We start from the raw sequence: 56,702 nt of genomic DNA, 5'->3' as shown, positions 1-56,702 counted from the left end.
GAAATCGCCGAGGAGATGGCCAAGGAGGGCGCGTCCCTCACCGAACTGGTATCCGGACGCACCTGGGCCGGAAAAGCGGCCTGGGCGGCCTCGGAGGAACTGGTCGAGGGATTTCTCGACTTCTGGCGCCGCAATGACGCCATCCTCCGGGTGGTCGACCTGGGAGCGGCGGAGGGCGACAAACGGTTCTACAAGATCCGTATGAAGATCCTCAACTCGGTCACCAACTCCCTCACGGACGCGGTGAAGGAGCTCCAGGCCAAGGGCCGGGTGGACAAGGACGTCAGCCCCGCCGCGATCTCCGGTTCGCTCGTCGCGATGCTGGCGGCGGTCGCCTCGCACCAGAAGGGTTTCACCACCTGGGGTGTGAAGCAGGCGGAACTGAAGCCCAATCTGGCTCTCCTGGTCCATCTCGGCATCACGGGCCGCAAGCCCACGAAGTAGGGACCCGCGAGCGCGTCCGCCGCGGGCCCCCGCTCCGATCGGCCCGGGCCGGCGTCAGCCGTCCGTACCGGGTTTGACGCCCCAGATGTAGAGCTGGTCGTCGATGTCCAGCAGATCCCAGAGCTCCGCCGCGTCCGCGAGACGCAGATTCACACATCCCGCGGAGCCGCCGCCGTCATAGAGGTCGTCCAGCCGCCCGTGCAGGGCCTGCCCGCCGTCGAAGAACTGGGCGTACGGCATGGGGGCGTCCTCATAGATGTCGGACACATGGTCCCGGCTGCGCCAGTAGATGGTGTGGAGGCCGAGCCGGGTCTCCTCGCTGTCGCGTCCGGTGCGGATGGGCACGGGCGGGAAGATCACCGCGCTGCCGCGCTGCACCCAGAGCAGCTGCCGGTCCAGGTCGACACAGGTCACGCGGTGGGAGCGGACCGGGCAGTCGCCCGCCTCATTGGGGTTCTCCCGGGCGCCGAGGGCGACCGTCCACCGGTAGGTGGCGAGACGGGCGTAGCCATCGGCGGGTTCGAGTGCCTCGGCCCGCTGGAATTCACGGATGGCCGCACAGTCGGCGGCCGACTGGACACCGTCCGCGGGGCGCCCCAGATACTCCTCCAGCTGCCGCTGATACGGCCCGGTCCGGGCGGTGCAGGCGGTGTCCGCGACGGCCGGCCGCGCGGTGCCCGCGCCGGCGGGCCCGGCCAGGGTGACCACGAGGGCCAGGGCCGCCGTCAGCGCCCCGGCCGGTATCCGGCCCGGTATTCGTGTCCGGGGCGGGCGGGAGAGCGCCCCGCCCCTTCCGCCGGATGCCGCTCGTTCTCGCATGCCGTACTCCTGTCCTGTACGAAACCGCCGTCCCCGACTGTCTCCAGAGGTACCAGCGGTTCCCGCCGCCCGCCCCGGGCGGCGGGCCAAATCGGTGAAGCCGGCGCGCGGTCGCCGTGCGCGCCGAGGGCGCGGACAAGGCCGGTCGGCCTTGTCCGCGCCCTCGGTCAGGACCCGGGAAACCCGGTGTCAGCCCTTGTGGGGCTTGTCCTTGTCTCCCTTGCCGGGCTTGCCGGGCTCGCCGCGCTCGTTGGCGATCTCGACATGGATGCCCTCGGCGGCGTTCTCCTCCGTGATGACATACGGGCCGGTGACCGGGTTGTCCGGGAGGACATAGCCCTCGGGGACATCGGTCTCCAGCAGGTAGTACGTCCCGGTGTCCAGGCCGTCGAAGGTGCAGTTGCCCTCGGCGTCCGTGGAGCAGCCGTTGCCGATGGCGGTGTCGGGGTTGTCACCCGCGATCTGGAGACCGGGAACACCGTTGGTCTCCTGCCACAGCTCGAACACCGCGCCGGGCAGGTCGCGCCCGTTCTTGGCGTCCGTCTTGTGGAGGGTGATCTCGCCCTCCACCGGCGGAACCGGGGTCTTGGTGTTCCTCGCGGTCACCGTGACACCGGCCGGCGCGTTCTCGTCGGTGAGGACGAGCGGTCCGAAGACCGGATTGGCGGGCAGGTCGTAGCCGCTGGGTGCGGCCGTCTCCTGCCAGTAGTACGTACCCGTCTCGACCGTGCGCGAGCACTCACCGTCCGCGCCCGTGGTGCAGGGAGCGCCCACGGTGGTGTCGGGGTTGATCCCGATGGTCTGGAGACCGGGGATCCCATTGGTCTCCTCCCACAGCTGGAACACCGCGCCGGCGAGTACCGCACCGGTCTCGGAGTCCGTCTTGACGACCGTGACCTCACCGGTGACCGGGGCGGTCGCGGTGTTCGCGGCCGTGACGGTCACGCCCTGGGAGGCGTTGGCGGCCGTCAGGACCAGCGGTCCGAAGACCGGGTTGGCCGGGAGGTCGTAGCCGCTGGGTGCGGCCGTCTCGCGCCAGTAGTACGTCCCCGTCTCGACCGTGCGGCGGCACTCGCCGTTCGCGCCGGTCGTGCAGTCGCCGCCGATCTGGGTGTCGGGGTCGGCACCCCCGGTCTGGAGGCCGGGAACACCGTTGGTCTCCTCCCACAGCTGGAAGACGGCACCGGCGAGCGGTTCACCGCTGACCGAGTCCTCCTTGACCACCGTGACATCACCGGTGACCGGGGCGGTCGCGGTGTTCTCGGCGGTGATGGTCACACCCTGGGAGGCGTTCTCGTCGGTGAGGACGAGGGGCCCGAAGACCGGGTTGGCCGGGAGGTCGTAGCCGCTGGGTGCGGCGGTCTCCTGCCAGTAGTACGTCCCGGTCTCCACGGTGCGGCGGCACTCGCCGTTCGCACCGGTCGTGCAGGGCCCGCCGACGGTCAGGTCGGGGTTGGCACCCGTGGTCTGGAGACCGGCGATGCCATTGGTCTCCTCCCACAGCTGGAACACCGCGCCCGCGAGCAGGGCCTGGGTGTCCGCGTCGCGCTTCACCACCGTCACATCACCGGTCACCGGCGGGGTCGCCGAGTTCGCGGCCGTGACGGTCACACCCTGGGAGGCGTTCTCCGCCGTCAGGACGAGCGGTCCGAAGACCGGGTCGGCGGGCAGGTCGTAGCCGCTGGGGGCCGCGATCTCGCGCCAGTAGTAGGTACCGACCTCCACGGTGCGGCGGCACTCGCCGTTCGCACCGGTGGTGCAGTTGGCGCCGACCTGGGTGTCGGGGTTGGCACCCGTGGTCTGGAGACCGGCGATGCCATTGGTCTCCTCCCACAGCTGGAAGACCGCGCCGGGGAGCGGGTTGCCGCTCTGCGAGTCCTCCTTGACGACCGTCACATCGCCGGTCACCGCGGCCGTTGGGGTGTTGGAGGCATTGACGATGACGCCCTGGGAGGCGTTCTCGTCGGTGAGGACGAGCGGTCCGAAGACCGGGTTGGCCGGGAGGTCGTAGCCCGGCGGGGCCGCCGTCTCCTGCCAGTAGTACGTACCCGTCTCGACCGTGCGCGTGCACTCGCCATCGGCACCCGTGGTGCAGGGCCCGCCGATCGTGGTGTCCGGGTTGGCGCCGGTGGTCTGGAGACCGGCCACACCATTGGTCTCCGACCAGAGCTGGAAGACCGCGCCCGCGAGCGGGGCATCGGTCCCGGAGTCGGTCTTGACGACCGTGACCTCGCCGGTGACGATCGGGATCTCGTCGTTCTCGGCGGTGACCGTCACACCCTGAGCGGCGTTCTCCGCCGTCAGGACCAGCGGACCGAAGACCGGATTGGCCGGGAGCTGATAGCCCGGAGGGGCCGCCGTCTCCTGCCAGTAGTACGTCCCGGCCGGAACCGTACGGGTGCAGTCGCCCGCGGCATCGGTCGTGCAGGGGGCTCCGATCGTGGTGTCGGGGTCGGCACCGGTGGTCTGGAGACCGGGAACACCGTTGGTCTCCTCCCACAGCTGGAACACCGCGCCCGCGAGCAGGGCCTGGGTGTCGGCGTCGCGCTTCACCACCGTCACATCACCGGTGACCGGAGCGGTCGCGGTGTTCTCGGCGGTGACCGTCACACCCTGAGCGGCGTTCTCCGCCGTCAGGACCAGCGGACCGAAGACCGGATTCGCCGGCAGCTCATAGCCGGCCGGAGCGGCGGTCTCGCGCCAGTAGTAGGTACCGACCTCCACCGTGCGGCGGCACTCACCCGTCGCACCGGTCGTGCAGGCCGCGCCGACCTGGGTGTCGGGGTTGGCACCGGTGGTCTGGAGACCGGGGATCCCATTGGTCTCCTCCCACAGGTCGAACACGGCACCCGCGAGCGGGGCACCGGTCTCCGCGTCCTCCTTCACCACGGTCACATCACCGGTGACCGCGGCGGTCGGGGTGTTGGCCGCCGTGACGGACACACCGTCCGCGGCGTTGTCCTCGGTCAGGAAGAGGGGTCCGAAGACCGGGTTGGCCGGGAGGTCGTAGCCCGGAGGGGCCGCCGTCTCCTGCCAGTAGTACGTCCCCGTCTCGACCGTGCGCGTGCACTCGCCGTTCGCGCCGGTGGTGCAGGGCCCGCCGACGGTCAGGTCGGGGTTGGCACCCGTGGTCTGGAGACCGGCGATGCCATTGGTCTCCTCCCACAGCTGGAACACCGCGCCCGCGAGCGGGGCACCGGTCTGGAAGTCGGTCTTGACGACCGTGACCTCACCGGTGACCGGCGCGGTCGGGTTGTTCTCGACATCGATGTTGACGCCGTTGGGGGCGTTCTCCTCGGTGAGGGTGACCGGTCCGAAGACCGTGTCCGCCGGAAGGTCGTAGCCCGGCGGGGCCGCCGTCTCCTGCCAGTAGTACGTACCGAGCTCGACGATCTGCGAGCACTCGCCCACCGCGTTCGTGGTGCAGGGCGGGCCGACCTGGGTGTCCGGGTTGGCGCCGGTGGTCTGGAGACCGGCCACGCCATTGGTCTCCCTCCACAGCTGGAAGACCGCGCCCGCGAGCGGGTCACCGCTCACGGCGTCGGTCTTCTCCAGGGAGATCTCACCGGTGATCGGCGTCCTGCTGTTGTCGGCGTTGACGCTGACGCCGTCGGGCACATTGTCGATGGTCAGGACCAGCGGTCCGAAGACCGGATTGGCGGGGAGGTCGTAGCCGGGTGGCGGACTGACTTCCTGCCAGTAGTACATGCCCACATTCACGGTGCGGGAGCAGATGCCGTCCGCGCCGGTGGTGCAGGTTCCGTTGACCTGGGTGTCGGGGTCGGCACCGGTGGTCTGGAGACCGGGGGTGCCGTTGGTCTCCTCCCACAGCTGGAAGACCGCGCCCGCGAGCGGGGCCTGCGTGTCCGCGTCGCGCTTCACGACCTGGACGGGAGCCATGACCGGGGCGACATCGCAGTCGGGCAGGTCGCCGTTGAAGGGGTAGGCGTGGAATTCCTGGCCGCCGCCGGCACCGATCACACTGGTGTGGGTGACGGATCCGGTGGTGAAGAAGCGCCCGTTGGTGCCGGGCAGGGTGAGCGTGGTCTCGGAGGTCTGGTTGCCCACCAGAACGCTGCCCTGGAACTGGCCGGTGCCGCGCAGACCCACCGTGGTGGCGTCGGGGAAGTTCCACAGCAGCCGGTCGCGCAGGGCGTTGAGCGGGTCCGTGTCCGCGATGCCGCCGCTGTAGGTGTTGATCACCCGGTTGGCGCCGGTCACATTGACGAGGACGGTGGCGGTCGCCGGGATGTTGTTGAACACCAGCCCCTGCTGGCCGCCGCCCGCGGTCGTCATGTTGAAGTCGACGTTGAAGACCTGGAGCGCGGAGGTCCCGTCACCCGTGAACACGGTCTCGCCGCCGTTGTTGACGGCGGTTCCGGTGGCGGGACGGGGGCCGGTCTCATTCCTCGCGTAGCACTGGCTCGCGGACGTGAGCTGGTCGCGGAGCGCGGTGTAGGGCGCGGCGGCGTTCGGGTCCTGGACGACCGTACCGGTGATGGTGCCGGTGGCGGTGCCCGCGTGGCGGACCACTCCGCCGTCGGCGAGCAGTCGCTGGCCAGGGGCGATGGTGACATTGCCGCCGGTGGTCAGGAAGTCCGTACCGTCGTCCGGCGGCACGCGCGATCCGACACCGACGATGCCGATGTTGTAGATGACGCTGCCGAGCACGGACTTGTTCTGGTCGAAGTTGCCGAGTACGACAACCTTGCCCTCGGCCTCGGCGGCGCGCTCCCGGACCCGGAAGTCGCCGCCGACGAAGACATTGATGTTGTTGTCGCGGCCCATGATCGGGCCATTGCTGATCGGCGGATACGGGTCGGGACAGTCACCCGGGATACAGGGCCCCAGCCCGCCGGGCAGCGGGGCGGCGGCGCGGGCCGTGACGGACCGGGCCTCCTCCGCCTGCCCCGTCAGGGCCCCGACCGGGATCATGCCCGGTCCCAGGGCTAGCGCGGGCGCGGTCACGGTGAGGACCGCGCAGGCCATGCCCGCCGTCCACGCCCGTTGTCGCAGCCGCGCGAGGGTTGCTCTCATATCGTCGACTACTCCTGTGAGTCTGCTGGTGGTCCGGCAATTCCTCGTGCCAGGCTGAGCAGCAGGGGATACAGGGCGCGGACGACACTCCCGTAGGACAGAAATAAGGATCTGACAATCACCCGCCCGCCCGATCGAGTGCGGCCGATCGGTGCAAGGGCCGGGCGGCGGGGAGAGCGGAGCGGCCTCAGGCCGCCGGGCGGGCCAGGGCGCGATGCTCGGTGGGGCGTACCCCGAGGATGCGCTTGAAGGCCACGCTGAGCGCATAGGCGTTCGAGTAGCCGACCCGCCGGGAGACGGCGTCCACCGTGGCATCGGTCTCGGCGAGCAGGTCGGCGGCGCGGCAGATCCGCCATTCGGTGAGATACGCCATCGGCGACTGGCCCACCAGATCGCTGAACCGCCGGGCGAACCGGGCCCGGGAGACCCCGACCTCGGCGGCGAGCCCGGCGACGGTCCAGGGGCGGGCCGGATCGCAGTGGATCAGGCGTAAGGCGCGGCCGATGACGGGGTCGCTGTGGGCCGAATACCACGCGGGGGCGTGGTCGCCCGGCTGTTCGAACCACTCGCGGAGACTGGAGACGAGCAGCAGATCGAGGAGCCGGTCGAGAATCACCTGCTGTCCCGGGGTGCTCCGGGCGAGCTCGCGGTCGATCAGCTCCATGATCGGACAGCCTTCCCCCATCGCCGGCACCCGGACGACCCGCGGCAGCGCGGCGAGCACCCGCTGCGAGACACTGCCCCGGACCTGGTAGGTCCCCTTGAGCAGTACGGCGGAGTCCTGCCCGTCGTCCGAGCCGTATCCGCCCACCGGCGCGGGCCGCAGCGGGGTCCGGCCGTCCGGGTCGGTGCAGCGCTCGCCGCCGTGGACCACGTACAGCGGCTTCGTCCCCGGATCGTCGGAGACGGTGTACGGCTCCGGGCCGACCACCACCAGGACGTCCCGGGGCGCCAGGGGTATGGACGGATCCCCCTCCAGGGTCACCCAGGCGGTGCCGCGGACCATGGTGAGCAGGGCGAGCGGGGTCCGTTCGGCGAACCGGAACGACCAGGGCGGGGTGAGTGCGGACCGGTCGAAAAGGGCTCCCCTGGGGCGGACATCGTGCAGCAGGCTGGACAGCGCGTCATCCATGCCGGGAGTTTAGGCGGGCGGCGGAAGGCACCCTGAGACGACGGAACATCAGAGCGAGAGCGACAGCCATTGTCCGGCCGCGATGTGCGCCACTTCACTGGCCGTATGACGAATTCCACGACTGCCAACGACTCCCCCTCCGCGGTGCTGAACCCCGTTCTGGTGCTCGGCGGCACCGGGAAGACGGGCCGGAGGGTCGCCGAGGGCCTGCGCCGCGGCGGCTTCACCCCCCGGGTCGCCTCCCGCTCCGGCACGGTCCGGTTCGACTGGTCGGACCGGAGCAGCTGGGATTCCGCGCTGGCCGGCGTGCGCGCGGTCTATGTGGTCGACTCGATGAGCCCCGCGGCACCGGACGAGCTCCGCGCCTTCGGTGCGGCGGCCGCCGCGCAGGGGGTGGAGCGGCTGGTTCTGCTCTCCGCCCGGACCTGGTCGCAGCTGGACGACGGGAGCGGCGCCAAGCTCGCCGCCGAGCGGGCCGTCCAGGAGTCCGGACTGGAGTGGACGATTCTGCGCCCGGTCTGGTTCGCCCAGAATTTCACCGAGGACGAGAGCTTCGCGCCGCTCTTCGCCACGGGCGAACTGCGGCTGCCGACCGGCGACGGCCGGGAGCGGTTCGTGGATCTGGAGGATCTGGCGGATGTCGCGGTGGCGGCCCTGACGGAGCCCGGCCATCACGGCCGCATCTATGAACTGACCGGCCCGCGTGCCCTCAGCCTGGCCGAGGCGGTCGCCGAGCTCTCGGCGGCGTCCGGGCGCCCGCTGCGGTATGTGGCGGTGACGGACGAGGAGTACCGCGAGCAGGCCGCGGCGCGCGGCCATGAGAAGGGGTATGTCGACCTGCTGCTGACGCTCTTCCGGCATCTCCGCGCCAATGGCGGCATCGAGGCGGCGGACGGGGTCCGCGAGGCGCTGGGGCGCGAGCCGCGGGACTTCGCGGAGTACCTCGGGCGCGCGGAGTTCCCGCCCCCGGGGCCGACGGACACCGACGGCTCCTGAGGGAGGGTGGAGGCGCCTCTGTTGTCGGGGGCGCCTTCGCTTGTCGGGGGCGCCTCTGTTCGCCGGGGGCGCTTCCGCTGTTCCGGGGGTGCTGCTGGTTGCCGGGGTGCTTCTGGCTGCCGGGGGCGGGGCAGCGGGTCGGCGGGGGTCTCCGACCGGTCCGGGAGGGAAGCCCGGGCACGAGAAGAGCACGGCGCGGGTGACATCCGGGCCCCTGCCGGCGCCCGCATTCCGGTATCCGGGCCCTGTTGCCGCCCGCCCGCTTCCGGTATCCGGCCACCCGCCCCGAAAAATGTCCGCAAGAGGCGCAACCTCGGAGCGGGTTCGGCGCACACAAAGAGAAGTCCCGCACGGGGCACCGGCCCCGGCGGGACTCGTTAATCTCCGAGTGATTGCCGATTACCCGGCAATCACGACCTGTCCTCCCGCACCGGCGGCTCCCGGCGCGGGCAGGGCTTCACTCACGCCCGGGAATTCGAGCGGCGCATGCGTGCGGCTGAACGCGGCACAACGCCCGGGTCCCAGTCGTCGTCATCAGATTTGAACACTGATGCCCCCTTTCGTCTTTCTCTCTCCTTGCGGAGATATATCTGTGCACGCCGGATCACCTATCCGAACCGGCGCCTGAACTCATGCGCGGGCGCTCATCACCGCCATGGGCGGTGGTGTGCTCCGCGCTCCCCGAATCGCACCGGCGGCGGTCCCCATCGCCTGACCAGTGCGGCGCAGACCGGCCGGCCGGACCTCTGAGGTCCGGCCGACGGGCCGGCAGTGGCGGGCGACGCACGGACGGAGCCGGACGCCTTCGCCGTCGAAGGTGATCTCTGCGTGATGAAGCGGTGAACATCCACTTCACGGTGGTACACATCGATGGTCGCCGATGGCTCTGACAATCGGGAATGCCCACCTGAGTGACCGCGCCCACAACAGGCTCCACCAGGGGAGCCCGCCCCGGGCGGAGCCGAGCGGTCCGGGCCGGTGACCCGCGCGGCTCCGCGGATCGATCCGGTCCGGTACGCCCGCACGGCACGGCCGCGATCCATGGCGAGAACCGGAGGAACCGGGAAGAGCGCCCCCTCGGCCGGGACCTCGGCAGTGTCGCCGGCGGTCACCGGGCCCGCCCCGCCGGACCCCGCGCGCTCCGCGCACCGGCGGAGCGCGGTGGCTCCGGCAGGCACGGGGCGCGGCATTTCACGGCACTCGTCGGACCACAACGAGGCCGAAAATGCGGCGGGGTTGGCGAATCCGGTCATGGCTTCACTAAAACAGGGTACTGATGCGGCGCGCCACCGATTTTCCCGAGCACGCCGAAGTCACCGACCATGGAGGGCTCCGGATCGGCAACGTCCCTAATTCAGTTGGGAATCACCAGGGGATCATCCCCCGATGTGACGTAAAAGGCACAACGATCGGGCAACGCTGTACAACTATTTGCCGTTGCGCCAATTCAAGGGCGAGTCAGACGGAATAGTCGAATCCGACGGGTAATCCGGGCCTGATACGTGGCGTACGGGGGCCAGAGGACAAGCACGCCGGCCCAGGCCTCCTCGCGCTCCGCGCCCTCCAGCAGCCGGGCCCGTACCGGAATGCTCTCGCCCCGCCAGCTGATCTCCGCGTCCGGGTGCGCCAGCAGATTCGCCGTCCACGAAGGGTGCCCGGGGCGGCCGAAGTTGGAGCCGACGAGGATCCAGGAGCCGGCCTCCTCGGGCATGCAGGCCAGCGGGGTGACCCTGGGCAGGCCCGTCCGCGCGCCCCGGGTGGTGAGCACGACCCCGGGCAGCATCAGCGCGCTCAGCAGCACCCGGCCCCCGGTGAGCCGGTGCACCGCGCGGTCGACGGCCGGGATCACATGCGGAGCGACCCGGGCGAAGAGACGGGTGGAGGACACCGCGCGGACCAGCCGGACCCCCGCCGGCGCGGGACCGGGCGCGGCCGGCGCCGTCATCGGGCCGCCTCCCCCGCGCCGCCGGGTGCGGCCGGTGCGGCCTCCCCCGCGCCGCCGGGTGTGCCGAGTGCGGCCTCCCCCGCGCCGCCGGGGCTCGCGCAGGTCCCCGTGAACAGGCCCGCCGGCTCCGCCGACCGGGCCCGCAGCGCACGCACCGGGCCGAACGGCGGCCCGTCCGAGGCCGCCCGCGCGAAGGGGAGACGCGTCTCGTGCTCCCGGATGAATCCGATGCCGCCGTGCAGCTGAACCGCCTCCGCCTTCACCACACCCGTGCCGCCCCCGGACACCGGGCGGGCGCCGGGCCCGCCCCGGCCGGATCCCGGGCGGTGTCCGACCGCCTGGAACGAACCGATGGCCCGGCCGAATTGTTCCCGGTGGCGTACGCATTCCACCGTACGGTCCCAGCGCGACGCCGCCGCGCCCACCGCCTCGGCGGCGTCGCGGAGCTCCGCCCGGGCGCGGCGGCTCTTCCCGCCGGCCGAGGCGGTGCGGCGGCGGCGAGGCGGGCGGCCACCGGGTCCGGCTGCCGGGCGGTGCCCCGCCGGGTCGCGGTGGCCTCGGGGACGGCGGTATCCGGGAGGGAGGGAGCGGGCGCCGGGTCGCCGGCACAGGCACAGGCACGGGCCCCCGGCACATGCGGCCCGCCTCCCGCGCGGCCGGCTCCCCCGCCCCCTCCCCGGCACGAGGTCAGCCGGCCGCCGGCTCCCCGGACGGATCCGCTCCGGCCCCGCTCAGCACCCGGTGCACCAACTCGGTGATCAGCTCGCCCGCTTCCTCCCCCGGGAAGACCTCCGGCAGGGTGAGCCGCTCCACCACCAGCCAGTTCGCGGCCAGATAGATCATCTTGACCGCGTCCGGGTCGCCGGGCAGCCCGGCCGCGATGTGTCCCTCGACATTGGCCGCCACATCGTCGCGGACGCGTTCGGTCAGCAGCGCCCGCAGCGCGGGGCGGCGGGTGGCCTCCAGCCGCAGCTCCAGCAGGGCGAGATATCCGGTGCGGAAAGTGGTGACGCGCTCCACCACCTCACGCACCAGCTCCGCCGTCCGCTCCCGGGTCCCCGGCCCGTCGGCCATCGCGGCGATGGCCGCGTCGTCGGGGCGCATCCGCTCATAGATCCGCGCACCGGCCTGGTTGAGCAGGTCATCGCGGTTGGCGAAGTAGTTGGACGCGGTCCCGTTGGGCACGGCGGCCTCGGTGTCGACGGCCCGGAAGGTGAGCCCGCGCGCGCCGTCCCGGGCCAGTACCTCGATGGCCCCGTCGACCAGCGCGGCGCGCCGGGCCAGGTTCTGGCGCATGGGCCACCTCCGTTGTCGTCGCTGACCACTATAGGCGGAGTGCTCAGAGCCCGGTCCGGCCCGTCCGACTGGTGTTGACTGGCCCGGTGAACACGTCCGGGGCAGGAGAAGGGGACAAGGACATGGGTGACGGCGGCCGGCGGCAGGCGGAATTCCGGGCACTGCTGCACACTCTGCGAGTCTGGGAATCACCCCTCCCCTCCTTTGACCCGGCGACCGCGCCGGACGCGCCGCTGCCGCTGTTCCACCAGTGGTTCGCGGAGGCGGTGGCGGCCGGCCAGCCCGAGCCGCACACCATAACCCTCGCGACCGTCGACGGACGCCTCCGCCCCGATCTCCGGGTGCTGATGCTCCATGACGCCGACGAGCGCGGCTGGCACTTCGCCTCCCACACCACCAGCGCCAAGGGCCGGCAGCTCGCCGTGCACCCCGATGCCGCGCTGGGCTTCTACTGGCCGTCCCGGGGGCGCCAGGTGCGACTGCGCGGCAGGGTGACGGCCCTCGGCCCGGCGGAGAGCCGCGCCGATCTGCGGGCCCGCTCGACGGGTGCGCTGGCCGCCGCGCTCACCGGCCGGCAGAGCGAGCTCCTCGCCTCGCCGGACGAACTGGCGGTCGCCTCCCGGGCGGCCCGGGAACGCGCCGGAGCCGAGCCGGACGCCGCCGTACCGACATGGACGCGATATGTCCTGGCCCCGGACGAGGCGGAGTTCTTCCAGGGCGACGCGGCACGGCAGCACGTACGGCTCCGCTACCGCCGCCGGGACACGGGCGACGGCGCCTGGGCCCGGGAACTGCTCTGGCCCTGACGGCGCACCGGACAGCCCGGGGCCGGCTCCCCGGACACCGGGGCACTCCGATCGCGCCGCCGGGAGACCGGGGCACTCCGCCCGCCCCCCTCCCCCACCCACCCACCTGACGTTTCATCAGTTCGGTCTTCAATTGACCGAACCCGGCCACCCCCACACAAGAGGCACGCGGAATCGGTCGGTGACCGGTCAGTAGTGGCCAAATGAAGTGGGAGCGTGATCAATTCGGTACCGATTCCCGTCTTGACTGAGACCCATCAACCGAGTGCGGCAGTACGCTCACGCCTCATGGCCGGTGAAAAGGGCAGAGGCAGAGACGTCATCGGCGCGGATGACAGAACGGACGACAGACCCGTCTATGTCATCGGCGGCGGCCCCGGCGGACTCTCGGCGGCGGCGGCACTGCGCGAACGCGGCGTACGCGCGGTGGTCCTGGAGAGATCCGATGCCATCGGATCCTCATGGCGCGGCCACTACGACCGGCTCCGTCTCCACACCACCCGGCGCCACTCCGCCCTGCCCGGCCTCGCGATACCGCGCTCCTTCGGCCGGTGGGTCTCCCGCGACCACATGGTCCGTTATCTGGAGAAGTACGCGGAATTCCACGAGCTGGACATCGTGACCGGGGTCGAGGTCTCCCGTATCGAACGGGCCGGCGCCGACTGGGTTCTGCATGCGACCGGCGGCCGGCGCCTGACCGGCCGGGCCGTCGTCATCGCCACCGGCCACAGCCACACCCCCGCCGTCCCCGAGTGGCCCGGCCGCGACAGCTGGACCGGCGAGCTGCTGCACGCGGCCGAGTACCGCGACCCGGCCCCCTACCGGGGCCGGGACGTCCTGGTCGTGGGCATCGGCAACACCGGCTCCGAGATCGCCCTCGACCTGGCGGAGGGCGGCGCGGCCCGGGTCCGTATCGCCGTCCGCACACCCCCGCACATCGTCCGCCGCTCCACCCTCGGCTGGCCCGCACAGCGAAGCGGAATCCTGGTACGGCGGCTGCCCCGGTGGCTGGTCAACCTTCTGTGCACCGTTCAGCGCCGGCTCTTCCTCCCCGACCTCACCCCCTATGGCCTGCCAGTACCGCGCAAGGGTCTGTATGCGCGGGTCAAGGACGGGGCGATCCCCGTCCAGGACGCGGGTTTTGTCGCGGCGGTACGGAAGCGGAAGATCGAGGTGGTGGCGGCACTGGAGTCGTTCGAGGGAGAGAAGGCGGTCCTGGCGGACGGCGGCCGGATCACCCCGGAGGCGGTGATCATGGCGACGGGCTACCGCCGCGGCCTGGAGGAGCTGGTCGGCCACCTCGGAGTGCTCGACGCGCGGGGCCGCCCGATGGTGCGCGGCGGGCGTACGCCGAAGCAGGCGCCGGGGCTGTACTTCACCGGATTCACCAACCCGATCAGCGGGATGCTGCGGGAGATCGCCCGCGACGCCCCGCGCATCGCCAGGGCGCTGAGAAAGTCATGACCGGTACCCGGACCGCCGGCCGGGCCGGGACGGGCTGGAGCGCCACCCGGGCCTGGGCGGATTCCCTGCTGCCGGACGGAAGCGAGATCCGCGGCGCGGCCCGGCTGCACGGCGGCTGGACCTCCGAGATGCGCCGGCTCTCGCTCACCGGGCCGCCCGGCGAGGCGGTCCTGCGCTCCTTCGTCCAGCCCTTCTTCCTCCGGCACGCCGAGGGCCTGCTGACACGCGAGGCGGACATTCTGCGCCTCCTCGCGGAGACCGCGATTCCGGCCCCGCGCCTGTACGGAGTCGACGCGGCGGCGCTCCACTGCGACCATCCGTCGCTGCTGATGTCCCTGCTCCCCGGCGGCGTACGGCTGCACGACACCGGCGCGGACGGCCGCGCGGCGCTGCTGGCCCGCCGGCTGGTCGCCATCCACGGCATACGGCCCGCGGCCCGCCCCCGCGACTACCAGGCGTGGACCGCGCCGGAACGCGTGACCGCACCGGTGTCCACGGCCCGCCCGGAGCTGTGGCGGCGCGCGGTGGACGTCATCCGCCGGGACCCGCCCGCGTACGAGGGAAGCTTTCTGCACCGGGACTTCCACCCCGGCAACGTCCTCTTCGAGGGGGACGGCCCCACCCTGCGCGTCAGCGGTGTCGTGGACTGGGTGGAGACCTCCTGGGGCCCGGCCGATCTGGATGTCGCCCACTGCTCGACCGCGCTCGCCCTGCTGCACGGCGTCCATACGGGCATGACCTTCGCCGACCACTACGCGGCGGCCGGCGGCACCCTCTCCCCGGACCCGCGCGGCCATCTGTACTGGCGGCTGCTGGACGCGCTCGCCTTCGCCCCGGAAGCGGAGAAGGTCGCGGTGCCCTGGCGCGAGCTCGGCCGCACCGACCTCACACCGGAGCTGCTGACCCGGCGGCTGGAGGAGTATCTGTCGGCGCTCTTCGAGCGGTACGGCGCCGCCGGATGAGGGTCCCGGGGTCCGCGGGTATCCGCCTGACGTGTGATTTCGCGGACCGGTCCGCCGCGCCGCGGCCGGGCGGCTTGACGGGGGCGGGGGCCGGGCGTTCCATGTGATCACGGCGTGAAGCCACGATCACCACCCTCACCGGACGAGCCGCTCATCGCGCGGCCCACAGCCTTCCCCAGGCGTTCCGAGCCCGTATCGGCCGGCAGCGGGAGCCCGTCTCCCCGTTCCGGCCCCCAGGTGTCCCCCGAGGTCCGCCGGTGTCCCCGGCCCGGCACTCCTTCGGACACTCCGTGCGAGGAACACGCGCACGGGGCCGGGGAGTCCGCCCGAGTACCGCCACCGCGCCGCCGAGCAGCACACCCACCGGACGGCAGCCCGTCCCCGACCGCTTGGAGTCGGACATGTCTCGGATCAACAAGCCGCTGCTGGGCCAGCGCGCGGCGATCATCCTGCTTCTCGGCGCGCTGACCGCGCTCGGCGCGGGCATCCTGGCCCATGCCGCCGACGGTGCTCCCGCCGGTGCCGCGCTGGCGGCCGGCACGGCCTTCGCCGGGTCGGTCCTCTTCTTCAACACGATCATCGGCTGAGACCGGCCGCCCGCAGCCGTCACCGCGACCACCCCCGCAGGGCGTCCGGGGTCTGCGGCAGACCATACGCCGAGGCCAGCCAGGGGCCGAGCTCCCCGGAAGCCCACACCGGACCGGCGCCGGGCAGTGTGCCGATCACCGCCCACTGCCACGGGGTGAGCCCCTCCGGATCGACCGAATCCACATCGCCGAGCGCGTCGGCGACCAGCCCGGCCGCGACCGCGGCGGCGTCCTCGGGCGCGCACCCGGCCGCGCCCAGCCGGGCGGCCACGGCGGAACGGGCCGTCTCCCGCCGCTCCCGGGGAAGGCGTCCCAGGGCGGCGGCGAGCAGACCGGCGGCGTCACCGTCGTGGAAGCGGGTCCGCCAGACCGCCTCGTACGCCTCGGGATCGAGGTGCGCGGCGGACAGTTCGTCCACCATGGCGGTGATCGCCGCGGGCGGGACGCCGGGGGCGGTGACACGGGAGAGGGCGACGGCCGCGGCCCAGCGGCCGGGGTCGGTCCGGTCGTCCAGCAGGCGCTCCAGGTCCGACCGGCCGGAGCGGTCGCCCGCCGCCCCGGCGAGCGCCCCGAGCGCGATCATCGCGGTGGTGCGCTCGCGGAGGGGCAGCTCACGGGCGAGGAGCCGGCGCAGTCCCGGGAGGGCGGCCGGCGCCTGTTCCGGGAGCCAGGCGAGGAGTTCGGCCGCCGCACCGGCGGCCGAGGGGTCGGCGGAATCCAGCAGCGGCACCACGGCCCCGCCCGCCCCGGCCGCGACCGCGCGGCGGACGGGACAGCCGGGGGCATCCGGCCCGGGCGGCAGGACCGCTCCGCCCCCGGAGTACGGCTCCACCAGCCGGGAGAGACATCCGAGGATCCGCCGGCGGTCGGGGGTGCCGCCGTCGCGGAGCAGCTCCAGCAGAAACGGCACGGCGTGCGCGGTCGCCGGCGAGGCACTTCCGTGGTGACACAGTTCGGTCTCCAGCCACTCCCACGCCCGGTGCCGGGGCTCCGCGTCGGGGGAGACCAGCGCCCGCAGCCGCGCCGGGACCTCCGCGGCCGGATCCCCGAAGCGCTCCGGCTCCGGCCGCTCCGGCTCCGCCATGGAGGACACTCCCGCGCCCATCGTCCGCCCGCCCCCAGTCGTCCCCGCGCCGCGCGGACCCCGTGCCCCGGCGGCGGTTGACGGCAGAAGGTACCAGCACCGCGTGCCGGGCGACGTACGCGTCCCCAGCCCCGCAGCCAGGTCACCGGCGGGGTCCGCCGAGGGCTCCCCCATCGCCTCCCGCACCCCTGGGTGACCCCCTGATCAGCGGTGATCATCATGGGTGCAGAATGCACGTATGCCGATAACGAACACCCCGAAAAGGGCAGAGATCGTCGACGCAGAACCGGTGAGCCGCACCCTGGCCGCCGCTTTCGACGATGACCCGATGACGCGCTGGTTCTTCCCGGACGACGCCACTCGCCCGGCATCGCTGATTCGCTACTTCACCACGCTCTTCACCCGGCAGTACGGCCTCCACGGCGTGTGCGAGCGCACCGACGCGGCGGCCTCCTTCTGGGTGTCGCCGGAGGGCAGGGACAAAGCCGTACCGGACGCGGAGACCATCGCGGAGCTCACCGACATCCTCGGCGAGCGCGCCCCGCTCTTCCGCGACGCCGTCGAACTGGCCGCCAAGCACTCCCCGACGGAGCCCCACTGGTACCTCGCGGTGATCGGCGCCGACCCGGCCGCCCAGGGCCGGGGCCACGGATCCGCCCTCCTCCGCTCGGGCCTGGCCAAGGCGGACGCGGCCGGCCTGCCCGTGTATCTGGAGTCCTCCAAGCCGGCCAACATCCCCGTGTACGAGCACTTCGGCTTCACCGTCCTCGGCGAGGTCGAACTGCCCGGCGGCGGCCCGGTCCTGTGGGCGATGCGCCGCGCACCCCGCCCGGACACCGGAGCCTGAGCCCCGCCCGGCGGAGCTGCCCCCGGTACCCCGCCGCAGTGCGGCGGAGTACCGGGGGCGGCGTCAGGCACCCGGGGGTGCCGGGAGGAGCCGGCCGGTGCGGCCGTCCGCGACGAGAGACCCGCTGGCGGCGCGGACGAAGATCCTCAGGTCCCCGGCGTCGGGGTCCCCGACGGAGAGCACCAGTTCGGGACGGTCCGCGGTCCCCGAGATCAGCCACTCGGCCCCGCTTCCGCAGCCCTTCACATCGAGGATCACCCGGTCCCGGTGGCCCGAGGTGTCGAGCGACCAGGTGCCGGTCCCGTCGCACGGCTCGCCGTCGATGGCGTCCGGTACGGCGGTGACGGCCGCCCGTCCGCCCCGGTCGAGGCGGACGACCGCCTCACCGGGCCCCTCCCACGCACCGGTGAGCCGCGCGGCGGTCGGCTCCGGCGGCTCGTACTCCCGCAGCACCCCCGTCGCGGTGGCGACCGCCATCACCCCGACCGCGGCCGGGACGAGCAGCGCCGACTGGGCGAAGGCATGGAACCAAATACTCCGCCCCGGGTACGGGGAGCCCCGCCGCGCCTCGCGGCGCCGGTAGTACGCGACGGCGAGGAGCGGGAGTACGGCTCCGGCCGCGATCCACGCCCAGGCGGCGGGGAATCCGGCACCGAGCAGGGCGCACGGCACGGCCCAGAGGGCACCGAGCGCCATGGCCGCGAGGACCCCCGGGCGCCATGCGGGTACGCCGTGGCGGCGGGCGGACCAGTCGGCGAACGCGACGGCCGGCAGGGGCAGGAGGACGGCCTGGAGCAGTCCGGCGGCGGCCACCGCCGGCGGTCCGAGCAGGAGGAGACAGAGCGGGCCGAGCACGGCGACGGGTCGGTCGTAGTCGTCGGTGACGGTCGCGCGCACGATGAACCAGACCGTGCCGGCGACCGCGAGCTGAACCGTGCACGCCGCCGCGGCGGCGGTGACATCACGCGGATGCCATCGCCAGGGGCTCGACGGGATGCCTGGGCCTGGGTCCGGGCCGCAACCGGCCTTGCTCTCCATGGTTTCACGGTAGAACAGCGCATATTTCCGGCGCGCTCCGGGGACATCCGGATACCAGAGCTTCCCCCTGACGCTCCGTCACCATAAATGGAGGGGTGCCGGGACACGCGGCGATGGCCGCCACCGCCGTCAGATATCTCCGCTCGACCGGCGACGCAGGTGACACCCAGGACACAGGTGACACCCGGGACACCGGAGCCACCCGGGCCGCCGCACCCCGCCCCGCCCGGCCGCTGCCGTCGGCCCACCGCGCGGAGAGACGGCCGCCGGCGCGGCGGGAACACGCACGGGCCCCGGACCGGGCGCGCCGCCTGCACGGCTCAGTCCCGTATCCCCGCCGGCGCCGGGACACCCGGCTTCGGGGACGGTGGCCGCGGAGTGTGCCGGATCACCAGTGCCAGCAGGGCCGCCACGGCGCAGAGCGCGCCCGATGCGTACCAGACCACGTCGTACGAGCCGAACACATCCCGCGCCCAGCCGCCCGCGAAGGCGACCACCGCCGCGCCCACCTGGTGGGAGGCGAGCACCCAGCCGAAGACGATGGCGCTGTCCTCGCCGTAGTGCTCCCGGCAGAGCGCGATCGTCGGCGGGACGGTCGCCACCCAGTCCAGGCCGTAGAAGACGATGAAGAAGATCATCGGCGGGTTCACGGTCGGGGCGAGCAGCATCGGCAGGAAGAGCAGGCTGATCCCCCGGAGCGCGTAGTACACCGCCAGCAGCCGCCGGGCGTCGAAGCGGTCGGTGAACCAGCCGGAGGCGATCGTGCCGATGACATCGAAGACACCGATCACCGCGAGCAGCGAGGCCGCCGCCGTGATCGCCATGCCGTGATCGTGCGCGGCGGGCACGAAATGCGTCTTCACCAGGCCGTTGGTGGAGGCTCCGCAGATCGCGAAGGTGCCCGCGAGCAGCCAGAACGGTCCGGTGCGGGCGGCCCGGAGAAGGACGGCCACCGCGCGGCGGGCGGCGCCCGGGACCGGGGACGGCCTGGGGGTGAACTCCGCCGCCCCGTACGCCGGGACGCCCACATCCGCCGGATGGTCGCGCAGCAGCAGCCAGACGAAGGGGACCACCGCCAGGGCGGCCAGCGCGACGGTGATCGCGGCCGGGCGCCAGCCGTGATCCTCCACCAGCCAGGAGAGCAGGGGGAGGAAGACCAGCTGCCCGGAGGCGCCGGCGGCGGTGAGTATGCCGGTGACCAGGCCGCGCCGCTTCACGAACCAGCGGTTGGTGACGGTCGCGGCGAAGGCGAGCGCCATCGAGCCGCTGCCGAGACCGACCAGCACACCCCAGTAGAGGATCAGCTGCCAGGGCTCGGTCATGACGACGGTGAGGCCGGCGCCGGCCGCGATCACCGTCAGGGCGGCGGCGACCACCCGGCGGATGCCGAACCGGTCCATCAGCGCGGCGGCGAAGGGCGCGGTCAGCCCGTAGAGCGCGAGGTTGACGGAGACGGCGAAGCCGATGGTGCCGCGCGACCAGTCGAACTCCCGGTGGAGCGGATCGATCAGCAGGCCGGGCAGTGAGGCGAAGCCGGCCGCTCCGATGATCGTCACAAAGGTGACGGCGGCGACGGACCAGGCACGGTGGATCCGGCCGGCGGGGCGGGGCGGACGGCCGGAGGCGGCCGGCGGGGCGGCGGGATGCGATGGGCGTGTCTCGGTCACAGGCACCAGCATCCGGGGGGCGATCCCGGCCAACGAGTGGCCGAAGGGACACCTTTCGCTAGGATCGGGCCATGGAGCGGACCACGGAACAGCCGGGACCGGACGCGAACACCGCCACGGACACCGACGCCGACGCCGACGGGCACACGGCCCCGGAGGGCCGCCGCCCGCACCGGATCGCCGTGCTCGCGCTCCCCGGGGTCATCCCCTTCGAACTCGGCATCCCCCACCGGATCTTCGGCCGCTCGCTCTCCGCCGCCGGCGAGCCGCTCTACACGGTCACCACCTGCACCCCCGTCCCCGGCCGGGTCCGCACCGACACCGACTTCGCGCTGCATGTGGAGCACGGACCCGACACTCTCGCCGAGGCCGACACGGTGATCGTCCCGGCCGCGTACGAGCCCGGCTCCGTCTTCCGCGAGGGACGGCTCCCGGACGATCTGGCCGAGGTCTTCGCGCTGATCCGGCCCGGCACCCGGCTGGCCTCCATCTGCACCGGTGTCTTCCATCTCGCCGCCGCCGGCCGTCTCGACGGGCGGCCCGCCACCACCCACTGGTCGTGGACGGAGCATTTCCAGCGGCTCTTCCCCTCCGTCCGGATCGATCCGGACGTGCTGTACGTCGACGACGGCGACGTACTGACCTCGGCGGGCGTGGCGGCCGGAATCGATCTCTGCATCCACATGGTCCGGCGGGACCACGGCTCGGCCGTCGCCAATGACGTGGCCCGGCGCAGTGTCGTACCGCCGCACCGGGACGGCGGGCAGGCGCAGTACATCCGGCGGCCCGTGCCGGAGCCGCAGATCGCGACCACGGGCACCGCGCGCGGCTGGGCGCTGGGACGGCTGCACGAGCCGATTCAACTCCGCGACCTCGCCGAACAGGAGTCGATGAGCGTACGGACCTTCACCCGGCGATTCCGGGACGAGGTCGGCGTCAGCCCCGGGCAGTGGCTCACCCAGCAGCGCGTGGAACGCGCTCGCCAGCTGCTGGAATCCACCGATCTGCCGGTGGAACAGGTCGCCCGGGACGCCGGATTCGGTACGGCGCAGTCGATGCGGCAGCACATGCAGACCGTGCTCGGAGTGCCCCCGACGGTCTACCGCCGCACCTTCCGCACCACCGGCAACCCCGGCCGGGTGACCGCCGCCACCGGCTGACGAGACCCCGCCCCGGGAGTCGTGACCTCAGGAGGGGACGGTCTGCCGGCCGGCCGGAGCCGGCACCGGAAGCGGTACGGGCGCGGGGGCGCCGGCCGCGGCGGGAGGAGACGGCGGCGGGAAGAGGCGGCGCTGCGCACCGGCGGCGCGGCGGGCCGCGCAGCGCAGATAGGCGATCTCCGGTACGCCCCGGTCCACTTCGCACCAGATGGACTTGCCGCGGCCCTCGCGCTTCCAGCCCCAGCGGTCGGCGAGGCCGTCCACCAGCTCCAGGCCACGGCCGTTGGTGTCGTCGCCGTCGGCATGCCGCGGGCTGGGCGGGAGTTCGGACGCGTCGGCGACCTCCACCCGTACCGTCCCCGCCTCCACGGCCCCCGCGCCGAACAGCATGCGCAGCACGGCCGGGCACCCGGTGTGCACCACCGCGTTGGTGACCAGCTCGGAAATCAGCAGGATCAGGGTCTCGGCGAGCGGCTCGTCATCCCCTATCCCGGACCCGGCCAGCCGGGACCTGGCCCATCTGCGGGCCCGTCCCACCTCTGCGGGATCCGGACCGACCTCCAACTGAACCTGGAGCACCTGCACCGCTCACACCATCCGAACCGGCGGACACAACGTCTCGCGCCTCGACTGGGTCTTCGACCTCGACCAGGTCACAGAATGTGACGTCCTTACGCGACAGCATGGTTGACGCGCATGCACCGCAACAAGCGCTTCGGGCATATTCCAGCGCGAAGGATTACCCATGGCGGATACTGTGCGACGCACGCTGTGGGGAGTCGAACAGAGCATCGTGAACCGGCTGGCCAGGGAACTCGGTACGACTCGCATCTGACGGAGCGTACCGGAGTCGAGCCCTCCGAAAGGGTCCCGGCCACTCTCCCGGGATCAGAACAAGGGCACGAAGGGGGAAGGGCGGTACACCGCGCGACCGCCGAATGGATAGGGCCGGTATCTACGCTGAGTGATGATCTCTCCGCCCGGCGGCACCCTTCCGGACCACCGGACCACTCACCCGGCCGACCGCCGGCCCTGTGCGCGCCGGCCCCGCGGCGCCCCTCTGACGCACCGTCAGTCTCGCCGGGACCGGGACGGACCGAGACGGCGGGCCCGGCGGTTGAGGCCGGGCCCGGGAGGCGGGGATGTTCAGGGGGATGACCGGGTGGGGGGTCGGATGGCTCAGGGGTGCTCGGGGGTCACGTAGTACGCGGCGAAACCGGCCAGGATGTCGTCCTCGCCGATCCGGCCGTTGGCGTCCGTGTCCAGGGCGCCGGCGACCCTGGCGGCCCGCTCGGGTTCCACGCCGAGGACCTTCAGCACGCGTTCGGCCGCCAATGGGGTCACCCCCCGGCCGTCCTCGTCGGCGATGGCGATCACCGCGTGCAGGAAGGGCCGGGCGATCTCGGCGAACCGCTGGGGACGGTCCCGGAGCCGCTTCACCGCACCGGTGATGAACTCCTGGCGGCTCACCCGCTGATCACCGTCGACATCGGCGATCCCCGCCATGCCCTGCCAGAACGCCTCGGCCCCGTAGTACAGGGCCTGGCCCTTCTCGCAGCGGGCGGTCGTGGAGAATTCGGCGAGGAGCTTGGCGGCCGCCCCGCTGAAGTCCTCACGGTCGATATAGCCGTTGCCGTCCTGGTCAAAGGCGGCGAACCGAGACGCGATCTTGCGCTCGTACTCTGCGCTGTCCATGGCGGGAGCGTACGAGACGCGATGGCTGACGCGTGCAAGTACCCGCCAATTCACCGGATCGCACCCGCGGGGGACACGGCGGACGGTATGGGCGGCACACCCGGCGCGACCTGCGGACACCGCGTCCCGGACGGACACGGCCACACTCGCAAGTGCGCCCGGTCACACGGCAGTTCGACCTGTCCGGACCGAGAGGCCCGCCCGGACCGGGACACCCGTCCGCCGGAGCGCTACGCGGAGAGCGGGGTGGCGTCCTCACCGGTCGCCGCGCCGGCGTCCTCGTACACCTCGAAGAGACGCCGCACACCCAGCGCGCCGAGCACCCGGTTCACATGCGAACCCTCCGCCGCCCCCTGCGCGGGCAGGATCAGCCGGAGTCCGCCGCCGCAGGAATGGAGCAGCCGCCGGGCGGCGATTAACACCCCGACACCGCTGGAATCGCAGAACCGCACACCGGAGAGATCGAGCACCACCTCCCGGCGCCCCGCCGCGACCGCCGCGTGCACCTGTCTGCGCACCTCGGACGAGGACACCAGGTCCAGTTCGCCGCGGATACGCAGCACGGTCCATCCGCCCCGCAGGGCGCCGTCCACTGTGAGTGCCACCACCGAACCTCCCGTTTGCGCGCCTCTTCCCTGTCGCACAGACGGGGAAACCCGATACCGGAAGCGGGTTCGCCGGCGGAGCGCCTCTTACCACGCGCGCCTTCCCCGGGGGGCGCACTTGAAGCAAAGGGGCGTGCGCCAGTGGCCGCGCACATTACATTCGAAGGAGGGGCCGGGTACGGAAAGGCACGGAAGCATCACGCAGGGGCACGACTTGGGGGCCGGATGGCAAGGGACACACCGCCGCGCTGGGACCGCAGGATGCAGCAGCGGCTGGCGCGGGGCGAGGCCGCCGCGCTCGGAGAGCTGTACGACAGGTTCGCCTCCATCGTGCACATGCTGGCCCACCGGGTGCTGGACGACGACGAGGCGGCGGACCTGGTGACCCGGGAGGTCTTCGGCTACATCTGGGAGAACCCCGACGCCTACGACCCCAAGGAGGGCTCACTCCGGTCCTGGGTCGCCAAGATCACCAACAGCCAGGCGGTGCACCGGCTGCGGATGACCGAGGCCGCGGCGCTCGCGGCCGGGCGCGGCTCGTCGGAGGAGGTCGAGCAGAAGGTGCGCCGGGCCGCCGTCGCCGCCCGCGCCGACTACATCGTGACCTCGATGCCCGCACCGCTGCGGGCCGCGCTGGAGCTCGCCTACCACCAGCGGCGGGACTACCGGCAGACCGCGAAGGACCTCGGGGTGAGCGAGGACGAGGCCCGGCGCCGGCTGCGGCTCGGCCTCCAGCTCCTCTCCACCGCGCACACCCGCCCGCTGGAGGGCTCCGCGCCGCCGGGATCCGGGCGTTCCCTGTGAACGGCCCACCGGATGGCTGCGGCGCCGGCCCGGATGCAGACGCAAACATCACCCCGGAATCCGGGCCCGTCGGCGAGGACGGCGAGGGGGAGGGACCGCCCTCCCACAAGGTCCTCAAATCCCTTCTCGGCGCGTGGGCGCTCTCCGCGTGTTCCGCCGAGGAGACCGAGGCGGTGGAGATCCATCTCGGCGACTGCGCGCCGTGCGCGGACGAGGCGCTGCGACTGCGGGACGCGGTGGCGCTGCTGCACACCGAGCGGAGTCTGGATCTCGACCCGCTGCTGCGGTTCCGGGTGCTGGAGAACTGCCTGGGCCGCAGACCGGCCCGGATCCCGGTGCCGGAGTGGGCCGCGCCCTATGACGCGGAGACGGCCCGGCTCGACGCCCTGCTGCGCGACTTCGGCACGGCGGAGTGGAACGCCCCGGTGCGGCTGCGGTGGTTCGAGAGCGAGGAGGAGAGCGTCCGGGAGACCACGGTCGCCGGGGTCATCGGCCATCTGCTGACCGTCGACGGCCTGGTGGCCGGATCACTCGGGCTGGACGACCCGCTGGGTCGGGACGCGCCGCGGGCACCGGCGGAGCGCACGGAGAAGTACTGGCGCTCGGAGGCCGGCACCGTCTCCAGCGAGGTGCACGGCCCCTGGCGGGACCAGAGCCACACCCTCATCCGCACGGTGTCGTTCGCGGGCCGTGGCGTGTCCGACCTCGCCGTCTCCTACGGTGATTTCGCCCTGCCGCTGCGGGACTCACTGCTCGACCGGGCTTTCGAGTGCTGGATGCACGCGGATGACATCGCGGACGCGGTGGACTATCCGTACGACCCGCCGCGCGGATCCCATATGCACCACATGGTCGACCTCGCGGCCCGGCTGCTGCCCGCCGCCCTCGCCGGGCGCCGCCGCACCGGGCTGGCCGGCCCTGCGAAGCATCTGGTCACGGCCGGTTCACCGGGCCGTTCGCTCCATCTGGAGATCGAGGGCGCGGGCGGCGGCGACTGGTACATCCCGCTCGACTCCCCCGCCGCCCTGGGATCGCCCGAGCTCTCCGTGGCACAGGTGGCGCTGGACCGGGTGGAGTTCTGCCGGCTGGTGGCGGGCCATGTGTCACCGCAGGAGGCCGCGGTGGGCCAGGACGGTGACCGGGAGGCGATCAGGGACGTGCTGTACGCGGCGGCCTCACTGAGCCGCATATAGGGCCGCGAACAGGTCCGCCGGGCGACCGGAACGGTCAGGCGAACACGACGGTCCGGCGGCCGTTGAGCAGGATGCGGTGTTCCGCGTGCCACTTCACCGCACGGGCCAGCGCCTGGCACTCCACATCCCGGCCGATCGCGACCAGCTGCTCCGGCGTGACCTGATGCCCCACCCGCTCGACCTCCTGCTCGATGATCGGGCCCTCGTCGAGGTCGGCCGTCACATAGTGCGCGGTGGCCCCGATGAGCTTCACACCCCGGGCGTGGGCCTGGTGGTAGGGCTTCGCGCCCTTGAAGCTCGGCAGGAAGGAGTGGTGGATGTTGATGATCCGGCCGCTGAGCTGCTTGCAGAGATCGTCCGAGAGCACCTGCATGTAGCGGGCCAGGACCACCAGCTCCACATTCTCCTCCCGCACCAGCTCCAGAAGCTGTGCCTCCGCCTCCGCCTTGTTCTCGCGGGTGACCGGAATGTGGTGGAAGGGAATGTTGTACGAGGAGACCAGCTCGGCGAAGTCCCGGTGATTGGAGACCACGGCGGCGATCTCGACCGGCAGCGCCCCGATGCTGGAGCGGAAGAGCAGGTCATTGAGGCAGTGACCGAACTTGCTGACCATGAGCACGATCCGCATCGGCTCCTCGGCCAGATGGATCTGCCAGTCCATCTGGAAGGAGTCCCCCACGGCCGCGAAGCTGGCCCGCAGCTTCTCCACGGTCACCGGCGCCTCGGCCGAGAAGTGGACGCGCATGAAGAACAGACCCGTGTCCCGGTCACCGAACTGCTGGCTGTCCTCGATGTTGCAGCCGGTGATGAAGAGGTAGCTCGACACGGCGTGGACGATGCCCTGCCTGTCCGGGCTGGCCAGCGTCAGGACGTACTGATCGGTCATCCTCGCAGGATGCCACACCGGCGCCCGCGGGCCGGATCGCGTCCGCCCACCGGATGACCGGGGCGGGAGGTCCGGCGAAGGGAACGTTCCGCCGGTCGGGTCAGGCGGACCGGGTCATGATCCGCAGCACATCCAGCGAGCGGGGCGGGGCGTCCGGGTCCTCGCCGTCGTTCAGCGCGAGGGTGGCATGCGCCTCCCGGCAGGCCCGTACCGCCTCCGGCCAGCCGTGGTGCTCCACATAGGAGACGACATCGGCGTCGGCGCCCACCTGGTGCATGATCCGCAGCACCCGGAGCACCGCGACATCCACCAGCGCGGCCTCATTGGAGTCGCGGAAGATGGTGCCGACGTACTTCTCGGCGGACCAGTTGTCCAGCCAGGTGTCCTCGACCAGCCGGTAGACGGCATCGGTCACATCCCCGTACCCCTCCCGGCGGGCGAGCCAGGTCTCCCGCTGGAAGACGGGGTCGGAGAGCATGTGCAGCGCGGAACGCACCTGAGTGCGCCAGCGCCACCACGGCATGTCATTGAGCGGCATACCGCCCATGGTGGATGAGCGACGGCCGCGACGGGAAGAGGGAGCCGGTCCTTGCTGCTGCACGCCGTCGATCGTACGTTCCCGGCCCGGACGGTGCGCGGGCCCCCCGTAATTCACCATCCGGTCACCCCGTGTTGAAGGGCGCACACTCCGCCGTTACCCCGCCGGCGGAAGGGTGGGGCCCCATGACCGACAGGCGACGCTCCACCACCACCCGCCCCCCGGGCACCCGGCGCAGGGGCCCGGCGGCCCTGCTGGCGGCCGGGGCGATGCTGGCCGCCGGCTGCGGGGTGGTCCCCGGCACCCCGGGGGAGGCCGGGCGGACCGTCACCGTGATGACCTTCGCGCCCGAGGGGACCGAGGCGACCAACATGCCCGGGATGCCGGCCATGGCCAAGGCGTACGCCCGCTGGATCAACGCGCGCGGCGGGGCCGGCGGACACCGGCTGCGGGTCATCACCTGCAACGAGAGGAACACCCCCCAGGGCGCCGCCGCCTGCGCCCGGCGCGCGGTCGACGAGAACGCCGTGGCCGTCGTCGGCTCCTACAGCCGCCACGGCAGGGACTTCATGCCCGTACTCGAAGGCGGCGAGATCCCCTTCATCGGCGGGTTCGGGATATCCGGGGCCGAGTTCACCGGCTATCTCTCCTACCCCGTCAACGGCGGCGAGGTCTCCCTCCTCGCCGGCCACGGCCTCCAGCTCGCCGATGTCTGCCGCCGGGTCGCCCTGGTGCGGCCCGACACCTTCGCCGGCACCTCGCTCCCCCGGCTGCTCGACGCGGGGCTCGCCGAGGGCGGCCGGAAGACCACGGACGTCCCGGCCGCCGAGGACGCCTCCGACTACGGCGCCCCGGCCGCCCGCGCCCGCCGCGAGGCCGGGAAGCCCGCCCCCAGCGGGCCGGAGCGCGGGAAGGAGTCGCGTCCCGGCTGTGTCACGGCCGCGCTCGGGGAGCGGACCGAGACCTTCTTCGACTCCTTCCGGCGGCTGCCCGACGCCGCCGGGGACGGCGTACGGGTGTCCTCCGTGCTCGGCAGCGTCGGCCAGTCCCTCATCGACCGCACCGGCGGGCGGAACGGCATCTTCGAGGGCGCCTTCCTCACCGGCTGGTACCCCGAGATCGCGGACACCCGCTGGGACGAGATGAAGCGGGTCGTGGACGAGCACGCCTTCGGCGACAACCGGATCGACCCCACCGACGCGGGCGTGCAGACCACCTGGATCGCCTACGGAGTACTGCGGACGGTCCTGGAGGAGCTGGACACCGGCGAGGTGACCCCGCAGAAGATCGCCCAGACCCTCAACAACGGCATACGGGTCACCACCGGCGGACTCACCCCCGAGCTCCGCTGGGGATACGACGACCTCCTCGGCATCCCCGGCTATCTCCGGATCGTCAACAGCCGGGTCACCTTCCAGATGGTGCGGGACGGGCGGCTGGTGGCGCAGCGGGAGGAGTTCGTGGACGTCGGCGACACCCTGCGGGAGTCCACGGTGCTCTGACGCCCCGGCGCTACAGCTGATCGCCGCCGCGCGCGGTCAGTCCGTACTTCGCCGCGATCGGGTTCCAGAGCCCGGACGCCTCCCGCTTGGCCTCCGTCGCCTCACCGCTCGCCCGGTTGCCCTGGACGGCGCGCCGGGTGGTGCGCGCCTGGCCGTCCCGGCAGCCCTTGCCCTTGCCGACCTGGTCCGCCCAGGCCGCGTAATGGTCGTCGGCCGCCGCGGACGCCTGCCACGCCTCATTGAGCGACTCGGTCAGATCCTCCTGCTCGGGCAGCTCGCCGATGTCCAGCCCGGCCAGCCGGGTGACCAGCCCGCGCCGCTGCTCGGCCGCGCCGCGCAGCTCGGCGGCGGCCTGCTCCAGATTCGCGCAGCGGCGGATGTCGCCGACCGAACGGACCACCGCGGAGCGGCTGTTGTTGCTGTCCGCGAGCAGCTTGTCCAGCGCCTCGGCCTGACTCCTGGCCGGGTCGTCCGCCGGCTTCTCGGCGGGCTTCTCCGCCGGCTTCTCCGCCGGCTTCTCTCCCGGCTCCTCCGGTGCGGCGGAGGGCGCGACCCGGACGGGCCCGCCGTCCGGGTCGCCCTCGTCCCCGCCGTAGATCAGCGCGCTGACCCCGAGCCCGAGCACCGCGCACCCGACCACCACGGCGGCGATGACCACCGGCCGGCCGGCCCCGCGCCGCCCACCCGCGCGGCGCGGCTCGCGCCGGTACGGATCCCGGGGCGGCTCGGCCGCCGCGGCGGCGGCCGAGGAGCTGCGGAAGAGGCTGTCGAACTCGGCGGGCGGGGGCCGTTCGCCGGGGATCCCGGCGGGGGCGGGGGGCACCGGGGGCAGGAACTGGGTGACGGGCTCCGGGGCGGGCGGGGTCCCGTGCGGGTTCCCGTGCCGGGGGATGGTCCCGAGGTACGTCGTGGACTCGGCCGGGCTCTCCGGCGGGAGGGGGCCCGGTCCGACCGGGGGTATCACCTGGGTCGCGTCCATCACGGGCGGGATCAGCTGGGTGGCGTCCGCGGAGCCGCCGGGCGGGACCGGGGGGATCACCTGTGTCGCGTCCATCCCCTGCGGGGGCGCGAGGTACTGGGGCGGCACGGCGTCCGGCAGCGGCTGCGACGGCAGCCGGGGCAGATCCGGAAAGGGAACCCCCCACCCCTGCGGGTGCCCGTCCGGGCCGGCCGCGTCGTACGTCGGGGGCCCGAACTCCCCGCCGGGCGGCGGCGGCACGGCACCGCCGTGCGGGGGCCGCGGGGCGGCGGGATGCGGCTCGTCACCCTGTCCGCTGTGCGTCACCAGGACTCCTCATGTGGACCAACGGGAACGTCGGTTCACGCTACCGGGTATGGCTGACTCGCGTGTCGCAGCCCGCGGCACGGCCACCTTCCCGGTCCTCCGCCCCGGCCCCGGACACGTCTGCCTCCGGCGGGGCGGGGTGTGGTGCACCCTCGCCCCGTGGTGCGGGTCCTTTCCCGGGGCTCCGGCGCGGCTGCCTCCGGCGGGGCGGAGTGTGGTGCGCCCTCGCCCCGGGGTGCGGGTGTCTTTCCGGGGCTCCGCCCCGGACCCGGCGCCTCAAACGCCGGCGAGGCTGAATTTTGCTTGCCCTCGTTCCCGGGTGCGGGTCGGTGCGTGGGCGGTGTGGCGTTCTCGCCCGTGTTGTTCGGGGTCCCGGAGTGCGGGTCCCTTCCCGGGGCTCCGCCCCGAGCCCGGCGCCTCAATCTCCCCCAGAGCTTCGCCTGGGAGGTACCCCCAGCGAGGCTTGGTTTTGCTCGCCCTTGTTCGCTGGTGCGGGTCGGTGCGTGGGCGGTGTGGCGTCCTCGCCCGTGTTGTTCGGGGTCCCGGGGTGTGGGGCTCTTCTTGTGCGCCTCGTGCCCTGTGTTGTTCGGGGTCTCGGGGTGCGGGCCTTCAGGCACCTTCGGCGCCTTGCGGTGCCTCGGGGTCTTGTTCCGTTCCCTCCCCTCCGGGGCGCGGGTACGGGGCGGGAGTGCTTGTGTCATGGCGGCCCGGGGGTCCTCCGGGCTCGACTCCTCAGAGCCGGCGGAAACCGGCCCGCTTGTCCTGTGCACCCGGGTCTTACCGCCGGCTCTTCCGGGGACGACCCTGCACACCCCCTCCACGAGCGTCGCCCGATAAGCGGCCCCCGATCGCAGCCATGCTTGTTCTGGTGCGGGAGCGCCCGCCCAGAAGCACCCGCCCACTCTGACGCCCATCACCCACTCACCCACGGGTGACCTTCCGGACCGGGGTTCCCGGCCTTGTGAAACCGACTCGGGACACACGGGCACCCTCGTCACTGTCATCACGCACTGGGCTTACGCGCGGAAGGGGGGACGCGCAGGAGCGGTACTGGGGCGTCAAGCGTGATTTGTGGCGCACAGGAGAAAGACCAAAACAAGGGCGGTACATGCGCCGTAAATCATGCAGCCCCAGTACCGAACCGGAGCGGCACCCAACCCGCACACACAAGACCCCCGCCCGGGCATACGGGCAACCCGCACACCCAAGCCCCGCCGAAGGCAGACGCGCCAACCCCGGGGCCGAGCCCCGGGCAAGAAGGCGGCCCGCCGTGCGGCCAGCACGGCGGGCCCCCGCGGCGGCGGATCAGGCCGCCTGCATCTCGACCCGCGCCCCGAACTCCCGCACCGCAGGCTCCTCCGCGAAGGGATCGAGCCGCTGCTGAAGGTCGTCCAGATACTCCGCGCCCCGGCTGGACCGCAGGCCCCCCAGCAGCTCCACCGCCCGAATCCCGGTGTGGCACGCCGCTTCCACCTCGCGCTGCTGGACCTGAGCCGTGGCCAGCAGGCAGAGCCCGATGGCCCGGCGCCTGGCCCGCGACTCGGGGTGGCCGTTCAGCGCGTCCTGCGCGTAGTGCGCCGCGGCCTCCGCCTGGCCGAGGTCGCGGTAGCAGTGGGCCAGTTCGTCGGCCAGATACGCCTGGTCGAAGTGGGAGATCCAGACCGGGTCGTCCCCGGCCGCCGGATCCGCCCGTTCCAGCGCGGTCAGCGCCTTGCCCGCCACGGTGTGGCAGGTGCGGGCGTCGCCGAGCAGCGCGTGGCCGCGGGCCTCGGCGGCCTGGAACATCGCCTCGACTCTGGGGGTGACCTGGCCCCGGGCTCCTTCCTGTGCGGCGCGTGCCAGTTGGGCGATTTCGCGCGGGTTGCCGAGCTGGGCGGCGAGGTGGCTCATGGAGGCGGCCAGGACATAGCCGCCGTAGCCCCGGTCGCCGGCCGCCTGGGCGAGCCGGAGCGCCTGGATGTAGTAGCGCTGGGCGAGTCCGGGCTGGCTGGTGTCGACGGCCATGTAGCCCGCGAGTTCGGTCAGCCGTGCGACGGCGGCGAAGAGTTCGCGGCCGACGGTCTCCCGGTAGGAGCCGGAGAGCAGGCCGGAGACGACGGAGTTGAGGTAGTGCACGACGACCGGGCGGACATGTCCGCTGCCGAAGCGGTGGTCGAGCTCGGTGAGGGCGGCGGTCATGGCCCGTACGGCCTCGACGTCCGAGGCGCCGACCCGGGCGCCCGCGGTGCGGGCCACCTGGGTGTCGGCGCCGGTGATGAGCCAGTCGCGGCTGGGTTCGACCAGCGCGGAGGCCGCGACCGAGGCGCCGGAGAGGAAGTCGCGGCGGCCGACATCGCTGCGCCAGAGCTCGCAGACCTGCTCGATCGCGCCGAGGACGGTGGGCGAGAACTGGAGGCCGACGCCGGAGGCGAGGTTCTTGCCGTTGGCCATGCCGATCTCGTCGATGGTGACGGTGCGGCCGAGTTTGCGGCCGAGCGCTTCGGCGATGATGCCGGGGGCCCGGCCGCGCGGCTGCTGGCCGCGCAGCCAGCGGGCCACGGATGTCTTGTCGTAGCGCAGGTCCAATCCCCGTTCCGCGCCGACCATGTTGACGCGTCGGGCGAGTCCGGCATTGGAGCACCCGGCTTCCTGGATGAGTGCCTGCAACCGTTCGTTCGGCTGTCGGGCGACGAGAGGTCTGGCTGCCATGAGTAACCCCCTGAGGCCGCGGCGATCCACGCGGGGATCTTTGCCCGGCTGATGTACGGAGAATGCGCAATGCATGGTTTTGGTCGAGATTTCCCGGAAGTCCCCCGACAGCCGGCGTATTCGCGCGCACCGGCCCCTGCCCGGCCCGCGCGTGCGTGCCGGATCGCGTCCGGCGCGTCGCCGGGAAACCCCCACCGGTTCCCCGGAGCGCGACGGCCGGGCGGGCCGTGCGGCAGTTCCGCGGGGCCGGCGGCCCCGCGTGAAGCCCTCCTGCGGCACTTGGGGGGAACCGGGAGGGACCGGCCGTACGAAGCCCATCCCGGGACGGGCGGCATCGGCCTCCCTTGCCAACCCAGGTACCCACCTCGCGGCCGGTCTCCACGCGCGCTCCCGTTCGTGCATCGATGCGCCCCATATGCGAGATCATGACCGGGGGCGGGCCGTAGGGCGCCCGTAACTCATGGTGACGGCGGGAGTTGAGTGGGTCGTGGAAGAGACCATCGCAGTGAGAGAAGCCGCGCAGATCCCCCAGCAGCGAGGGGAAGAGCTGCTGGATCATGCGGTTCGGTACGCGGAGGAGCGCCACTGGGACGTGTTTCCCGGGACCTGGCTGGAGGCGGCGGAGGGCCGGGATCTCTGCTCGTGCGGTGACGCGAATTGCGCGCTGCCGGGCGCGCATGCGGCCGGTTCCGACTGGTCGAGCCAGGCGACGGGCAGTGCCACCGCGACCCGCCGGATGTGGGGGAAGAATCCGAAGGCGTCGATCCTGCTTCCCACGGGCCGCACGTTCGACGCGCTCGATGTCCCGGAGTCGGCGGGTTTCCTGGCGCTGGCCCGGATGGAGCGGATGGAGCTGCCGCTGGGTCCGGTGACGCGTACGCCGGATCGCCGGATGCTGTTCTTCGTGCTGCCGGGTGCGGCGGCGAAGATTCCCGATCTGGTGCGCGGGCTGGGCTGGGTGCCGAGCAGCCTCGATCTGACGGCGCTGGGCGAGGGGCATTATGTGGCGGCCCCGCCGACGAGGATCGGCGGCCGGGGCGCGGTGCAGTGGGCCTGCCGGCCCACTTCTGCCAACCGGTGGCTGCCGGACGCGGTCGAGCTGGTCAGCCCGCTGGCGTACGCGTGCGGGCAGGAGGCGGCGGCGGCCCGGGCCCGGAGGGCGTAGCGGCTTCGTAAGGTGGTCCCATAACTGACCTGCGCATATCAAGAGTGATCAGGTCGAAGGGGACACCGAGAGGCAGGGCACATGCCGGACGACCGGGCGATAGGGGCCACGGCTGACGGGGCGGGCGGAGCGTCCATGCCGCCCGCTGTTCGCGTGGAGGGGCTGTGGAAGCGGTTCGGTGAGCAGATCGCCGTGTCCGGGATCGATCTGACTCTCCCCGCGGGCCGGTTCATCGGGCTGGTGGGCCCGAACGGCGCGGGGAAGACGACCACGCTCTCGATGGTGACCGGCCTGCTCCGGCCCGACATGGGGCGGGTGGAGGTCGCGGGCCACGATGTGTGGCGGGATCCGGTCGCCGTGAAGTCCAGGATCGGGGTGCTGCCGGAGGGGCTGCGGCTCTTCGAGCGGCTCTCCGGCCGGGAGCTGCTCGCCTACAGCGGGCGGCTCCGGGGCCTGCCCGGCGGGGAGGTCGACAAGCGGGCGGCGCAGCTGCTCGACGTGTTGGATCTGGCGGGTTCGCAGCACAAACTGGTGGTCGACTACTCGACCGGTATGCGGAAGAAGATCGGACTGGCGGCGGCGCTGCTGCACAACCCCGAAGTGCTCTTCCTGGACGAGCCGTTCGAGGGAGTCGACCCCGTGTCGGCGCAGACCATCCGGGGCGTGCTGGAGCGGTACACCGCGTCGGGCGCGACCGTGGTCTTCTCCAGCCATGTGATGGAGCTGGTGGAATCGCTCTGCGACTGGGTCGCGGTGATGGCCGCGGGCCGGATCCGCGCGCAGGGCCCGCTGGCCGAGGTGCGCGGCGACGCGCCGTCGCTGCAGAGCGCCTTTCTCGAACTGGTGGGCGCGCGGGGGCGGGACACCGGTGAGTCCCTGGACTGGCTCGGCGGCGCGGGCCCGGCCCGCGGCGAGGACCCGGCCGCGGACGCCGACGGCGGTGCGCGGTGAGTACGCCGGTGACCGGTACGGGCGGTACGGGCGGGGGCGGCGCGGACACCCTGACCACCGGCCGGCTCTCGGCCGTCTTCGTACGGCTGAAGCTCACCCTGCTCCGCAACGGCCTGCGCCAGTCGTCGACCCGGACCTTCGTCTATGTGGCCTCGCTGGTCCTGTCGTTGCTCTTCGCGGCTCTTCAGCTGCTCGGGCTGATTCTGCTGCGGGGCGACGAGGACGCGGCGTCCGTCGTCGTGCTGCTGGCCGGGGTGCTGGCCCTGGGCTGGGCGGTGGTACCGCTCTTCTTCGCCAGTGGTGACGAGACGCTGGACCCGAGCCGGCTGGTGATGCTGCCGCTGCGCCCGCGTCCGCTGGTCGCCGCGCTGCTGGCGGCGTCCCTGGTGGGTGTCGGGCCGGTTTTCTCGCTCTGTCTCGTGCTCGGTTCCGTCATCGCGGTCGCGCACGGCGGGTTCGCCGTGGCGGTCTCGGTGGTGGCGGTCCCGCTCACGCTGCTGGTCTGTGTCGCTCTGGCCCGGGCGGTCGCGACGGCCAACACCCGGCTGCTCACCTCCCGCAAGGGCCGTGATCTGGCGCTGCTGAGCGGGCTGCTGATCGCGGTCGGCATTCAGATCGTCAATTTCGGTGCGCAGCGGATCAGCCGGTCGGGCGGGCTGTCGGCGCTGGAACCCGCGGCGGAGATCGTCCGCTGGCTGCCGCCCGCCGCCGCGCTCGGCGCGGTCGACTCGGCGAGCGACGGCGCGCATCTCACCGCGATCGGCCAGCTCGCGCTGACCGCCGCGGCCCTGTGGGCGCTGCTGTGGTCCTGGCAGCGCAGTCTCACCACCCTGATGACCCGGCCCGACGGCTCCACGCTGGGCGCGGCACCGGAGTCCGGCGGCGCCAGGGCGTCGGGCGGGCGGCTGCACCGGCTGCTGCCGGACGGGCGCACCGGCGCGGTGATGCTGCGGAGCCTGCGCTATGTGTGGCGGGAGCCGAAGACCCGGGCGTCGTGGGTGGCCTCGCTGGCGATCGGTCTCATCCTGCCGGTCTTCAACGCCCTGCAGGGAAGCGGGTCGGTCTACTTCGCCTGCTTCGCCGCGGGGATGCTCGGCATGCAGATGTACAACCAGTTCGGGCAGGACTCGTCGGCCTTCTGGATGGTGGCGCAGACTCTGTCCACGACCCGGGACGCCCGTGCGGAGCTGCGGGCTCGGGCGCTGGCGCTGCTGGTGATCACGCTGCCGTATGTGGTGCTGACGACCGTGGTGGTGACGGCCTGGCTGGACGAGTGGCGGTATCTGCCGTCCGCGCTCGGGGTGTCCTTCGCGGTGCTCGGGGCGATGCTGGCCACGGGTGCGCTCTCCTCGGCGCGCTTCCCGTACTCGATCCCGCAGGACAGCGCGAAGAACGCGGCCCCCGGGCAGGTGGGTCTCGCCTGGATGTCGGTCTTCGGCGGGCTGTTCCTCGGACTGGCGCTGACCGTGCCGGTGACCGGCACGGTGGTGTGGATGCATCTCTCCGGCGAGCACGGCCTGCTGTGGCTGATGCTGCCCGCCGGCGCGGTGTACGGGGCGCTGCTGGCCTGGGCCGGGATCCGGCTCGCGGCTCCGGCGGTGGCGAAGCGTCTGCCGGAGATCCTGACGGCGGTCAGCAGGGGCTGACCGGGGCGGGCGGATCTCTTTTCCCGGGTCCCGGGGCCGGCCCGGCCCCGGGACCCGTTCCGTCCCCTTTCGCACAGGCACTCGGAGATACCTGATCAATGTGCTTCTTCGGCCGCGCTTGCGCGAGACTCCCCAGCGCCATCGCCGGCGCGGTCCGCGCCGGCGGGGCGAGGCGAAGGAGTTCTGTGATGCGTTCCGGACGTTCCGCGCGGTTCAGCCGTTCCGTGCGCGGCACGATCGCCGCCGGTGCCGCGGTGGCGGCACTGGCCGGCGCGATGGCGGGTACGGCGGAGGCGGGCGCGCTCCCGCCGGGGTACGGGGCCGGGTGGGATCCCTCCGCGCTCGTGCTGAGCATGGCGTACCGTACGCCGCCGGCCTCCGGGGCGGGGGTGCGTACGGCCACCCTGAACTGCGCCCCGGCCCCCGGGGGCACTCACCCCCGGCCCGCGGTGGCCTGTGCGGAACTGCGTTCGGCCGGCGGCGACTTCACCGCCCTGCCGTCGGCGCTGCCGTACACCACCTGCACCCGGGAGTGGAATCCGGTCACCGTGACCGCGAACGGGGTGTGGGAGGGCAGGCGGGTCGACTGGTCGGCGCGTTTCAACAATGGCTGCGAGATGGTGGCGAGCCTGGGCGGCGAGACGGTCTTCCCGCTCTGAGGTGCCGCTCGGGCCCGGCGGGGCGGGGGCGGGGGGCGGCGCTACTCGCGGCGGAGGGCGGCGGCCAGGACCTCGTCCAGGAAGGGTTCGGCCACCGCGCGCAGGCTCTCCGGCCGGACGTGGTGGAGCAGATGGCCGGCGTCGGCTATCTCCGCGTACCGGCCGCGGGGCAGGACCCGGACCATCTCCTGGGCCTCGGCCCGGCCGAGCTCGCCGTCGAGCCCCCGGACCACCAGGGTGGGGCAGCGGACCCGGGCGAGCTCGTCCCAGTGGGCGTCATGGGCCCAGCCCTCGCGGATGGCGAGCATCTGGCGGCGGGAGAAGACGGGCCGCCAGCCGTCCGGGTGCTCGGTCATGACCTCGGCGAAGAAGTCGCCGCGGGCCGGGTCGGGGCGCTCCAGCCAGGGATCGTCCGCGCCGAACCAGGCGCGGACCTCCGCGAGGGAGCCGAAGGGGAGCGGCCAGGCGGCGAACCACTCGGCCCAGCGGCGCTGGGACGCCGCGCCGGGGGCGGCCCGCATGTCGCAGATGATCAGCGCCCGGACCAGATCGGGCCGCCGGGCGGCCAGCTGCCATGCGGTGAGCGCGCCCATCGCATGGCCGATGAGGGTCACCGGGGCGAGGCCGAGCTCCTCGATGACCGCTTCGGCGTCACCGGTGTACGCCTCGCGGCCGAAGGGCCCGCCGGGGGGCTTGCCGCTCTCGCCGTGGCCGCGCTGGTCCAGGGCGACCACGCGGTGCCGCTCGGCCAGCCAGCGGGCCGTGGCGGCCCAGTGGGAGGCGCGGCCCATCAGTCCGTGCAGCAGTAACGCGCCCGGGGCGGGCTCCCGTCTCTCCCCGGCTTCCCCGGTGTCCTCCGGGGAGTGGCCGGGATCGGCCCGGGTCTCCCGGGCTCCCCGGGTCTGTTCGGTGAACTCCCAGGCCGCCAGGCACACGCCATCGGCCCTGGTCACATCGATGCGCCGCACCATCAGCCGGCACCCCTCTCCCTCTTCGACCGGCCCCCGCCGAACACCCACAGCTTATCGAACTCGTATTCGAAAACCGGGCTCCGGCCCGCAACACCCCTCGTTCGAGTGACCCTCCGTGAGGAATGACTCACGCCGCCGGGGGGAGATCTTCAGCGGGAGGCGGATCGCTCGGGGAAGACGGTCCGAGGGGATTGACCCTGGGAGCTCGGGGCTCCGGGTCAGCGCAGGGGAGGGCAGGCCCCGGCGTCCGCGGACGCCGGGGCACTCCTGTGTCCCGGGCGGCGCGGCACATATCCGGAACCGGCCCCGGGACACCGGGCGAACGGATTCGGCCGGGCCGGCGGCCCTCTGGGCTCCCGCGGCCGTCACCGGAGGCGTCCGGAACCCCCGCGGGGCGGCGGACCACGCGGGTCTTGAAGGGTGTGCCGCCGGCCCGGCGGCGCGCTCCGGGCCGGCGCGGGGCCTGGGGGTCGCCGTGAGGCTCCCGCGCGGTGTTCCGGGGCGCGGAGCCCCTACGGGTATTGGGTCGGCAAAGGGGCTCCGGATATACCGGGCACACCGGCCGCGCCCTGGAATACCCGGGGCGTACGACGGGCGCATCACGCTGTCCCCTCCCCGGCGGAACGCCATATGGCTCAGCCCAGCGTGGCACGCGATTCCCCCCGAGCGCTGCGATTTCGGACGGAAATCGCCGGCGCCGGGCGGGTGATAACACCCGCCGATGGATTCCGGTTGGAGCGGACGAACCGATTCCCCACCCGTGCGCGATGACGTCGGCGCCCGCTTCGGGAATCCCGGAACGGGCCGTGCGGAGGGGAACCCGGAACCGGCGGGCGCGGGCGGCAGGCCGTACCCGCCCCGCGGGGACGGGGGCCGGCCGGATCGCCGGGGATGGCGGGCGACAGGCCGGGCGGGGCACACGGGGTGTCCGTGCGGCCCGCCGTCGAGCGGAGCCGATGAGCCGGTGAGGCGGGAAAGCGGAATCCCGGCACGGTCCGGCGGCGACGGTGGCGGAAGCACCGCGGGCCCGGTGGGGCCCGGTGCGTCCCGGCGGGTCCCCGGTGGGGACGGACATCCCGGCCGGACCGGAGGGCGGAGGGAAGGGAGTGGGAAAGCACCCGACAGAAACCGGAAGGAAACCCGCCGGGGATGTCCCGGCTCCGGGCGGCCTTCGGGGCGCCGGCGGGGGCCCGGGTTCCCTCAGAGGCGGCACACCCCCGAGGGAACCCGTCCGTCAGCGCTTGGCGACGAAGACATGGGACGCCACATCGGCCTCCAGCTCCGCGGCCTCTCCGCTGCTGCCCACCAGGACTCCGCCCGGGGACTCGGTCACACTGACCACCGAGCCGGGCTGCACGCCCGCCCTCCGCAGGGTGTACATCAGCTGGGCGTCGGTCTGGATCGGCTCGCCGATCCGCCGGACCACCACGGTCTTGCCCTCGGCCCCCGGGTCGAGATCGGCCAGCGAGACCATGTTCTCGTCCAGGAAGGGATCGGCCTCGGCCTTCTCCCCCAGCTCCTCAAGGCCCGGGATGGGGTTTCCGTACGGCGACTCGGTGGGATGACGCAGCAGCTCCAGCACGCGCCGCTCCACCGCCTCGCTCATCACGTGCTCCCAGCGGCAGGCCTCCGCGTGGACCTGCTCCCACTCCAGGCCGATCACATCGACCAGGAGGCACTCGGCGAGCCGGTGCTTGCGCATCACGCGCGTGGCCAGCCGCCTGCCCTCCTCGGTCAGTTCCAGGTGGCGGTCCCCCGCGACCGTCACCAAGCCGTCCCGCTCCATGCGGGCCACGGTCTGGCTGACCGTGGGACCGCTCTGGTCGAGCCGCTCGGCGATACGGGCGCGCATAGGCACCACACCTTCCTCTTCCAGTTCGAGGATGGTGCGGAGATACATCTCCGTTGTGTCGATCAATCCGGACATACGTGCCCCTCGATGAAATCGTGCGCTGCGGCCCCGAAACTCAATTCTTACGCATCCCGCTGACAACCGTGCCGCGCCGTGAGAAGCGGGGTCCCCGAGGCTGATGCCGGAGGCTGTATTGACAGAGCAATGGTCCAGACCTCAACGTGATCGACAGCACGGGATATTCCCCCGGCGCGCCCGTGTTTCACCGCGCCGCGTTCTCCGCGTACCCCGGGCGCACACCGTGTTTCGGCGTCCCGTGCCCCAGCACACCCGGAAAGTCCCCGCACATCCCGGAAAGGGCTCAATGATGAGCGAGAGCAAGCTGGCCGGCCAGTTCTTCGATGCCGCGATCGGTCTGCTGCAACGCGTACGGGACGAGGAGGCCGCCAGTGTCACGGCGGCCGGCGAGACCATCGCCGACGCGGTCGCCTCCGGCGGCCGGCTCTTCGCCTTCGGCGCCGGGCACTCCTCCCTTCCCGCGCAGGATGTCGTCTACCGGGCCGGCGGGCTGGCACTGATGAATCTGCTGGCCGTACCCGGTGTGGTCGGTGTCGATGTCATGCCGGCCACCCTCGGCTCCGCGCTGGAGCGGGTGGACGGGCTCGCGGCGGCGGTGCTCGACACCAGCCCGCTGAAGAGCGGCGACGTCCTGGTGATCATCTCCCTGTCGGGGCGGAACGCGCTCCCGGTGGAGATGGCCATGAACGCCCGTGCCCTCGGCCTGAAGGTGATCGGGGTGACCTCCGTCGCGTATGCGCGGGAGACCAGCTCCCGGCATGTGTCCGGCACCTTCCTGAAAGACCACTGCGATGTCGTGCTCGACTCGCACATCGCGGTCGGGGACGCGGAGCTGACCCATGAGGGCATCGAGGCGCCCTTCGCCCCCGCGTCGACCGTGGTCACCAGCGCGCTGATGCAGGCGACCCTGGCGGCGGCGGCCGAGCGGCTGGTCGAGCGCGGGATCGAGCCGCCGATGCTGCGGTCGGGGAATGTGGACGGCGGCCACGAGTGGAACGGCCGCGTGATGACGGAGTACGGCGACCGCATCTTCTACCGGCGGTAGGCAGCGGGCGGCTTCCACGGGAACGGGAAGCGGGAGAACGGGAGCGGGGTGTGCGGCGGGCGGCGGGATCGCCCGCCGCACACCCCGCTCCCGTTCCCGTACGCGCCGGAGTCGGCACGGTCAGCCCGGCTCCGGAATGGTGCTTCGTTCGGGTGATCCGATGAGCGGATCCGTCTCCCCGGCGGACGCCGGGCCGTAGGACATACGGTCATGGGACTCGGGGACCGGCACCAGAAGAAGGACATCGAGGCAGCGCTTCGCAAAGCGGAGAAAAGTGGACTAAGGGTGAAACACGACCACAACGGTCATCGTTGGGGCTATGTCATCTGCTGTCCGTGCAACGACAGCATCAAGGTGCGGTGCACTCCACAGAACGCGGGAACAGAGGCGAAAAAAATCAATGAGTTCACCAGAACACACCGAAGCTGTACCTAGGTGGCATTTCATCCTGCACACCCAGGATCCGCTGACCCCGGAACAGAACGACACGCTCGACCATCTCGACAGCTTCAACGACGGGCGCATCGGCCTGGAGGAACGCCCCGGCGTCTACTCCAAGTTCACCTGCTACTTCGACGGTGACACCCTCACCGACGCCATCGCCGAGGCCCTTGCCCTCTTCGAGGACTTCCCCGGCGTTCTCATCCGCAGCGTCGAACTGGACGAACACTCTCTCGACCACAACAAGATGACCACACCGGCCGTCGTCCCCCTCTCCGCGCAGCGCCCGCCCAGCAGCAGAAACCGCCGCCCCGCCGACGAGACGAGGGACACCTCCCACTCGCCCGACTACTGGGCCGGCCGAAGCCACCCGTAGCGCTGTGAGAGCCCCCGCCTCCGCGATGCGCGGAGACGGGGGCTCATCGGGCTTCGCGGGGCTATATGCCCGCTCCCCTGGCCATGGTGACCAGTCCCGCGAACGCACGGGGGCTCACCATCAGGACCGGGCCATCAGTCCGCTTGCTGTCCCGGACGGGGACGACGCCGCGCGCCGACGCGTACGCGGGGGCCCACTCGACGCACTGGCCCCCGTCGGGTCCGCTGTAACTCGACCTGATCCATGTCGCGATCACTGCATCGTTGCTCATCGGTGTACTCCTTGGCGATTCTCTTGATCAGCGCAACTGAGTCTCCGGGCGACAGGGCATCCGCCCGCAGACGATCGTACTTATCGGAGGCGTTGGCGACCGTCTGCGGCCGGTCGTACGGGCGCCCGCCCTGCGGCCCCTCCGAGTGAAGAAGGGTCGGGGCGCCGTCGAATCCCAGCAAGGTGAAGGGCAGATGGTGGGCCGACGGGCCCGCCGCGAAAGGCAGCACCTGAATCGTGACGCAGGGGGCCTCCGCCTCCCGTGCGAGGTAGCTCAACTGCCGCGCCATGACCCCTGGGCCGCCCGCGACCATCCGCAGGCAGGCTTCGTGGAAGACGACCCACAGCAGCGGAGGTGCCGGTCGCTCCATGATCTCGTGACGCTGCACGCGGGCCGCGACCCTGCTCTCGATCACATCTTCCGCCTCGCGGGGAATCCCCGCCCTGAACACCGCGCGAGCGTATTCATCCGTCTGCAACATGCCCATGATGAACGTGGTCGAGAAGTCGTAAATCCGTGACGCCTCGCGCTCAAGCTGAATGTACGGCAGAAACCAGTTCGGATGGTCACCCTCCAAAACTCGGCGCAGTTGCCGGGTGAAGAGGTCGCCCGTGCCGAGTGCATGGTCGGCACCGGTCGCGAACTTCTTGCTGGAGGGGATCAACCCCTTTTCCACTTTGCTGACATAGCCCTCCGAGTAGCCCGTCGCACGCCCCAGCCCCTTCATGGTCATCTTACGGGCCAGGCGGACCTGCCTGACGTCCATCCCGAAGGACTGCATCGGATTCAAGTTTTCCGCTGATACAGCGTCACTCATGCCCTTGACCTCGTGCTTTCACTCTTGAACCAACGAACAATTTGCCCCATGCACTCGAATTAATTCCCGCAAGCACACCAACCCCAGGGCCAGTTGTGTTGACCTGATCACAGAACACCACACCCCGATCGCCGAAAGGCGGTAATCAGCCAATGGGCACGAGAAGGGTCTTCCGGTTCACGCAATGGACGCTGACCCGGGACAGAAGTGCGGAACTGGAGTACTCGATGCACTGCGTATCCGGTGAGGAATTCGATTGCGAAGCTCGGCCCCAGGGACGGGACATGGCTCCCGACGCCTTCGGAGCTTGGGCCGAAAATCACTTCCGGGAGACCGGTCATCGCCGATTCCGGCGTACGTTCGCCGACTACGCACAATTCGAACCGCCAGCGGACATCGATCCGGGTGAGGTTGAAGGCGTGATGCCGTGAGGGCGGCTCGCGAGCACGCGGAATCCATATTCGTCTCCCTCGCCTGGGTGTTCAGCGTCTGCGCCTTCACCTCCGGTGTCGTCGCCAGGCTCTGATTCCGTACGCCTCGCCTCGCCCCGCGCACACCGGCCACCGGCCACCGGCCACCGGCCACGGGCGGCATACCCATCCGCCCACGCCACGCCGGGATCCCCATGTGTGTCCCCGGACCCTCCGCCCCGCCGCCACGGGTCCGGCTCCATCCCCTGTCCCGAACCCTCGAAGGACCCGCTCATGCCCAGCACGGAAACCCACCCCCGCACCAACACCGTTCACCACCCCGGCCGGCTCGCCGCAGGGCCGCCGGGTGTCGTCACCGCCTTTGATGTCAGCCTTCGGCGCACCGGCGAACCGGGGGCGCCGCTGACCGAGCAGGACCGGGCCTGGCCCGGGCTGATGCGACGGATCGGGCGGGCGCATCTGCGGATGTGGAAGCTGGACGCCCTGCTGGAGAGTGCGGAGTTGGTCCTCTCCGAACTGGTGACGAACGGGTACACGCACGGGCGCGGCCGGTCGGTCGGGGTGCGGCTGTGGCGAACCGGTACGCATGTGGGGATCGAGGTGAACGGGGGCGGCGGCCCGTCGGAGCCCCGGGTGCGGCGGGCCGGGCCCGATGAGGAGAGCGGGCGTGGGCTGCTGCTGGTCTCCGCGCTCGCGGACGCGTGGGGCGTGACGGACGACGGGGCCCGGACCTGGTGCCTGCTCAGTGCGGAACCCCGGCGGCCGTGACCGGGGCGCGGGCGGGCCGGCGACGGGGCGGCCGGTGGCCGGTGGTCAGCCGGGGAGGTGCTTGCCGCGCTTCAGTTCGCCCGCAAGATCCACCGACGCGGCGATCAGGGCCGACACACTCTCCGCGTACACCGCGTCCGGGCGTTCGAAGGCGGTGCGGGAGGGCCCGCGCAGAAAGGTCGCCACGCCCAGGATCCGGCCCCGGCTCCGGAGCACCGTGCACAGGGAGTGGACGACTCCGGCGGGCCACTGGCGGTCGCCGGCCCATTCCTCGCCCGCCGAGGCCGGCGCGCTCGCCCGGACCGACCCGGTCCGGTCGACGGCCCGGAGCGCGGGGTGGCCCGGCGGATACCGGGCCGGGATGCTGCCGCCGGTCACCGGGGCCGAGGAACCGCCGGCGGGGGCCGCGGCCGTACGGATCAGCCGGCCGCCGCCGCCCGGCTCCATCAGGTCGATCAGCGCGTGGTCGGCGAAGCCCGCCAGCGCGAAGTCCAGATGGATCCCGGCGGCCTCCATCGGGTCCTCGGCCTCCGCCGCCGCCCGGCCGGCCCGGTGGAGCTGGCCGGAGCGGAACCGCAGCCGGTCCGTCTCCAGCTCGGCCAGCTTGTCCTCGGTGACATCGTGGAACAGCCAGCCGACGCCGAGCGGTACGGGCTCCTCCGCCAGCGGTGAGGAGAGCCGGACGAAGCCGTTGCGCCAGCAGCGGCGGCGGGGCGGCTCGTCGGCCGGGCCGGCCAGGGTCACCCAGATCTCATTGATGCCGCGCGGGGCGCCCTCGGCCAGCACATGGTGGAGGGCGCCCTCCAGCTGGTCGACTCCCTGGGCGAGATGTTCGCCCAGCGGGCGGCCGAGCAGTGAGGCCCGGTCGGTGCCGAGAGCGCGGAGCGCGTGGATGTTGACGACGGCCGGGCGGAGATCGACGTCGACCAGGACGACACCCCAGGAGGCGTTGTCGAACAGCGCCTCGCTGAGCGCGATGGACCGCTCCAGGTCGATCTGCGCATGGACCTCGCCGAAGGCGCAGTAGACCCCGGCGGGGGCGCCCTCGGCGTCCAGGACGCGGGCGGACTGGACCCGGACGAGCACCCGGCTCCCGTCCTTGCGGAGCAGCGCGAACTCGTGGACCGTGCGCCCCGGGGCCTCCATGGCGGCCATAAGCCGGGCCTCCACCTCCCCGGCGTCGGCGGCCCTGACCGCCCAGCCGGCGAACCCGCGCCGCCCCACGGCCTCCTCCGGCGACCAGCCGAGGATCCGGGCCGCCTCGCGGTTCCAGTGGGTGATGGTGCCGTCGGCGCCGAAGGCGCAGAGCGCGGCGTCCATGCCGTCGAGCAGCGCGGCGAGCAACTCGGCCCCGGCGGCCGGCCGCGCGCCGATCGCCCCGGCGGCCTCGTCCACCGCCGCGCCGGCCGCCGCGGGCTCCGGCTCGTCGGGGACCGGCGCATTGGCGGTCCCACTCTTCGAAGCACTCATCCCGGCCCCCTGCGAGAACGTGACCGCGTGAGTTGGTGCACGTCAGGACCCATTGAACGCGAACGTGACCCACGACACACCGGGTTTCGGCACATCATTGGCCGCCGGAGACCGGGAGAACGGCTCATTTAATTCGGTTGAAGCGTTCGGAGCGCGGTTCCTAAGGTGTGGGCACACGACGAAAGGAGGTGATCCGGAAGTGTGTTCTTCTCGGATGCGTGAGGTGGCTGCGGGCTGAGGCCCGCCGTCGCGCGTAGTGCCGTCGGCAGGTCTCCTGCCGTACTTTCCAGCAGTCACCGACCCGCGGGCTCGCCGGTTCATCCGGCCGGCTCCTCCGCAAGGAGGGACCCGAGCCCGCGGGTTTCCGCGTTCCCGGGGCATCCGGGGAATCCGGGGAATCCGGAGCGGGGCTCCCGGGACTCGCGGAGGACCCCCGGGGCACCCGGAAGATCCCGGGCCCGCACAGAGCCCCCGGGAGTTTCGCCGCCCCCTTGAGCGGGCCGCCCCTGGCGCCACATGACACCACTCATGACACCACCCGGCATCCGTGCGACATCACATGACACCGGATGGCGCCATGTGGCGTCACGAGATGCCACCACCCAGCCCCGACAGGCCCGGCGACACCCATGACACCACGGCTCCACCAACAAATATGTCGCCATTCCCGCAGGTCAGAGCCTTGACGACACAGAATGACCCCTGCGTGACACCACTCGGGCTTGCGCATGGCGTCACTGTGGTGCCAAACTACAGCCATGGACCTCACGCCGTATGTCGACAACCTCCGCCGCGAACTCGCGGTGGCCGCCGAAGCCGGCGGGAACGACGCCCGCGAGCTGGCCGAGCGGCTCACCGCTCCTCTGGAGTCGGCGACCCGGCTGACGATGCTCAATGTGCTCTCCGCCGCGATGGACGAGATCACCCGCGAGCTCGCACCCGGCTCGGTCGATGTACGGCTGCGCGGCCTGGACCCCGATTTCGTGGTGACCCTGCCGCCCGCCGGCACCGGCCCCGCGGAGCCGGCCGCACCCGCCGGGCGGGCCGCGCCCACCGGAGCCGCCGGCCCCGCCGACGGTGACGAGGGCGGCGCGGTCCGCGTCAGCCTCCGGCTGCCGGCCCATCTCAAGGCGCGCGCCGAGGAGGCCGCGAGCCGCGAGGGCCTGTCGGCCAACGCCTGGCTGGTGCGGGCCGTGTCAGCCGCGGTCGACGGCGGCTCCCGGCCGCGTACGCCGGAGAAGACCCGGACCATCGGACAGAACTTCACGGGCTGGGTGCGCTGACCGCACCCGCCCGCCCGCACCACCTCACCCACACCACGTCCCACCAGCGGGGACGGCCCAAGGACTCAAGAGGACGGGACGACCATGCCTTCTTTCGACACCCCCGAAGCGATCTCCGCCACCGCCCATGTGGAGGCCGGCTCCATCCGGTTCACCGCGGGCGACCGGCTCGACACCGTCGTCGAGGCGCTGCCCCGCGACCCGAAGAAGGACCTGGACGTACGGGCGGCCGACCAGACCGAGGTGAGCTTCGCGAACGGGGTGCTGACCATCAGGACGCCCAAGCAGCGCTATCTGATCGGCCGCACCGGCACCGTCGATGTGACGGTGCAGCTCCCCACCGGCTCCCGCGTCGAGGTGACCGGCGCCTGGGCCCAGGTCCTCGGCGAGGGCAGGCTCGGCGAGGTGCGGGTGAAGACCTCGGCGGGTGACGTCCGCCTGGACACCACCGGCCCGCTGTGGCTGACCGCGTCGCACGGCTCGATCACCGTGGACCGGGTCGAGGGTTCGTCGGAGATCACCACCAGCTCCGGCAGTCTGCGCCTCGGCCTCCTGGACGGCCCCGCCGTCCTGAAGAACTCGCACGGCACCACGACCGTCGGCGCCGTGACCGGCGATCTGCGGGTGCGCGGCGCCAACGGCGACATCGAGATCCGGCGCGCCGAGGCATCCGTCACCGCCACCACCGCCCACGGCACCGTGCGCGTCGGCGAGGTGGCGCGCGGCACCGTACAGCTGGAGACCTCCCACGGCGCCATCGAGGTCGGCGTCCGCGAGGGCACGGCGGCCTGGCTCGACGCCGGCTCGGCCTCCGGCCAGGTGCGCAACTCGCTCACCGCGTCCGACACCCCGTCGAAGACCGAGGACACGGTCGAGGTCCGCGCCCGCACCCGGTACGGCAACATCGACATCATCCGCGCCAGGGTCTGAGTCCCGCCCCTCCCGTCCGGCGCCATTCCCCGCTCACCCCATCCTCCGAATGGAGGGCTCCATGCCTTCTTCTGTCATGCCCATGCCCGAGCAGTCCGGCGGTCACACGCCGCCGGCCGCCGTCTCCGCGGCCGGTCTGCGCAAGTCGTACGGCGACAAGACCGTCCTCGACGGCATCGATCTGCACATCCCGGCCGGCTCCGTCTTCGCGCTGCTCGGCCCCAACGGCGCCGGCAAGACCACCGCCGTGAAGATCCTCTCCACCCTCATCCGCGCCGACGGCGGACAGGCCCGGGTCGCCGGCCACGATGTCGCCGCCGCGCCGGACGGGGTGCGCGCCGCGATCGGGGTCACCGGACAGTTCTCCGCCGTGGACGGACTGATCACCGGCGAGGAGAACATGCTCCTCATGGCGGATCTGCACCATCTCTCCCGCGACGAGGGCCGCCGCGTCGCAGCGGAACTCCTGGAGCGCTTCGACCTCACCGAGGCGGCGAAGAAGCCCGCCTCCACCTACTCCGGCGGCATGAAGCGCCGGCTCGACATCGCCATGACGCTGGTCGGCAATCCGCGGATCATCTTCCTCGACGAGCCGACCACCGGCCTGGACCCGCGCAGCCGCCACAACATGTGGCGGATCATCCGCGGCTTGGTCGCCGACGGGGTCACCGTCTTCCTGACCACGCAGTATCTGGAGGAGGCTGACCAGCTCGCCGACCGCATCGCCGTGCTCAACGACGGCAAGATCGCGGCCGAGGGCTCCGCGGAGGAGCTGAAACGGCTGGTCCCCGGAGGCCATGTCCGGCTCCGTTTCACCGACCCGTCCGCGTATCAGAGCGCCGCCCACGCGCTGGACGAGGTCACCCGGGACGACGAGGCGCTCGCGCTCCAGCTCCCCAGCGACGGCAGCCAGCGCGAACTGCGCTCCATCCTCGACTGGCTGGACGCCGCCGGCATCGAGGCCGACGAGCTGACCGTGCACACCCCCGACCTCGACGATGTGTTCTTCGCCCTGACCAGCGGCAGCGGCCGCTCCGACCAGAAAGGTGCGGCCCTCCGATGAGCGCCCTCTCCCTCGCCGTCCGCGACTCGTCCACGATGCTGCGCCGCAACCTCCTGCACGCGCGCCGCTATCCCTCCATGACCCTCAATCTGCTGCTCACTCCGATCGTGCTGCTGCTGCTCTTCGTCTATGTCTTCGGTGACGTGATGAGCGCGGGCATGGGCGGCGGCGGGCGCTCCGCCTACATCGCCTACATCGTGCCGGGCATCCTGCTGATGACCATCGGCGGAACCGTGGTCGGCACGGCGGTCTCCGTCTCCAACGACATGACCGAGGGCATCATCGCCCGCTTCCGCACCATGGCGATCCACCGCGGCTCCGTCCTGATCGGACATGTGATCGGCAGTGTGCTCCAGTCGGTCGCCAGCGTCGTCCTCGTCGGCGCCGTCGCCGCGGCCATCGGCTTCCGGTCCTCCAACGCCACCGCCCTGGAGTGGCTGGCCGCCTTCGGCCTGCTGGCCCTGGTCGCCCTGGCGCTCACCTGGATCTCGGTCGGCATGGGCATGGTCAGCCCGAACGCCGAGGCGGCCAGCAACAACGCCCTCCCGCTGATCGTGCTGCCGCTCATCTCCAGCGCCTTCGTGCCGATCGACGCGATGCCGGGCTGGTTCCAGCCGATCGCCGAGTACCAGCCCTTCACCCCGGCCATCGAGACCCTGCGCGGACTGCTGCTCGGCACCGAGATCGGGCACAACGGATGGCTCGCGGTCGCCTGGTGCCTGGCCCTGACCGTGCTCGGCTACCGCTGGTCCAAGGCGGTCTTCAACCGCGACCCGAAGTAGCCGCCGACACGGCTCCCCACCGCCCCGGGCGGCGTACTCCGGCACCACGCCGGAGCACGCCGCCCCGGCCGCGTTCCGGGACGGGCCGCGTTCCGGGACGGGCCGCGTTCCGGGACGGGCCGCGGGTCAGGGGGCCAGCCGCTCCAGCCGCCAGGGAAGGGCGGCGGAATCCGGGTCGCGGACGTACCGCAGCCGGTCGTGCAGCCGGTTCTCGTGCCCCTGCCAGAATTCGACCGTCTCCGGGGTCACCCGGAAACCGCCCCACTCCGGCGGCGCCGGCACCCGCTCCCCCTCCGGGTAGCGCCCGGCGAGCTCCTCGTACCGGCGCAGCAGCTCCTCGCGCGTGCCGATCACCGAGGACTGCGCACTCGCCCAGGCCCCCAGCTGGGAGCCGTGCGGGCGGCTGCGGAAGTACGTCTCCGTCTCCTCGCGGGGGATGCGGGCGGCGGTGCCGGTGACGATGGTCTGACGGGCGATCGGGTGCCAGGGGAAGAGCAGCGAGACATGCGCGTTCGCGGTGATCTCGCGGCCCTTGCGGGAGGCGTAGTTGGTGAAGAAGACGAAGCCGCCGGCGTCGTACCGCTTCAGCAGCACGGTCCGGGTGGAGGGACGGCCGTCCGGCGTGGCCGTGGCGACCACCATGGCGTTCGGCTCGTGCACCCCGGCCGCGGCGGCCTCGCGGAACCAGCGGTCGAACTGCTCCATGGGGGTCGCGGCCAGCTCCGGCTCCAGGAGCGGCGTGGAGCGGTACTGCTCCCGCATGACGGCGGGGTCCCGGGCGGGCTGCGCGGCGGGCTTCGGAGTGGCGGCGTCGGTCACGGCCCCATCCTGCCCCAGCGGGCCCGGCCGGCCGGCACCGAGTCCGGGCGGGGGCTGGCGGTCATACCGCGGTAAGCACCTCCCGAAGGGGGTGAACGGGCCCGCCGCACCGGCTCCTCCGCGCCCCCTTCGAAGGTCTCCGCCAGGCGCTCCAGCGGTGTCACAGCTCCTTCTCCCGGTCCCGCAGCTCCCGCCGCAGGATCTTCCCCGACGCGGCGCGCGGCACCCCGCCGATGAAGGACACCCGGCGGATCTTCTTGTACGGGGCGACCCTCCCGGCGACGAAGGCCATCACCTCGTCCTCCGTCAGCCGGGTCGCCCCCGGCCGGCGTACGACATACGCCTTGGGGATCTCCGCGCCGTCCTCGTCCGGCACCCCGATCACCGCCGCGTCCGCGATCGACTCATGGGTGAGCAGCAGCGCCTCCAGTTCGGCCGGGGCGACCTGGAAGCCCTTGTACTTGATGAGCTCCTTCACCCGGTCCACCACATGGAGCCAGCCGTCCGCGTCGACCCGCCCCACATCGCCGGTGCGGAGCCAGCCGTCCGCGTCGATCATCTCGGCGGTGGCGTCCGGGCGGCCGAGATAGCCCTTCATCACCTGCGGGCCCCGGATCGCGATCTCGCCCTCCTCACCCGGCGCGGCCTCGCTGCCCGGATCGGTGAGGGAGAGCAGCCGCAGTTCGGTGGACGGGATCAGCCTGCCGACCGTCCCGGGCGGCGCCGAGGCGGCCTCGGCGGTGGGCACCACATGGGTCGCGGGCGAGAGCTCCGTCATCCCGTACGCCTGGCCGATCGGCGGCAGTCCGAGCCGGGCCCCGCAGGCGGCGGCGAGGGCGGCGTCCAGCGGCGCGGCCGAGCTGATCACATGGGTCAGCGAGGAGAGGTCGTACCGCGCCACCAGGGGGTGTTTGGCGAGGGCGAGCACGATCGGCGGGGCGATGTAGAGATGGGTGATGCGGTGTCTCTCGATCGCGCCCAGAAAGGTGTCGAGCTCGAAGCGGGGCAGGACGACCACGGTCGCGCCCTGCCGCAGCGGGGCGTTCAGCAGGGCGGTGAGCCCGTAGATGTGGAAGAAGGGCAGGACGGCGAGGAGCAGGTCCCCGGGGCCCGTCGGCAGCGGCGGGGCGAGCTGGGCGAGATTGGTGGCGATGGAGCGGTGGGTGAGCATCACCCCCTTGGGGACGCCGGTGGTGCCGGAGGAGTACGGCAGGACCGCGATGTCCTCGGCCGGGTCGATGCCGACCAGCGGTTCGGGTGCGGTGGAGGCGTACATGTCCAGGACGCTGCGGTGCCCCGGCGCCCGGTCGCAGACGAAGATCTCCGCGACCCCGGGGGCGAGTTCGGCGGCCCGGCGGGCATTCTCCAGCAGGGGCGCGGCGGTGACGATCCAGCGGGCGGACGAGTCCCGGAGCTGGGCCGCGAACTCCTCCGCCGTCGCCATCGGATGGACCGTGGTCACGGTGGCCCCGGCCCGGGTGGCGCCGAGGAAGACGCTCGGGTAGGCGATGGTGTTGGGGCTGTGCAGGGCCAGTACGTCGCCCTTGCGCACCCCGGCGTCGGCGAGGGCGGCGGCGACCCGGCGGTGCAGCCGGTCGAGCCGGGCATAGCTGATCGAGGTGCCGCTCACCCCGTCGATCAGCGCGGTGGTCTCGCCGTACCGGGCCGCGTGGCCGAGCACCGCCTCGTGGATGGGCTGGTCCACGGGGAGGACATCGGCGAACCGGCTGCGGAGCACGGACCCGCCCCCGGGCTCCGGCGCGGTGCGGAACGGCTGCTCGTGCTCTGCCATGGGATCCCCCTGGGTGGACTGGGTGGACACGGTCGCGCTCGGTGGACAGCCAGGATCCCGGCTGTCCCCACGGCTTGGGGAGACCCGGACACCGATGGGGGACGTCATTCGGGGTCTTTCCCGGCCGGCCGGCGCGACTCCGCCAACTCGGGAGGCGGTGATCGGCCGGCCGGGGCCGTACTCCCGGGCCTGGCCGCTGCCGCCGAGGGTCCGCACGGCCCGGTCGGACGGCGCGTACGCATGCCCGCCCGCCGCGTACCCGGCCGGTGCGCCGGCGGGCGAGAAGCTCCGCCGCCGGCGGGGGCAGAGTGCTCGGACGGGGTGCGCTCGGACACGGGGCGCTCTCGGGACACGGCGAGGTGTGCCCGGGGACACGGCGGCCCGCCCCGAAGCGGGCGGGCGAGCCCGCTCAATCCGCCGTCGCCCGCGGCGGCTTGTGCGCCCTCCGGCGGGTCTGGGTCCGCACCGCCCCGGCACTGGCCGCGATGACCAGGGTGATGGCCAGCGCCTCGGAGGTCGCCAGGGCCTGATCGAGGATGAGGAAACCGGCCGCGGCGGCCACCGCGGGCTCCAGGCTCATCAGCACCGCGAAGGTGGACGAGGGCAGCCGCCGCAGGGCCAGCAGCTCCAGCGTGTACGGCAGGACCGAGGACATCAGCGCCACCGCCAGCCCGAGCCCGAGGATCTCCGGCTGGAACAGCTTGGACCCGGACTCGGCCAGACCCAGCGGCAGCGAGATCAGCGCGGCCACCGCCATCGCCAGCGCCAGCCCGTCGGCCTGCGGGAAGCGGCGCCCCGTGCGGGCGCTGAAAACGATGTAGGCGGCCCACATGCCGCCCGCCGCGATGGCGAAGAGAGCGCCGACCGGATCGAGCCGGTCGAAGCCGCCGCCGCTGAGCAGCACCACTCCGCCGAGCGCGAGCCCCGCCCACACGAGATTGATCAGCCGCCGCGAGACGATCACGGAGAGCGCGAGCGGGCCGAGCACTTCGAGCGTGACCGCGGCACCGAGCGGAATCCGGTCCACCGCCTGATAGAAGAGGATGTTCATGCCGCCCATCGCCGCGCCGAAGGCGACAACGGTGCCCCAGTCCGCACGCGAGTGTCCGCGCAGCGCCGGACGGCAGACGATGAGCAGCACCAGCGCGGCCAGCACCAGGCGCAGGGTGACCACACCGAAGGCACCGGCACGCGGCATGAGCAGTACGGCGACGGCCGCGCCGAACTGCACGGAGAGCGCGCCGGCGACCACCAGCCCGACCGGGCCGAGATTGCCGCGCGCGCCCTTCGCCCCCCCGGCGCCGCCGGAAGCGGTGTCGAGCGCGGCGGCGGCCTCGGGCTCCACCGCGCCCACCACGGAAGTGCGCGCCTCGTCCACCGATTCCTCCAGTTGTCCGGCCGTGCTCGTGCCCCGCTGGGCGGATGGCCCGGCCGCTCCACGCTAAGGCCCGCGGCGAGGCGTGTGAAATACGAACTGGGCTGCGGTTATGCTCCGGACGCATGAGCATCGAGCTGCGCCATCTCCGCTGCTTCCTCGCCATCGCCGAGGAGTCCAGCGTGACGCGGGCGGCGCACCGGCTCCATCTGACCCAGCCGGCGGTGTCACGGGCGCTGGCGGCCCTGGAGAAAGACCTGGGCACCCGGCTGGTGGACCGCTCCACCCACCATCTGGAGCTGACCGCCGAGGGCCGGGTCTTCCGCGACAAGGCCGCCGCCGCGGTGGCCGCGTTCGACGAGGCGATGGACCCGGCGAGGCTCCGCCGCTGGCCGCTGCGGCTGGGGCACGCCTGGTCCGCCCTCGGCCCGTACACCACCCCGCTGCTGCGCCGCTGGGAGCGGGAGCATCCGGAGACCCCGCTGGAACTGCTGCGGATCGACGACCGCACGGCGGGCCTGGCCCGCGGCGAGGTGGACGCCGCGGTACTGCGCGGCCGGGTCGAGACCCCCGGACTGGTGGTGGAGCTGCTCTTCATGGAACCCCGGGTCGCGGCCGTCACCTCCGACGGCCCGCTGGCCGCGCTGGACCGGCTGACCCTCGCCGACCTGGCCGGCGGACCGGTCCTGGTGAACGAGGTCTCGGGCGTCACCGGCCTGGATCTCTGGCCGGCCGGCGCACGTCCGCCGTCGTCCGTGACGGTGACCAACACCGACGACTGGCTGACCGCGATCGCGGCCGGCCGGGGCGCGGGCGTCTCCGTCGCCTCCACCGCCGAAATGCACCCCCACCCGGGGGTGACCTACCGCCCGCTCCCCGACGCCCCGCCGGTCCCGGTCCTGCTGGCCCACCGCGCCACGGCAACCCACCCGGCGCTGCCGGGCCTGATCGCCCTGGCCCGGGAGCTCACCCGGCGGCCGTGAGACCGGGCGCGCGAAGCTCCCCGTCACCGGAGAAGAGCAGCTCCCGCAGGGTCAGCGCCGCGGGCAGCGGATCGGCGGGCAGTGCGATGTGCACGGTCCGGTGCGGTACGAGCCCGGCGATGCGCCGCAGTACGAGCTCCTCCGGCACCGACCGGGCGGCAAGCGCGGGCACCAGGGCGACCCCGAGACCGGCGGCGGCCCAGCCGAACTTCCCGCTCCACTCGGTGATCCGGACGATCCTCCGGGGCCGGAACCCCGCCCGTCCGCAGACCTCGTCGAGCAGAGTGGGGCGGCCGTCGGGCGAGCCCTGGAGCCAGACCTCCTCGCGCAGATCGGCCAGGTCGACCGTGCCCGGCGCCCCGCCCTCAGCCAGGGGATGGGTCCGCGCCAGCACCACCAGGATCTCGTCCTCCAAGAGCGGTGCCGCGGTGACCCCCTCGGCGGACGGCAGCCCCGACGGATAGTCACTGACCACGGCGAGATCCAGCGCCCCCTCGGCGAGCCGCCGCATCAGGGCGTCACTCCGCCCCTCGACGACATCGACCTCCACCTCCGGCCGCGCCCGCCGGAACTCCCGCAGAGCGGCCGGCACCAGCGAGACATGGGCCGTCGCGAACGCCCCCACCCGCAGGGCCCCGCCCCGGCCCGCGTGAATCGCCGCCAGCTCCCGCTCGGCCCGTGCCAGCCGCTCCAGTACATCCACGGCGTGGCGGTACAGCGCCCGGCCGGCCGGACTCAGCCGCACACCCCGGGGCAGCCGCTCGAACAACGGCCCGCCCGCGCGCTGTTCGAGCGAGGCGATCCGGCGGGACACCGCCGACTGGGTGTAACTGAGCCGAGCCGCCGCCCCGGTGAACGACCCGGTGTCGGCGACGGTCACCAGCAGACGCAGCGCGTCGGTCTCGAACACATTCCTCCCCCGCATGGCTTCGATGCAATCCAGTCGCTGGTGGAATGCCCGGTCCGGTCCTACCGTCGCACACACGGCCGCGCTTCAGCGACATCACCGGGACCACCATCGAGGAGCAACCATGCCTTTTTCCCCGCCCGTTGACACAGGACCGATCAGTCTTCCCCCGATGCTCGACGACCTCGAACAGCTCGTGCGCTGCGAGTCCTTCTCCGCCGACCACCCCGCCCTGGCCCGCAGCGCCCGGCTCGTCGCGGCGATCGGCACCCGGCTGCTGGGCGCCGCCCCCGAGACGATCACCATCGACGGCGTACCCCATCTGCGGTGGGTCTTCGGCACCCCGTCGGTCCTGCTGGTGGGACACCACGACACGGTGTGGCCGACGGGCTCACTGGAGACCCACCCCTGGTCGGTGCGGGACGGGATCGCCCGGGGCCCGGGAGTCCTCGACATGAAGGCGGGGCTGGTCCAGATGTTCCACGCGCTGGCCTCGCTGCCGTCCCGGGACGGGGTGTGCGTCCTGGTCAACGGGGACGAGGAGATCGGCTCCCCCACCTCCCGCGAACTGATCGAGGACGCCGCGCGCGGCTGTGCGGCGGCCTTCGTCCTGGAGGCGTCCGCGGACGCCTCGGGCACGCTCAAAACCGCCCGCAAGGGCACCTCCCGGTACGAGATCGTGGTCCACGGCAGGGCCGCGCACGCCGGCCTGGAACCGGAGAAGGGCGTCAACGCCGCGGTGGAGGCGGCGCACCAGGTCCTGGCCGTCGCGTCCCTCGCGAACCTCGCCGGCGGGCCCGACAGCCACTCGCCCCTGGGGCCCCTCACCATCACCCCCACCCTGCTCTCGGCCGGGAGCACCCTGAACACCGTGCCCGCCCGGGCCCGCGTCTCCGTCGACGTCCGGGCCCCGAGCCCGGCGGCCCAGGACCGCACGGACACCCTCATGCACGCCCTCACCCCCCGCGTCCCCGGAGCCCGGCTGGAGATCCTGGGCGGCCGGAGGCGTCCCCCCATGGAGCCGGAGTCCTCCGCCGTGCTCCTCTCCATCGCCCGTGCCGTCGCCCGCGAACTCGGCCAGGAACCGCCGCGGGGTGCGGCCGTGGGCGGTGCGTCCGACGGCAACTACACGGCGGGCGCGGGCTGCCCGACCCTCGACGGCCTGGGCGGAGTGGGCGCCGGCGCCCACGCGGACAGCGAATACGTGCGCGTGGACACGATGGTGGCCCGCGCGCGGCTGCTGGCGGGACTGATCGCGCGTGTGCGGCGCTGAGGGTGGGGTGGGGTGGGGTGCGGGTGCCTCTGGCGGGGTGGCTTGTCCGGGGCTCCGCCCTGGGCCCGGGGGGG

General features: G+C 72.6%; 47 protein-coding genes and 2 pseudogenes (1 of these 49 running past the window's edge). 24 read left to right on the top strand and 25 right to left on the bottom strand.

The window, feature by feature from the left end:
* Positions 1-444: the 3' portion of a TetR family transcriptional regulator gene (locus AAFN69_RS33360; RefSeq protein ID WP_347732667.1), read on the top strand. 204 nt of this gene lie to the left of the window's left edge; 444 of the gene's 648 nt are visible here — the last part of the coding sequence; its start codon lies off the left edge, out of view; the stop codon is at positions 442-444.
* A gap of 54 nt (positions 445-498) precedes the next feature.
* On the opposite strand, the gene AAFN69_RS33355 is transcribed toward AAFN69_RS33360, so the two are convergent.
* The 3 genes from AAFN69_RS33355 to AAFN69_RS33345 all read right to left on the bottom strand — a co-directional run bounded on the left by AAFN69_RS33355 (position 499) and on the right by AAFN69_RS33345 (position 7,432).
* The gene (locus AAFN69_RS33355; RefSeq protein WP_347732666.1) at positions 499-1,263 is read right to left on the bottom strand and encodes a L,D-transpeptidase; all 765 of its coding nucleotides are present in this window, start codon (positions 1,261-1,263) and stop codon (positions 499-501) included.
* Between the two features lie 189 nt (positions 1,264-1,452).
* Entirely contained in the window at positions 1,453-6,300 is a 4,848-nt protein-coding gene (locus AAFN69_RS33350; RefSeq protein WP_347732665.1) for a SpaA isopeptide-forming pilin-related protein, read from the bottom strand.
* 187 nt (positions 6,301-6,487) lie between these two features.
* The gene (locus tag AAFN69_RS33345) at positions 6,488-7,432 is read right to left on the bottom strand and encodes an AraC family transcriptional regulator (protein WP_347732664.1); all 945 of its coding nucleotides are present in this window, start codon (positions 7,430-7,432) and stop codon (positions 6,488-6,490) included.
* Between the two features lie 105 nt (positions 7,433-7,537).
* Between AAFN69_RS33345 and AAFN69_RS33340 the strand changes: the two genes are divergently transcribed.
* Positions 7,538-8,428: an NAD(P)H-binding protein gene (locus tag AAFN69_RS33340; protein ID WP_347732663.1), complete on the top strand. Its 891-nt coding sequence runs from the start codon at positions 7,538-7,540 to the stop codon at positions 8,426-8,428.
* Between the two features lie 1,447 nt (positions 8,429-9,875).
* Here AAFN69_RS33340 and AAFN69_RS33335 read toward each other — a convergent pair.
* The 3 genes from AAFN69_RS33335 to AAFN69_RS33325 form a co-directional block, all read right to left on the bottom strand.
* Positions 9,876-10,373 (bottom strand): nitroreductase family deazaflavin-dependent oxidoreductase, encoded by a 498-nt coding sequence (locus tag AAFN69_RS33335; protein WP_347732662.1) that lies wholly within the window; start codon positions 10,371-10,373, stop codon positions 9,876-9,878.
* The gene (locus AAFN69_RS33330) at positions 10,370-10,765 is read right to left on the bottom strand and encodes a hypothetical protein (protein WP_347732661.1); all 396 of its coding nucleotides are present in this window, start codon (positions 10,763-10,765) and stop codon (positions 10,370-10,372) included. Before AAFN69_RS33330 ends, AAFN69_RS33335 begins: the two co-directional genes overlap by 4 nt.
* Positions 10,766-11,060: 295 nt before the next feature.
* Positions 11,061-11,669: a TetR family transcriptional regulator gene (locus AAFN69_RS33325; RefSeq protein WP_347732660.1), complete on the bottom strand. Its 609-nt coding sequence runs from the start codon at positions 11,667-11,669 to the stop codon at positions 11,061-11,063.
* 122 nt (positions 11,670-11,791) lie between these two features.
* On the opposite strand from AAFN69_RS33325, the gene AAFN69_RS33320 reads away from it, so the two are divergent.
* From AAFN69_RS33320 to AAFN69_RS33305, 4 genes are all read left to right on the top strand, one after another.
* A complete protein-coding gene (locus tag AAFN69_RS33320) occupies positions 11,792-12,475 on the top strand; it encodes a pyridoxal 5'-phosphate synthase (RefSeq protein ID WP_347732676.1) in 684 nt (227 codons plus the stop codon).
* 288 nt (positions 12,476-12,763) lie between these two features.
* Positions 12,764-13,939 carry an NAD(P)/FAD-dependent oxidoreductase gene (locus AAFN69_RS33315; RefSeq protein ID WP_347732659.1) on the top strand — a complete coding sequence of 392 codons (1,176 nt, stop codon included), beginning with the start codon at positions 12,764-12,766 and terminating at the stop codon, positions 13,937-13,939.
* Positions 13,936-14,901, top strand: a complete 966-nt coding sequence (locus AAFN69_RS33310) for an aminoglycoside phosphotransferase family protein (protein WP_347732658.1) — start codon at positions 13,936-13,938, stop codon at positions 14,899-14,901. The genes AAFN69_RS33315 and AAFN69_RS33310 overlap by 4 nt, the downstream gene beginning before the upstream one ends.
* A gap of 401 nt (positions 14,902-15,302) precedes the next feature.
* Positions 15,303-15,488 carry a hypothetical protein gene (locus AAFN69_RS33305; protein ID WP_347732657.1) on the top strand — a complete coding sequence of 62 codons (186 nt, stop codon included), beginning with the start codon at positions 15,303-15,305 and terminating at the stop codon, positions 15,486-15,488.
* 19 nt (positions 15,489-15,507) lie between these two features.
* Here the strand turns inward: AAFN69_RS33305 and AAFN69_RS33300 are convergent, their stop codons facing one another.
* Entirely contained in the window at positions 15,508-16,572 is a 1,065-nt protein-coding gene (locus AAFN69_RS33300; RefSeq protein WP_347732656.1) for a hypothetical protein, read from the bottom strand.
* Positions 16,573-16,810: 238 nt separating this feature from the next.
* Between AAFN69_RS33300 and AAFN69_RS33295 the strand changes: the two genes are divergently transcribed.
* Positions 16,811-17,419: a GNAT family N-acetyltransferase gene (locus tag AAFN69_RS33295; protein ID WP_347732655.1), complete on the top strand. Its 609-nt coding sequence runs from the start codon at positions 16,811-16,813 to the stop codon at positions 17,417-17,419.
* A gap of 63 nt (positions 17,420-17,482) precedes the next feature.
* Here the strand turns inward: AAFN69_RS33295 and AAFN69_RS33290 are convergent, their stop codons facing one another.
* Positions 17,483-18,457, bottom strand: a complete 975-nt coding sequence (locus AAFN69_RS33290; RefSeq protein ID WP_347732653.1) for a hypothetical protein — start codon at positions 18,455-18,457, stop codon at positions 17,483-17,485.
* A 320-nt stretch (positions 18,458-18,777) separates the two neighbouring features.
* Positions 18,778-20,124: an MFS transporter gene (locus AAFN69_RS33285; RefSeq protein ID WP_347732652.1), complete on the bottom strand. Its 1,347-nt coding sequence runs from the start codon at positions 20,122-20,124 to the stop codon at positions 18,778-18,780.
* Between the two features lie 71 nt (positions 20,125-20,195).
* On the opposite strand from AAFN69_RS33285, the gene AAFN69_RS33280 reads away from it, so the two are divergent.
* Positions 20,196-21,284, top strand: a complete 1,089-nt coding sequence (locus AAFN69_RS33280; RefSeq protein ID WP_347732651.1) for a helix-turn-helix domain-containing protein — start codon at positions 20,196-20,198, stop codon at positions 21,282-21,284.
* A gap of 27 nt (positions 21,285-21,311) precedes the next feature.
* Here AAFN69_RS33280 and AAFN69_RS33275 read toward each other — a convergent pair whose 3' ends face one another.
* The 3 genes from AAFN69_RS33275 to AAFN69_RS33265 all read right to left on the bottom strand — a co-directional run bounded on the left by AAFN69_RS33275 (position 21,312) and on the right by AAFN69_RS33265 (position 23,584).
* Positions 21,312-21,869: an ATP-binding protein gene (locus tag AAFN69_RS33275; protein WP_347732650.1), complete on the bottom strand. Its 558-nt coding sequence runs from the start codon at positions 21,867-21,869 to the stop codon at positions 21,312-21,314.
* 594 nt (positions 21,870-22,463) lie between these two features.
* Positions 22,464-22,979: an EF-hand domain-containing protein gene (locus AAFN69_RS33270; protein ID WP_347732649.1), complete on the bottom strand. Its 516-nt coding sequence runs from the start codon at positions 22,977-22,979 to the stop codon at positions 22,464-22,466.
* Between the two features lie 230 nt (positions 22,980-23,209).
* Positions 23,210-23,584, bottom strand: a complete 375-nt coding sequence (locus AAFN69_RS33265) for an STAS domain-containing protein (RefSeq protein ID WP_347732675.1) — start codon at positions 23,582-23,584, stop codon at positions 23,210-23,212.
* 225 nt (positions 23,585-23,809) lie between these two features.
* Here AAFN69_RS33265 and AAFN69_RS33260 point away from each other — a divergent pair, with 225 nt between their 5' ends.
* Both AAFN69_RS33260 and AAFN69_RS33255 read left to right on the top strand, forming a co-directional pair.
* A complete protein-coding gene (locus AAFN69_RS33260) occupies positions 23,810-24,388 on the top strand; it encodes a sigma-70 family RNA polymerase sigma factor (protein WP_347732648.1) in 579 nt (192 codons plus the stop codon).
* On the top strand, positions 24,385-25,581 hold the full coding sequence (locus tag AAFN69_RS33255) for a maleylpyruvate isomerase N-terminal domain-containing protein (protein ID WP_347732646.1): 1,197 nt from the start codon (positions 24,385-24,387) through the stop codon (positions 25,579-25,581). Before AAFN69_RS33260 ends, AAFN69_RS33255 begins: the two co-directional genes overlap by 4 nt.
* Before the next feature lie 34 nt (positions 25,582-25,615).
* Here the strand turns inward: AAFN69_RS33255 and purU are convergent, their stop codons facing one another.
* Entirely contained in the window at positions 25,616-26,467 is an 852-nt protein-coding gene (purU, locus tag AAFN69_RS33250) for a formyltetrahydrofolate deformylase (protein ID WP_347732645.1), read from the bottom strand.
* A gap of 100 nt (positions 26,468-26,567) precedes the next feature.
* Entirely contained in the window at positions 26,568-27,005 is a 438-nt protein-coding gene (locus AAFN69_RS33245) for a hypothetical protein (protein ID WP_347732644.1), read from the bottom strand.
* Between the two features lie 185 nt (positions 27,006-27,190).
* On the opposite strand from AAFN69_RS33245, the gene AAFN69_RS33240 reads away from it, so the two are divergent.
* Entirely contained in the window at positions 27,191-28,507 is a 1,317-nt protein-coding gene (locus AAFN69_RS33240) for an ABC transporter substrate-binding protein (protein WP_347732643.1), read from the top strand.
* A gap of 10 nt (positions 28,508-28,517) precedes the next feature.
* Here AAFN69_RS33240 and AAFN69_RS33235 read toward each other — a convergent pair whose 3' ends face one another.
* Together AAFN69_RS33235 and AAFN69_RS33230 are read right to left on the bottom strand one after the other, a co-directional pair.
* A complete protein-coding gene (locus tag AAFN69_RS33235; RefSeq protein WP_347732642.1) occupies positions 28,518-29,792 on the bottom strand; it encodes a hypothetical protein in 1,275 nt (424 codons plus the stop codon).
* A 1,305-nt stretch (positions 29,793-31,097) separates the two neighbouring features.
* Positions 31,098-32,480, bottom strand: coding sequence for a transcriptional regulator (locus AAFN69_RS33230; RefSeq protein ID WP_347732641.1), 1,383 nt, complete (start codon positions 32,478-32,480; stop codon positions 31,098-31,100).
* A 460-nt stretch (positions 32,481-32,940) separates the two neighbouring features.
* Between AAFN69_RS33230 and AAFN69_RS33225 the strand changes: the two genes are divergently transcribed.
* The 4 genes from AAFN69_RS33225 to AAFN69_RS33210 all read left to right on the top strand — a co-directional run bounded on the left by AAFN69_RS33225 (position 32,941) and on the right by AAFN69_RS33210 (position 36,901).
* Positions 32,941-33,645, top strand: coding sequence for a bifunctional DNA primase/polymerase (locus AAFN69_RS33225; protein WP_347732640.1), 705 nt, complete (start codon positions 32,941-32,943; stop codon positions 33,643-33,645).
* Positions 33,646-33,726: 81 nt separating this feature from the next.
* Positions 33,727-34,596, top strand: a complete 870-nt coding sequence (locus tag AAFN69_RS33220; protein ID WP_347732639.1) for an ABC transporter ATP-binding protein — start codon at positions 33,727-33,729, stop codon at positions 34,594-34,596.
* Between the two features lie 50 nt (positions 34,597-34,646).
* Positions 34,647-36,242: a transporter gene (locus AAFN69_RS33215; protein WP_347732674.1), complete on the top strand. Its 1,596-nt coding sequence runs from the start codon at positions 34,647-34,649 to the stop codon at positions 36,240-36,242.
* 188 nt (positions 36,243-36,430) lie between these two features.
* Positions 36,431-36,901 (top strand): subtilase-type protease inhibitor, encoded by a 471-nt coding sequence (locus AAFN69_RS33210; protein WP_347732638.1) that lies wholly within the window; start codon positions 36,431-36,433, stop codon positions 36,899-36,901.
* 41 nt (positions 36,902-36,942) lie between these two features.
* On the opposite strand, the gene AAFN69_RS33205 is transcribed toward AAFN69_RS33210, so the two are convergent.
* Positions 36,943-37,872, bottom strand: coding sequence for an alpha/beta hydrolase (locus tag AAFN69_RS33205; protein ID WP_347732637.1), 930 nt, complete (start codon positions 37,870-37,872; stop codon positions 36,943-36,945).
* A 1,234-nt stretch (positions 37,873-39,106) separates the two neighbouring features.
* On the bottom strand, positions 39,107-39,799 hold the full coding sequence (locus tag AAFN69_RS33200) for a metal-dependent transcriptional regulator (protein WP_347732636.1): 693 nt from the start codon (positions 39,797-39,799) through the stop codon (positions 39,107-39,109).
* Between the two features lie 292 nt (positions 39,800-40,091).
* Between AAFN69_RS33200 and AAFN69_RS33195 the strand changes: the two genes are divergently transcribed.
* A complete protein-coding gene (locus AAFN69_RS33195; protein ID WP_347732635.1) occupies positions 40,092-40,847 on the top strand; it encodes an SIS domain-containing protein in 756 nt (251 codons plus the stop codon).
* Between the two features lie 400 nt (positions 40,848-41,247).
* Positions 41,248-41,559, top strand: a pseudogene (locus AAFN69_RS33190) (hypothetical protein); the annotation flags it as partial.
* Between the two features lie 166 nt (positions 41,560-41,725).
* Here AAFN69_RS33190 and AAFN69_RS33185 read toward each other — a convergent pair.
* The gene (locus tag AAFN69_RS33185) at positions 41,726-41,935 is read right to left on the bottom strand and encodes a DUF397 domain-containing protein (RefSeq protein ID WP_347732634.1); all 210 of its coding nucleotides are present in this window, start codon (positions 41,933-41,935) and stop codon (positions 41,726-41,728) included.
* A 31-nt stretch (positions 41,936-41,966) separates the two neighbouring features.
* A pseudogene (locus tag AAFN69_RS33180) lies at positions 41,967-42,662 on the bottom strand (DUF5753 domain-containing protein); the annotation flags it as partial.
* Positions 42,663-43,456: 794 nt separating this feature from the next.
* Here AAFN69_RS33180 and AAFN69_RS33175 point away from each other — a divergent pair.
* Entirely contained in the window at positions 43,457-43,951 is a 495-nt protein-coding gene (locus tag AAFN69_RS33175) for an ATP-binding protein (protein WP_347732633.1), read from the top strand.
* 45 nt (positions 43,952-43,996) lie between these two features.
* On the opposite strand, the gene AAFN69_RS33170 is transcribed toward AAFN69_RS33175, so the two are convergent.
* A complete protein-coding gene (locus AAFN69_RS33170) occupies positions 43,997-45,421 on the bottom strand; it encodes a PAS domain-containing protein (protein ID WP_347732632.1) in 1,425 nt (474 codons plus the stop codon).
* A 758-nt stretch (positions 45,422-46,179) separates the two neighbouring features.
* On the opposite strand from AAFN69_RS33170, the gene AAFN69_RS33165 reads away from it, so the two are divergent.
* From AAFN69_RS33165 to AAFN69_RS33150, 4 genes are all read left to right on the top strand, one after another.
* Entirely contained in the window at positions 46,180-46,704 is a 525-nt protein-coding gene (locus AAFN69_RS33165) for a hypothetical protein (RefSeq protein ID WP_347732631.1), read from the top strand.
* 84 nt (positions 46,705-46,788) lie between these two features.
* Positions 46,789-47,634 carry a DUF4097 family beta strand repeat-containing protein gene (locus AAFN69_RS33160; protein WP_347732630.1) on the top strand — a complete coding sequence of 282 codons (846 nt, stop codon included), beginning with the start codon at positions 46,789-46,791 and terminating at the stop codon, positions 47,632-47,634.
* 61 nt (positions 47,635-47,695) lie between these two features.
* Complete coding sequence (locus AAFN69_RS33155; RefSeq protein WP_347732629.1) at positions 47,696-48,697, top strand: ATP-binding cassette domain-containing protein; 1,002 nt, start codon at positions 47,696-47,698, stop codon at positions 48,695-48,697.
* Positions 48,694-49,479: an ABC transporter permease gene (locus AAFN69_RS33150; protein WP_347732628.1), complete on the top strand. Its 786-nt coding sequence runs from the start codon at positions 48,694-48,696 to the stop codon at positions 49,477-49,479. Before AAFN69_RS33155 ends, AAFN69_RS33150 begins: the two co-directional genes overlap by 4 nt.
* Positions 49,480-49,605: 126 nt before the next feature.
* On the opposite strand, the gene pdxH is transcribed toward AAFN69_RS33150, so the two are convergent.
* The 3 genes from pdxH to AAFN69_RS33135 form a co-directional block, all read right to left on the bottom strand.
* On the bottom strand, positions 49,606-50,241 hold the full coding sequence (pdxH, locus tag AAFN69_RS33145; protein WP_347732673.1) for a pyridoxamine 5'-phosphate oxidase: 636 nt from the start codon (positions 50,239-50,241) through the stop codon (positions 49,606-49,608).
* A 217-nt stretch (positions 50,242-50,458) separates the two neighbouring features.
* The gene (locus AAFN69_RS33140; protein WP_347732672.1) at positions 50,459-52,036 is read right to left on the bottom strand and encodes a 4-coumarate--CoA ligase family protein; all 1,578 of its coding nucleotides are present in this window, start codon (positions 52,034-52,036) and stop codon (positions 50,459-50,461) included.
* 463 nt (positions 52,037-52,499) lie between these two features.
* Entirely contained in the window at positions 52,500-53,468 is a 969-nt protein-coding gene (locus AAFN69_RS33135; protein ID WP_347732627.1) for an EamA family transporter, read from the bottom strand.
* Between the two features lie 122 nt (positions 53,469-53,590).
* On the opposite strand from AAFN69_RS33135, the gene AAFN69_RS33130 reads away from it, so the two are divergent.
* Entirely contained in the window at positions 53,591-54,448 is an 858-nt protein-coding gene (locus AAFN69_RS33130; RefSeq protein WP_347732626.1) for a LysR family transcriptional regulator, read from the top strand.
* On the opposite strand, the gene AAFN69_RS33125 is transcribed toward AAFN69_RS33130, so the two are convergent.
* The gene (locus AAFN69_RS33125; protein WP_347732625.1) at positions 54,432-55,358 is read right to left on the bottom strand and encodes a LysR substrate-binding domain-containing protein; all 927 of its coding nucleotides are present in this window, start codon (positions 55,356-55,358) and stop codon (positions 54,432-54,434) included. The genes AAFN69_RS33130 and AAFN69_RS33125 overlap by 17 nt on opposite strands.
* A gap of 169 nt (positions 55,359-55,527) precedes the next feature.
* On the opposite strand from AAFN69_RS33125, the gene AAFN69_RS33120 reads away from it, so the two are divergent.
* Positions 55,528-56,628, top strand: a complete 1,101-nt coding sequence (locus AAFN69_RS33120) for a M20 family metallopeptidase (protein WP_347732624.1) — start codon at positions 55,528-55,530, stop codon at positions 56,626-56,628.
* Positions 56,629-56,702 lie beyond the last annotated feature (74 nt).

The organism is Streptomyces sp. CAU 1734 (assembly GCF_039888735.1).
In the GTDB taxonomy this organism is placed as follows: Bacteria; Actinomycetota; Actinomycetes; order Streptomycetales; family Streptomycetaceae; genus Streptomyces.
Note: the sequence above shows the minus strand (reverse complement) of the source record. Positions and strands in the feature narration are given on the sequence as shown.

What these genes read in the sequence shown, in the direction of transcription:
- AAFN69_RS33355 (WP_347732666.1), bottom strand. Translation starts at nt 1,263, where the DNA reads ATGCGAGAACGAGCGGCATCCGGCGGAAGGGGCGGGGCGCTCTCCCGC.
- AAFN69_RS33350 (WP_347732665.1), bottom strand. Translation starts at nt 6,300, where the DNA reads ATGAGAGCAACCCTCGCGCGGCTGCGACAACGGGCGTGGACGGCGGGC.
- AAFN69_RS33345 (WP_347732664.1), bottom strand. Translation starts at nt 7,432, where the DNA reads ATGGATGACGCGCTGTCCAGCCTGCTGCACGATGTCCGCCCCAGGGGA.
- AAFN69_RS33340 (WP_347732663.1), top strand. Translation starts at nt 7,538, where the DNA reads ATGACGAATTCCACGACTGCCAACGACTCCCCCTCCGCGGTGCTGAAC.
- AAFN69_RS33335 (WP_347732662.1), bottom strand. Translation starts at nt 10,373, where the DNA reads ATGACGGCGCCGGCCGCGCCCGGTCCCGCGCCGGCGGGGGTCCGGCTG.
- AAFN69_RS33325 (WP_347732660.1), bottom strand. Translation starts at nt 11,669, where the DNA reads ATGCGCCAGAACCTGGCCCGGCGCGCCGCGCTGGTCGACGGGGCCATC.
- AAFN69_RS33320 (WP_347732676.1), top strand. Translation starts at nt 11,792, where the DNA reads ATGGGTGACGGCGGCCGGCGGCAGGCGGAATTCCGGGCACTGCTGCAC.
- AAFN69_RS33315 (WP_347732659.1), top strand. Translation starts at nt 12,764, where the DNA reads ATGGCCGGTGAAAAGGGCAGAGGCAGAGACGTCATCGGCGCGGATGAC.
- AAFN69_RS33310 (WP_347732658.1), top strand. Translation starts at nt 13,936, where the DNA reads ATGACCGGTACCCGGACCGCCGGCCGGGCCGGGACGGGCTGGAGCGCC.
- AAFN69_RS33305 (WP_347732657.1), top strand. Translation starts at nt 15,303, where the DNA reads ATGTCTCGGATCAACAAGCCGCTGCTGGGCCAGCGCGCGGCGATCATC.
- AAFN69_RS33300 (WP_347732656.1), bottom strand. Translation starts at nt 16,572, where the DNA reads ATGGCGGAGCCGGAGCGGCCGGAGCCGGAGCGCTTCGGGGATCCGGCC.
- AAFN69_RS33295 (WP_347732655.1), top strand. Translation starts at nt 16,811, where the DNA reads ATGCCGATAACGAACACCCCGAAAAGGGCAGAGATCGTCGACGCAGAA.
- AAFN69_RS33290 (WP_347732653.1), bottom strand. Translation starts at nt 18,457, where the DNA reads ATGGAGAGCAAGGCCGGTTGCGGCCCGGACCCAGGCCCAGGCATCCCG.
- AAFN69_RS33280 (WP_347732651.1), top strand. Translation starts at nt 20,196, where the DNA reads ATGGAGCGGACCACGGAACAGCCGGGACCGGACGCGAACACCGCCACG.
- AAFN69_RS33270 (WP_347732649.1), bottom strand. Translation starts at nt 22,979, where the DNA reads ATGGACAGCGCAGAGTACGAGCGCAAGATCGCGTCTCGGTTCGCCGCC.
- AAFN69_RS33260 (WP_347732648.1), top strand. Translation starts at nt 23,810, where the DNA reads ATGGCAAGGGACACACCGCCGCGCTGGGACCGCAGGATGCAGCAGCGG.
- purU (WP_347732645.1), bottom strand. Translation starts at nt 26,467, where the DNA reads ATGACCGATCAGTACGTCCTGACGCTGGCCAGCCCGGACAGGCAGGGC.
- AAFN69_RS33245 (WP_347732644.1), bottom strand. Translation starts at nt 27,005, where the DNA reads ATGCCGCTCAATGACATGCCGTGGTGGCGCTGGCGCACTCAGGTGCGT.
- AAFN69_RS33240 (WP_347732643.1), top strand. Translation starts at nt 27,191, where the DNA reads ATGACCGACAGGCGACGCTCCACCACCACCCGCCCCCCGGGCACCCGG.
- AAFN69_RS33230 (WP_347732641.1), bottom strand. Translation starts at nt 32,480, where the DNA reads ATGGCAGCCAGACCTCTCGTCGCCCGACAGCCGAACGAACGGTTGCAG.
- AAFN69_RS33225 (WP_347732640.1), top strand. Translation starts at nt 32,941, where the DNA reads ATGGTGACGGCGGGAGTTGAGTGGGTCGTGGAAGAGACCATCGCAGTG.
- AAFN69_RS33220 (WP_347732639.1), top strand. Translation starts at nt 33,727, where the DNA reads ATGCCGGACGACCGGGCGATAGGGGCCACGGCTGACGGGGCGGGCGGA.
- AAFN69_RS33210 (WP_347732638.1), top strand. Translation starts at nt 36,431, where the DNA reads ATGCGTTCCGGACGTTCCGCGCGGTTCAGCCGTTCCGTGCGCGGCACG.
- AAFN69_RS33205 (WP_347732637.1), bottom strand. Translation starts at nt 37,872, where the DNA reads ATGGTGCGGCGCATCGATGTGACCAGGGCCGATGGCGTGTGCCTGGCG.
- AAFN69_RS33200 (WP_347732636.1), bottom strand. Translation starts at nt 39,799, where the DNA reads ATGTCCGGATTGATCGACACAACGGAGATGTATCTCCGCACCATCCTC.
- AAFN69_RS33195 (WP_347732635.1), top strand. Translation starts at nt 40,092, where the DNA reads ATGAGCGAGAGCAAGCTGGCCGGCCAGTTCTTCGATGCCGCGATCGGT.
- AAFN69_RS33185 (WP_347732634.1), bottom strand. Translation starts at nt 41,935, where the DNA reads ATGAGCAACGATGCAGTGATCGCGACATGGATCAGGTCGAGTTACAGC.
- AAFN69_RS33175 (WP_347732633.1), top strand. Translation starts at nt 43,457, where the DNA reads ATGCCCAGCACGGAAACCCACCCCCGCACCAACACCGTTCACCACCCC.
- AAFN69_RS33170 (WP_347732632.1), bottom strand. Translation starts at nt 45,421, where the DNA reads ATGAGTGCTTCGAAGAGTGGGACCGCCAATGCGCCGGTCCCCGACGAG.
- AAFN69_RS33165 (WP_347732631.1), top strand. Translation starts at nt 46,180, where the DNA reads ATGGACCTCACGCCGTATGTCGACAACCTCCGCCGCGAACTCGCGGTG.
- AAFN69_RS33160 (WP_347732630.1), top strand. Translation starts at nt 46,789, where the DNA reads ATGCCTTCTTTCGACACCCCCGAAGCGATCTCCGCCACCGCCCATGTG.
- AAFN69_RS33155 (WP_347732629.1), top strand. Translation starts at nt 47,696, where the DNA reads ATGCCTTCTTCTGTCATGCCCATGCCCGAGCAGTCCGGCGGTCACACG.
- AAFN69_RS33150 (WP_347732628.1), top strand. Translation starts at nt 48,694, where the DNA reads ATGAGCGCCCTCTCCCTCGCCGTCCGCGACTCGTCCACGATGCTGCGC.
- pdxH (WP_347732673.1), bottom strand. Translation starts at nt 50,241, where the DNA reads ATGCGGGAGCAGTACCGCTCCACGCCGCTCCTGGAGCCGGAGCTGGCC.
- AAFN69_RS33130 (WP_347732626.1), top strand. Translation starts at nt 53,591, where the DNA reads ATGAGCATCGAGCTGCGCCATCTCCGCTGCTTCCTCGCCATCGCCGAG.
- AAFN69_RS33120 (WP_347732624.1), top strand. Translation starts at nt 55,528, where the DNA reads ATGCTCGACGACCTCGAACAGCTCGTGCGCTGCGAGTCCTTCTCCGCC.